General features: G+C 64.1%; 59 protein-coding genes, 1 tRNA gene and 1 pseudogene (2 of these 61 only partly in view). 24 read left to right on the top strand and 37 right to left on the bottom strand.

Annotated features, from left to right (window positions below):
• On the bottom strand, window positions 1–200 hold the 5' end (the start) of the coding sequence (locus ACEWPM_RS13655; protein WP_393962714.1) for a DUF3576 domain-containing protein. It extends 283 nt beyond the left edge of the window; 200 of the gene's 483 nt are visible here — the first part of the coding sequence; the start codon lies at window positions 198–200; its stop codon lies off the left edge, out of view.
• A gap of 194 nt (window positions 201–394) precedes the next feature.
• Between ACEWPM_RS13655 and ACEWPM_RS13660 the strand changes: the two genes are divergently transcribed.
• Complete coding sequence (locus ACEWPM_RS13660; RefSeq protein WP_393962713.1) at window positions 395–1,048, top strand: YggS family pyridoxal phosphate-dependent enzyme; 654 nt, start codon at window positions 395–397, stop codon at window positions 1,046–1,048.
• Between the two features lie 73 nt (window positions 1,049–1,121).
• On the opposite strand, the gene ACEWPM_RS13665 is transcribed toward ACEWPM_RS13660, so the two are convergent.
• From ACEWPM_RS13665 to ACEWPM_RS13675, 3 genes are all read right to left on the bottom strand, one after another.
• Window positions 1,122–1,475: an H-NS histone family protein gene (locus ACEWPM_RS13665; protein ID WP_393962712.1), complete on the bottom strand. Its 354-nt coding sequence runs from the start codon at window positions 1,473–1,475 to the stop codon at window positions 1,122–1,124.
• Window positions 1,476–1,574: 99 nt separating this feature from the next.
• Window positions 1,575–2,072, bottom strand: coding sequence for a L,D-transpeptidase family protein (locus tag ACEWPM_RS13670; RefSeq protein WP_393962711.1), 498 nt, complete (start codon window positions 2,070–2,072; stop codon window positions 1,575–1,577).
• A gap of 11 nt (window positions 2,073–2,083) precedes the next feature.
• Window positions 2,084–3,109 carry an NAD(P)/FAD-dependent oxidoreductase gene (locus tag ACEWPM_RS13675; RefSeq protein WP_393962710.1) on the bottom strand — a complete coding sequence of 342 codons (1,026 nt, stop codon included), beginning with the start codon at window positions 3,107–3,109 and terminating at the stop codon, window positions 2,084–2,086.
• 64 nt (window positions 3,110–3,173) lie between these two features.
• Between ACEWPM_RS13675 and mnmC2 the strand changes: the two genes are divergently transcribed.
• Window positions 3,174–3,851 (top strand): tRNA (5-methylaminomethyl-2-thiouridine)(34)-methyltransferase MnmC2, encoded by a 678-nt coding sequence (gene mnmC2 / locus ACEWPM_RS13680; protein WP_393962709.1) that lies wholly within the window; start codon window positions 3,174–3,176, stop codon window positions 3,849–3,851.
• Window positions 3,848–4,714, top strand: coding sequence for a DMT family transporter (locus ACEWPM_RS13685; protein WP_393962708.1), 867 nt, complete (start codon window positions 3,848–3,850; stop codon window positions 4,712–4,714). The genes mnmC2 and ACEWPM_RS13685 overlap by 4 nt, the downstream gene beginning before the upstream one ends.
• A gap of 74 nt (window positions 4,715–4,788) precedes the next feature.
• Here the strand turns inward: ACEWPM_RS13685 and ACEWPM_RS13690 are convergent, their stop codons facing one another.
• Window positions 4,789–6,774, bottom strand: coding sequence for a lytic transglycosylase domain-containing protein (locus tag ACEWPM_RS13690; RefSeq protein WP_393962707.1), 1,986 nt, complete (start codon window positions 6,772–6,774; stop codon window positions 4,789–4,791).
• A 158-nt stretch (window positions 6,775–6,932) separates the two neighbouring features.
• Between ACEWPM_RS13690 and dapA the strand changes: the two genes are divergently transcribed.
• A complete protein-coding gene (gene dapA / locus ACEWPM_RS13695; protein WP_393962706.1) occupies window positions 6,933–7,808 on the top strand; it encodes a 4-hydroxy-tetrahydrodipicolinate synthase in 876 nt (291 codons plus the stop codon).
• Here the strand turns inward: dapA and ACEWPM_RS13700 are convergent.
• A complete protein-coding gene (locus tag ACEWPM_RS13700) occupies window positions 7,805–8,764 on the bottom strand; it encodes a GlxA family transcriptional regulator (RefSeq protein ID WP_393962705.1) in 960 nt (319 codons plus the stop codon). The two genes, dapA and ACEWPM_RS13700, sit on opposite strands and share 4 nt — an antisense overlap.
• A gap of 93 nt (window positions 8,765–8,857) precedes the next feature.
• On the opposite strand from ACEWPM_RS13700, the gene ACEWPM_RS13705 reads away from it, so the two are divergent.
• From ACEWPM_RS13705 to ACEWPM_RS13725, 5 genes are all read left to right on the top strand, one after another.
• Entirely contained in the window at window positions 8,858–10,108 is a 1,251-nt protein-coding gene (locus ACEWPM_RS13705; RefSeq protein ID WP_393962704.1) for a sarcosine oxidase subunit beta family protein, read from the top strand.
• A gap of 64 nt (window positions 10,109–10,172) precedes the next feature.
• Window positions 10,173–10,460 carry a sarcosine oxidase subunit delta gene (locus ACEWPM_RS13710; protein WP_393962703.1) on the top strand — a complete coding sequence of 96 codons (288 nt, stop codon included), beginning with the start codon at window positions 10,173–10,175 and terminating at the stop codon, window positions 10,458–10,460.
• Complete coding sequence (locus ACEWPM_RS13715; RefSeq protein ID WP_393962702.1) at window positions 10,457–13,405, top strand: sarcosine oxidase subunit alpha family protein; 2,949 nt, start codon at window positions 10,457–10,459, stop codon at window positions 13,403–13,405. The genes ACEWPM_RS13710 and ACEWPM_RS13715 overlap by 4 nt, the downstream gene beginning before the upstream one ends.
• A complete protein-coding gene (locus tag ACEWPM_RS13720) occupies window positions 13,398–13,964 on the top strand; it encodes a sarcosine oxidase subunit gamma (RefSeq protein ID WP_393962701.1) in 567 nt (188 codons plus the stop codon). Before ACEWPM_RS13715 ends, ACEWPM_RS13720 begins: the two co-directional genes overlap by 8 nt.
• A gap of 69 nt (window positions 13,965–14,033) precedes the next feature.
• Complete coding sequence (locus ACEWPM_RS13725) at window positions 14,034–15,344, top strand: NAD(P)/FAD-dependent oxidoreductase (protein WP_393962700.1); 1,311 nt, start codon at window positions 14,034–14,036, stop codon at window positions 15,342–15,344.
• An 11-nt stretch (window positions 15,345–15,355) separates the two neighbouring features.
• On the opposite strand, the gene ACEWPM_RS13730 is transcribed toward ACEWPM_RS13725, so the two are convergent.
• A tRNA-Gly gene (locus ACEWPM_RS13730) sits at window positions 15,356–15,429 on the bottom strand.
• Between the two features lie 134 nt (window positions 15,430–15,563).
• Here ACEWPM_RS13730 and ACEWPM_RS13735 point away from each other — a divergent pair.
• Window positions 15,564–16,061 carry a Rossmann-fold NAD(P)-binding domain-containing protein gene (locus tag ACEWPM_RS13735; RefSeq protein WP_393962699.1) on the top strand — a complete coding sequence of 166 codons (498 nt, stop codon included), beginning with the start codon at window positions 15,564–15,566 and terminating at the stop codon, window positions 16,059–16,061.
• On the opposite strand, the pseudogene ACEWPM_RS13740 reads toward ACEWPM_RS13735, so the two are convergent.
• Window positions 16,045–16,164: pseudogene (locus ACEWPM_RS13740) on the bottom strand (IS481 family transposase); the annotation flags it as partial. The gene ACEWPM_RS13735 and the pseudogene ACEWPM_RS13740 overlap by 17 nt on opposite strands.
• A 200-nt stretch (window positions 16,165–16,364) precedes the next feature.
• Window positions 16,365–17,036, bottom strand: coding sequence for a TIGR04283 family arsenosugar biosynthesis glycosyltransferase (locus ACEWPM_RS13745; protein WP_393962698.1), 672 nt, complete (start codon window positions 17,034–17,036; stop codon window positions 16,365–16,367).
• A gap of 69 nt (window positions 17,037–17,105) precedes the next feature.
• Between ACEWPM_RS13745 and ygfZ the strand changes: the two genes are divergently transcribed.
• Entirely contained in the window at window positions 17,106–17,834 is a 729-nt protein-coding gene (ygfZ, locus tag ACEWPM_RS13750; RefSeq protein WP_393962697.1) for a CAF17-like 4Fe-4S cluster assembly/insertion protein YgfZ, read from the top strand.
• Between the two features lie 42 nt (window positions 17,835–17,876).
• On the opposite strand, the gene ACEWPM_RS13755 is transcribed toward ygfZ, so the two are convergent.
• From ACEWPM_RS13755 to ybgC, 11 genes are all read right to left on the bottom strand, one after another.
• Window positions 17,877–18,461 carry an MOSC domain-containing protein gene (locus tag ACEWPM_RS13755; protein WP_393962696.1) on the bottom strand — a complete coding sequence of 195 codons (585 nt, stop codon included), beginning with the start codon at window positions 18,459–18,461 and terminating at the stop codon, window positions 17,877–17,879.
• A gap of 97 nt (window positions 18,462–18,558) precedes the next feature.
• Window positions 18,559–19,344 carry a methyltransferase domain-containing protein gene (locus ACEWPM_RS13760; protein ID WP_393962695.1) on the bottom strand — a complete coding sequence of 262 codons (786 nt, stop codon included), beginning with the start codon at window positions 19,342–19,344 and terminating at the stop codon, window positions 18,559–18,561.
• Window positions 19,345–19,349: 5 nt separating this feature from the next.
• A complete protein-coding gene (gene ftsH / locus ACEWPM_RS13765; protein ID WP_393962694.1) occupies window positions 19,350–21,272 on the bottom strand; it encodes an ATP-dependent zinc metalloprotease FtsH in 1,923 nt (640 codons plus the stop codon).
• Between the two features lie 80 nt (window positions 21,273–21,352).
• Complete coding sequence (gene tilS, locus ACEWPM_RS13770) at window positions 21,353–22,597, bottom strand: tRNA lysidine(34) synthetase TilS (protein ID WP_393962693.1); 1,245 nt, start codon at window positions 22,595–22,597, stop codon at window positions 21,353–21,355.
• Window positions 22,594–23,451, bottom strand: coding sequence for a tetratricopeptide repeat protein (locus ACEWPM_RS13775; protein WP_393962692.1), 858 nt, complete (start codon window positions 23,449–23,451; stop codon window positions 22,594–22,596). The genes tilS and ACEWPM_RS13775 overlap by 4 nt, the downstream gene beginning before the upstream one ends.
• Window positions 23,452–23,483: 32 nt before the next feature.
• Complete coding sequence (gene pal, locus ACEWPM_RS13780; protein ID WP_393962691.1) at window positions 23,484–24,008, bottom strand: peptidoglycan-associated lipoprotein Pal; 525 nt, start codon at window positions 24,006–24,008, stop codon at window positions 23,484–23,486.
• 111 nt (window positions 24,009–24,119) lie between these two features.
• Window positions 24,120–25,439 (bottom strand): Tol-Pal system beta propeller repeat protein TolB, encoded by a 1,320-nt coding sequence (tolB, locus tag ACEWPM_RS13785; protein ID WP_393962824.1) that lies wholly within the window; start codon window positions 25,437–25,439, stop codon window positions 24,120–24,122.
• Window positions 25,439–26,620: an energy transducer TonB gene (locus tag ACEWPM_RS13790; protein WP_393962690.1), complete on the bottom strand. Its 1,182-nt coding sequence runs from the start codon at window positions 26,618–26,620 to the stop codon at window positions 25,439–25,441. Before ACEWPM_RS13790 ends, tolB begins: the two co-directional genes overlap by 1 nt.
• 13 nt (window positions 26,621–26,633) lie before the next feature.
• Window positions 26,634–27,110, bottom strand: coding sequence for a protein TolR (tolR, locus tag ACEWPM_RS13795; protein WP_393962689.1), 477 nt, complete (start codon window positions 27,108–27,110; stop codon window positions 26,634–26,636).
• 3 nt (window positions 27,111–27,113) lie between these two features.
• Window positions 27,114–27,809, bottom strand: a complete 696-nt coding sequence (gene tolQ, locus ACEWPM_RS13800; protein WP_393962688.1) for a protein TolQ — start codon at window positions 27,807–27,809, stop codon at window positions 27,114–27,116.
• Between the two features lie 116 nt (window positions 27,810–27,925).
• Entirely contained in the window at window positions 27,926–28,360 is a 435-nt protein-coding gene (gene ybgC, locus ACEWPM_RS13805) for a tol-pal system-associated acyl-CoA thioesterase (RefSeq protein WP_393962687.1), read from the bottom strand.
• A 183-nt stretch (window positions 28,361–28,543) separates the two neighbouring features.
• On the opposite strand from ybgC, the gene ACEWPM_RS13810 reads away from it, so the two are divergent.
• The 4 genes from ACEWPM_RS13810 to ACEWPM_RS13825 all read left to right on the top strand — a co-directional run bounded on the left by ACEWPM_RS13810 (window position 28,544) and on the right by ACEWPM_RS13825 (window position 32,624).
• Window positions 28,544–29,779 (top strand): metal-dependent hydrolase family protein, encoded by a 1,236-nt coding sequence (locus ACEWPM_RS13810; RefSeq protein WP_393962686.1) that lies wholly within the window; start codon window positions 28,544–28,546, stop codon window positions 29,777–29,779.
• A gap of 187 nt (window positions 29,780–29,966) precedes the next feature.
• Complete coding sequence (locus tag ACEWPM_RS13815) at window positions 29,967–30,275, top strand: hypothetical protein (RefSeq protein ID WP_393962685.1); 309 nt, start codon at window positions 29,967–29,969, stop codon at window positions 30,273–30,275.
• Window positions 30,276–32,006, top strand: a complete 1,731-nt coding sequence (locus tag ACEWPM_RS13820; RefSeq protein WP_393962684.1) for a tetrathionate reductase family octaheme c-type cytochrome — start codon at window positions 30,276–30,278, stop codon at window positions 32,004–32,006.
• Window positions 32,007–32,018: 12 nt separating this feature from the next.
• On the top strand, window positions 32,019–32,624 hold the full coding sequence (locus tag ACEWPM_RS13825; protein ID WP_393962683.1) for a cytochrome b/b6 domain-containing protein: 606 nt from the start codon (window positions 32,019–32,021) through the stop codon (window positions 32,622–32,624).
• A gap of 45 nt (window positions 32,625–32,669) precedes the next feature.
• Here ACEWPM_RS13825 and ACEWPM_RS13830 read toward each other — a convergent pair whose 3' ends face one another.
• The 10 genes from ACEWPM_RS13830 to ruvC form a co-directional block, all read right to left on the bottom strand.
• Complete coding sequence (locus ACEWPM_RS13830; protein WP_076534509.1) at window positions 32,670–33,314, bottom strand: isochorismatase family protein; 645 nt, start codon at window positions 33,312–33,314, stop codon at window positions 32,670–32,672.
• Window positions 33,315–33,331: 17 nt separating this feature from the next.
• Window positions 33,332–34,642, bottom strand: a complete 1,311-nt coding sequence (locus ACEWPM_RS13835) for a TRAP transporter large permease (RefSeq protein ID WP_393962682.1) — start codon at window positions 34,640–34,642, stop codon at window positions 33,332–33,334.
• 13 nt (window positions 34,643–34,655) lie between these two features.
• Window positions 34,656–35,180, bottom strand: a complete 525-nt coding sequence (locus ACEWPM_RS13840; RefSeq protein ID WP_393962681.1) for a TRAP transporter small permease — start codon at window positions 35,178–35,180, stop codon at window positions 34,656–34,658.
• Window positions 35,177–35,854, bottom strand: coding sequence for a TetR/AcrR family transcriptional regulator (locus ACEWPM_RS13845; RefSeq protein ID WP_393962680.1), 678 nt, complete (start codon window positions 35,852–35,854; stop codon window positions 35,177–35,179). Before ACEWPM_RS13845 ends, ACEWPM_RS13840 begins: the two co-directional genes overlap by 4 nt.
• Complete coding sequence (locus ACEWPM_RS13850) at window positions 35,854–36,993, bottom strand: C4-dicarboxylate TRAP transporter substrate-binding protein (protein WP_393962679.1); 1,140 nt, start codon at window positions 36,991–36,993, stop codon at window positions 35,854–35,856. Before ACEWPM_RS13850 ends, ACEWPM_RS13845 begins: the two co-directional genes overlap by 1 nt.
• Window positions 36,994–37,106: 113 nt before the next feature.
• Window positions 37,107–37,454, bottom strand: a complete 348-nt coding sequence (locus ACEWPM_RS13855; protein WP_393962678.1) for a RidA family protein — start codon at window positions 37,452–37,454, stop codon at window positions 37,107–37,109.
• Between the two features lie 73 nt (window positions 37,455–37,527).
• Complete coding sequence (locus tag ACEWPM_RS13860) at window positions 37,528–38,160, bottom strand: hypothetical protein (RefSeq protein ID WP_393962677.1); 633 nt, start codon at window positions 38,158–38,160, stop codon at window positions 37,528–37,530.
• Window positions 38,161–38,318: 158 nt separating this feature from the next.
• Complete coding sequence (ruvB, locus tag ACEWPM_RS13865; RefSeq protein WP_393962676.1) at window positions 38,319–39,341, bottom strand: Holliday junction branch migration DNA helicase RuvB; 1,023 nt, start codon at window positions 39,339–39,341, stop codon at window positions 38,319–38,321.
• Window positions 39,342–39,345: 4 nt separating this feature from the next.
• Window positions 39,346–40,008 (bottom strand): Holliday junction branch migration protein RuvA, encoded by a 663-nt coding sequence (ruvA, locus tag ACEWPM_RS13870; protein WP_393962675.1) that lies wholly within the window; start codon window positions 40,006–40,008, stop codon window positions 39,346–39,348.
• Window positions 40,005–40,499: a crossover junction endodeoxyribonuclease RuvC gene (gene ruvC / locus ACEWPM_RS13875; protein WP_393962674.1), complete on the bottom strand. Its 495-nt coding sequence runs from the start codon at window positions 40,497–40,499 to the stop codon at window positions 40,005–40,007. The genes ruvA and ruvC overlap by 4 nt, the downstream gene beginning before the upstream one ends.
• Window positions 40,500–40,628: 129 nt before the next feature.
• Here ruvC and ACEWPM_RS13880 point away from each other — a divergent pair, with 129 nt between their 5' ends.
• Entirely contained in the window at window positions 40,629–41,093 is a 465-nt protein-coding gene (locus ACEWPM_RS13880; RefSeq protein WP_393962673.1) for a DUF1127 domain-containing protein, read from the top strand.
• 238 nt (window positions 41,094–41,331) lie between these two features.
• Here the strand turns inward: ACEWPM_RS13880 and ACEWPM_RS13885 are convergent, their stop codons facing one another.
• The 5 genes from ACEWPM_RS13885 to ACEWPM_RS13905 form a co-directional block, all read right to left on the bottom strand.
• Window positions 41,332–41,685 (bottom strand): hypothetical protein, encoded by a 354-nt coding sequence (locus ACEWPM_RS13885; RefSeq protein ID WP_393962672.1) that lies wholly within the window; start codon window positions 41,683–41,685, stop codon window positions 41,332–41,334.
• A gap of 109 nt (window positions 41,686–41,794) precedes the next feature.
• Window positions 41,795–42,667: a 50S ribosomal protein L11 methyltransferase gene (locus tag ACEWPM_RS13890; RefSeq protein ID WP_393962671.1), complete on the bottom strand. Its 873-nt coding sequence runs from the start codon at window positions 42,665–42,667 to the stop codon at window positions 41,795–41,797.
• 21 nt (window positions 42,668–42,688) lie between these two features.
• Complete coding sequence (locus tag ACEWPM_RS13895) at window positions 42,689–43,921, bottom strand: MFS transporter (protein ID WP_393962670.1); 1,233 nt, start codon at window positions 43,919–43,921, stop codon at window positions 42,689–42,691.
• Window positions 43,922–43,975: 54 nt separating this feature from the next.
• Window positions 43,976–44,869: a DMT family transporter gene (locus ACEWPM_RS13900; RefSeq protein WP_393962669.1), complete on the bottom strand. Its 894-nt coding sequence runs from the start codon at window positions 44,867–44,869 to the stop codon at window positions 43,976–43,978.
• A gap of 22 nt (window positions 44,870–44,891) precedes the next feature.
• Entirely contained in the window at window positions 44,892–47,090 is a 2,199-nt protein-coding gene (locus ACEWPM_RS13905; RefSeq protein ID WP_393962668.1) for a primosomal protein N', read from the bottom strand.
• Between the two features lie 101 nt (window positions 47,091–47,191).
• On the opposite strand from ACEWPM_RS13905, the gene fsa reads away from it, so the two are divergent.
• The 8 genes from fsa (at window position 47,192) to ACEWPM_RS13945 (ending at window position 53,649) form a co-directional block, all read left to right on the top strand.
• The gene (gene fsa, locus ACEWPM_RS13910; RefSeq protein WP_393962667.1) at window positions 47,192–47,845 is read left to right on the top strand and encodes a fructose-6-phosphate aldolase; all 654 of its coding nucleotides are present in this window, start codon (window positions 47,192–47,194) and stop codon (window positions 47,843–47,845) included.
• 201 nt (window positions 47,846–48,046) lie between these two features.
• Window positions 48,047–49,510 carry a Hint domain-containing protein gene (locus tag ACEWPM_RS13915; protein WP_393962666.1) on the top strand — a complete coding sequence of 488 codons (1,464 nt, stop codon included), beginning with the start codon at window positions 48,047–48,049 and terminating at the stop codon, window positions 49,508–49,510.
• A gap of 82 nt (window positions 49,511–49,592) precedes the next feature.
• Window positions 49,593–49,715 carry a hypothetical protein gene (locus ACEWPM_RS13920; RefSeq protein ID WP_393933891.1) on the top strand — a complete coding sequence of 41 codons (123 nt, stop codon included), beginning with the start codon at window positions 49,593–49,595 and terminating at the stop codon, window positions 49,713–49,715.
• A gap of 266 nt (window positions 49,716–49,981) precedes the next feature.
• On the top strand, window positions 49,982–50,395 hold the full coding sequence (locus ACEWPM_RS13925) for a hypothetical protein (RefSeq protein ID WP_393962665.1): 414 nt from the start codon (window positions 49,982–49,984) through the stop codon (window positions 50,393–50,395).
• A 118-nt stretch (window positions 50,396–50,513) separates the two neighbouring features.
• Window positions 50,514–51,218: a DUF484 family protein gene (locus tag ACEWPM_RS13930; protein ID WP_393962664.1), complete on the top strand. Its 705-nt coding sequence runs from the start codon at window positions 50,514–50,516 to the stop codon at window positions 51,216–51,218.
• Entirely contained in the window at window positions 51,215–52,141 is a 927-nt protein-coding gene (locus ACEWPM_RS13935; protein ID WP_393962663.1) for a tyrosine recombinase XerC, read from the top strand. Before ACEWPM_RS13930 ends, ACEWPM_RS13935 begins: the two co-directional genes overlap by 4 nt.
• A gap of 35 nt (window positions 52,142–52,176) precedes the next feature.
• Complete coding sequence (locus ACEWPM_RS13940; protein ID WP_393962662.1) at window positions 52,177–52,872, top strand: CDP-alcohol phosphatidyltransferase family protein; 696 nt, start codon at window positions 52,177–52,179, stop codon at window positions 52,870–52,872.
• A gap of 96 nt (window positions 52,873–52,968) precedes the next feature.
• A complete protein-coding gene (locus ACEWPM_RS13945; protein WP_393962661.1) occupies window positions 52,969–53,649 on the top strand; it encodes an NYN domain-containing protein in 681 nt (226 codons plus the stop codon).
• Here the strand turns inward: ACEWPM_RS13945 and ACEWPM_RS13950 are convergent.
• Entirely contained in the window at window positions 53,646–54,101 is a 456-nt protein-coding gene (locus tag ACEWPM_RS13950; RefSeq protein WP_393962660.1) for a methylated-DNA--[protein]-cysteine S-methyltransferase, read from the bottom strand. The two genes, ACEWPM_RS13945 and ACEWPM_RS13950, sit on opposite strands and share 4 nt — an antisense overlap.
• Window positions 54,102–54,114: 13 nt before the next feature.
• On the bottom strand, window positions 54,115–54,747 hold the 3' portion of the coding sequence (gene trpA, locus ACEWPM_RS13955; protein WP_393962659.1) for a tryptophan synthase subunit alpha. 159 nt of this gene lie beyond the right edge of the window; 633 of the gene's 792 nt are visible here — the last part of the coding sequence; the start codon falls outside the window, past its right edge; the stop codon is at window positions 54,115–54,117.

Genomic DNA, 54,747 nt, shown 5'->3' on the forward strand with positions numbered 1-54,747 from the left:
TTAACCTTTACGCTGGACTCGCCACCACGAAAAATATCGAGCACGCTTGTGCCGGATGTGACTCGCGCGGCGCCCTTGGCTTCTTTGCCGCTTTCGACAGCCACGGCATCGGGATCGAATTTTGGCGGCTCATCGCCACAGGCCCCAAGAAATACCAGTGCCGCGCAGGCGCAGACAGCGCGTTTTACCGAAAGAAGCATAATGTTACCGTCCGACGTTATCTGCTCCTCTAGTAACCAACGCGCGCCGGTGGGGCAAGGTGTTTGGTCCAGTGAGACTGCAGCGTCGTCCGGCCTCGGCACCGAAGCCGCTGCCGGACGCGTGCGATCCGCCTTTGCATCGCTGCGCCGGGGTGATTTACTGACCTTTCAAATTGCAGGACCGGGGGACCGCCATGAGCCTTGAAGACATCACCGCCCGCATCGATGCCGCGCTGGCTGCCGCCGGGCGCAGCCCCGGCGACGTGCAGTTGATCGCCGTCTCCAAGATGCAACCGAACGAGCGCGTCGAGGCCGTGCTGCGCGAGGGCCACCGCGTCTTCGGCGAAAACCGCGTACAGGAAGCCGGCGGGAAATGGCCGGAATTTCGAGAGCGTTACGAGGGGATCGATCTGCATCTGATCGGACCACTCCAGTCCAACAAGGTGCGGCAGGCTTTCGATCTGTTCCAGACGATTCATTCGGTCGACCGCCCGAAGCTGGCCAAGACAATCGCCCGCATTGCAGATGAGGAGGGCCATTGCCCCGATGTTTTCCTGCAGGTCAATACAGGCGAAGAGGAACAGAAGGCCGGCGTTGCCCCAAATAAGGCGGATGCCTTCATCGCCGAATGTCGCGCGCTGGACTTACCGGTGAAAGGGCTGATGTGCATTCCGCCCGCGGATGAAGAACCCAGCCTGCATTTCGCGCTGCTGGCCAAGATCGCAAAACGCAATGATCTGGCTGGATTGTCGATGGGAATGAGCGGTGATTTCGAAACCGCAATCGCTCAAGGCGCGACGCATATTCGCGTCGGCAGCGCGATTTTCGGCGCGCGCGATTACAACTGAAACCCGCTACGCACCTGGAACGGAAACCGCAGCGCAGAAAATCCGTAATCGTTTTTTATTGCTGCGGTGCGCGTCAGTCCTTGATGCGCATCGTTTCGATATCCACGCCTTTTTCGCGCGCGTCCTTGATCCAGGCCGGCGGGCGGCCACGACCGCTCCATGTCAGGCTGGGATCATCCTTGCTGCGATACTTGGGCGGGGCTGGGGCGCGGGATTTCGGTTTGGGGTTTGTCCCGGTGGGCGTGACCGCCCTGCCAGTCGAAACCAGCTCATCCAGCGAATACCCCATCTGCTTGGCCTTTTCGCGAATGGCATTCAGCGCCTCTTTGCGCTGCCGCTTGTCACGGCCTGCAATTTCGCGATCGACTTTCTTCTTGAGAGACTTCAGCTCCTGGATGCTGAGGGATTTCAAATCAAAGTTTGCCATATGGGTCCCATTATTTTTGTTTTTTCTGCAATTATGCCCAAATTGCATATTTGGCAAAACAAAAGTGTTGATTTGGCATTAAAATAGCTCAAAAACCTGTCACTTTCGTGCAATAAACCGCGTGTCCGGCAAAATTTCGCCTGCAAGGCGATTTAAATTCTCGCGACTCAACGCCAGGCACCCTTCGGTCGGAAAACCGGCTCTGCGCCATTGGTGAATAAAAATACAGGATCCCGCGCCCGGCACCGCATTGGGCCAATTCCAGTCGGTGACCAGCACCAGATCATAGAGCGGATCGGCGCGCCGCAGCGCCTCGTGACTATGGACGTATGGCGCGCGGACATGGGTGTTGTAAGCGGCATCGTCACTGGCATCGGACCACAGATCGCCCGGCAGGATCGGCTGCGCCCACCGCGCGGGGCGCGGGATGCGATCGGGGCGATAGAGCATCTGAACGATGTGATGGACGCCCACCGGGGTGGCGCCATCGCCCTCGCGCTTGGCCGCGCTCAGACCGCCGCGTCCGATGCTGCATGGATAGCGTCGCCCACGATAGAGAAGGCCGGTCGGGGTCAAGGTCAGATCGTCAAAACGCATGAGGTGCCTTTCTAAAGGGAGGCTTCGGGGCGGAAGCCCGGCGGGATGTCATCGCGGCCCTCCAGCATCAGCGCGGCCATGACCTCGCCCACCTTGGGGGCCATGCCGAAACCGATCTTGAAGCCGCCATTGGCAATGAATTGGCCGGGATGAAGCGGATGCGCGCCCAGCATCGGCGCGCGGCTGCGGCTGCGGGGGCGCAGCCCGGCCCAGCGGGCGATGACGGGCGCATCCGCAAGCGCGGGCAAAGCCTCGCGGGCTGCCGCGATCACATCCTCCAGCTGCGCGTCCGTGCCAAGGCCATCGAAATCGCGCTCGGTGGTCGAGCCTATGGCCGTGGTGCCATCTTCGTGCGGCACGACATGCACGCCGCCCGCAAACAGCTGGGGCGCATCCGGCATGGCAAAATCGAGCAGCGCCGCCTGCCCTTTTATCGGGCTGCCGACCTGCCTTGGATGCGCGGCATTCAGCGCCGTAAGTCCAGCCGCGCCGGTGGCCCAGACAACCCTGCCCTCATCCGCGCCCTCGGCCACTATGCGCCCGCCCCTTGCGGTGATGGCCGCCGCCAACGCCGCGCAGCCCTGCGCCGGATGGACCCTCGCGCTGAGCGTGTCGTGGATGACTAGGCCGCTGGGCGTCACTGGCGCGTGGGCAAACTCGGCCGCTTTGGCCACGCGCCACACAGCCCGGCCCTGCCAGAGCGCTTCGGCCCCCTGCCCGCGCGCCTCGGCCAGCGCCACGCCATCTTCGGCCACGGGCTGCAGTCGTCCGCTGCGCGCATATCCGGCCGCGCGCCCCGAGGCTTCGGCGACGCCGCGCCAGAAGGCGTCGGCCATCAACAGGCTGTCCAGCTGAAACGCCTTCTTGTCGTTCCAGTTCTCGGGCACATGCGGCGCCAGCGCGCCCACTAGGCCACCGGATGCTCCCGCGCCTGGCCCGCCCGGGTCGATCACCTGAACTGACGCGCCACGCAGCAGGCAGGACCACGCTATAGCCAGGCCGAATACCCCTGCCCCGCGTACCGTTATATCGGCCATTGCCATCCCTTTGCTCCCGCTTCATGGTCGCGTCATTCCGCGCCACCTCATAAAGGACCGCGCCATGCAGGACCAGCGCGCAGAGCTGGACTGGCGTCCGGGCGACGTGCCCGTCTCGCGCCGCTTCGACGATCCGTATTTCAGCCTGTCGGGTGGCCTTGCCGAAACACGGCACGTGTTTCTGGACGGCAATGACCTGCCCGCGCGGCTGTCGGATGGCTTTGGTGTGGCCGAGCTGGGCTTTGGCACCGGCCTCAACATGCTGGCCTGCGCCGAGCTTTGGGCGTCGATGGGCGTCGCTGGTACCCTGCACCTGACCTCCTTCGAGGCCTATCCGATGGCAGCGGATGACATGGCCCGCGCGCTGGCCGTCTTTCCGTCGCTGGCCGCGCGGGCGGAGCGCCTGATCGAGGGTTGGCGCATCGGGGCCGCGCGGATCGATCTTGGCGATGGCGTCTGCCTTCGCGTCATCGTCGGTGACGCGCGCGAGACGCTGCCGCGCTGGCAGGGCCGCGCGGATGCGTGGTTCCTTGACGGCTTCTCCCCCGCCCGCAACCCCGAACTGTGGGAGCCCGCGCTGATCGCCGCCGTCGCCGCGCATACCGCGCCGGGCGGCACGGCTGCGACCTATAGCGCGGCGGGCCATGTGCGCCGCGCGCTGGCCGAGGCCGGGTTCGAGGTGGAGCGCGCGCCCGGCCACGCCCGCAAGAGACATATGACACGCGCAAGGATGCCCCGATGATCGAACAGAATGCGCGCCTCGGCGTCTGGCTGATGGTGGCCACGACGCTGGTCTTTGCGGTGCAGGACGGCCTCTCGCGCTATCTGGCCGGGGAATACAACGTCTACATGGTCATCATGGTGCGGTTCTGGTTCTTCGCCGCCTTCGTCATCGCGATATCAGCGCGTCGCAGGGGCGGGCTGGCTGCTGCGGTGCGCACGCGCCAGCCGATCCTGCAGACGTTGCGCGCGGTGCTGCTGATTTCGCAGATCTGCGTGATGGTGACCGCCTTCACCCTGCTGGGTCTTGTCGAGAGTCACGCCATCTTCGCCGCCTACCCGCTGTTGATCGCCGCGCTGTCGGGGCCGGTTCTGGGCGAGCGTGTGGGCTGGCGGCGCTGGACCGCGATCGGCATCGGCTTTGTCGGAGTTCTGATCATCCTCGAGCCGGGGATCGCGGTGTTCGAGCCTGTGGCCATCGTACCTCTCATCTCGGCCCTGATGTTCGCGCTTTATGGCCTGCTGACCCGCTATGCCGCGCGGCGCGATACCGCGGCGACCAGTTTCTTCTGGACGGGCACTGTCGGCTCCATTGGCATGACGGCGGTCGGCGTCTGGTTCTGGGAGCCGATGGTGGGCGGAGACTGGGCGCTGATGGCAACCCTTTGCGTGACGGGCGTGCTGGGGCATTTCACGCTGATCAAATGCTACGAGGTGGCCGAGGCCAGCGCGGTGCAGCCCTTCGCCTATCTCCAACTAGTGTTCATCACCATCATCGGCATCTTCGTCTTTGGCGAGACGATCCGCACGAATGTGGCCATCGGGGTGGCTATCGTCGTGGGGGCCGGTCTCTTTACCCTCTGGCGGCAGCGCAAGGTGGCATAGGGCGGACGCCCTGCGCGCGGGAGTATTTTTGGCAAGATGAAGGACGTGCGCGGCGCCATCGCGCAATCCGCGCGTCAGTTCAGTGTGGACGGGATGGTCGCGCCTGTCAGCTCCTCGCTGAACGGCACCGGGTGCGGGTCCTTGCCCAGGCGGGCGCGGTAGATCGGCAGGCTTTCGGCCACCCGCTGCACGTAGTTGCGTGTCTCGTCGAAGGGGATGAACTCGATCCAGTCGACGATATCGAGGCCATTCATGCCGGTGCCATCGCGCGGATCGCCCCGCTCTTCCATCCAGCGGGGCGGGCGCGCGGGGCCGGCATTATAGGCCGCCGAGATCATCGCCACATTGCCGTCGAAGCGCTGCGACATCTGCGCGAGGTAGGCCGAGCCGAGCCGCGCGTTGTAGCGCCAATCGCTCAGCACGCGGCCGCGATCATATTCGATACCGATATCGCGCGCGACGTCGCTGGCCGTGCCGGGCAGCACCTGCATCAGGCCCAGCGCGCCCGCACCACTGGCGACGCGGTGGTCGAACTCGGATTCGCGGCGGGCGATGGCAAGGGCCATTTCCATCGGCACGGGCAGGTCCATTTCCTGCATCGGGTGCAGCGCGTAATAGACCGCAGGCAGGACAATGCCGCGCGACGCTGCCGTCTTGCCGAGCATAACCTGCAGATGCGGCTGGCCCATATCCTGAAGCGCTGCGCCGAGGCTGCCGAGGTCGGGGCGGCTGAGCGTATCGGCCAGCGCGGTCACGAACCATTCCGCGTAAGTCATCTGATTCGCCGCCGCGAGCAGCGTGATCGCGCGAAAGATGTCGCTGCCTGCAAAGGCCGCGTCGCGCCAGGGCGGGAAGACCTCATCGCCCGCAAGCGCGGGATCGAAGGGCAGGCCCGCCTTTTCGGCAGCCAGAAGGCCGTAGAAACTGGTCTGCTCGCCCGCGCCTTGAACATAGGCGATGCGCGCCGCCTCGGGATCCTCCAGCGCCTCCTGCGCGCGGCCGATCCAGTAATGCGCGCGCCCCAGAGAGATGGGCGTGATGACAGCGGCCCGAAGCCTTTGGAAATGATCGAGCGCCAATGCCGGGTCATCCATGAAGCGCAGCGCAAGATAGCCCGACAGCCATTCGAGATCGGCATAGCTGCCGCCCTCCTCCAGCTGATGATGGGCCGCCAGGTCATAGGCGCGCGCATAGTCGCCGTCGCGCATCATCCGTCGGGCAAAGCTGCGCCGCCATCCGGCCCAGCGCGCCGCCTCGCCCAAGCCGTCCTCGATCCGGCTCTGACGCAGCATCAGCTCCATCGCCTTCTCGGGCTGATCGGTGGCGATGTAGCGCTCGAAAAGGACATGGGCGATGCCGGGATCGCGCTGCATGTCCTCGGGCAGGCCGTTAATCTTCTCCTCGATGCCGCGCGCGTCACTATCGGCGCTCATGCGAATTTCGGCGCGTTTGCGCGTGTCCTCATCGACCAGGGGCAGCATCAGCGCCGCATCGCGCAGGCCGCGCCACAGCGTCATGTCCATGCGCGCGGCGTGATGCGGCACGAGGATGGTGCCATAGGCGTTCAGGAACGCGGTATGCTCGTCGGTGCTGAGATCGAAACTGCGCCATGCAGCAATCACGTTTTTCTGCGCCTGCTCCTGCCGGCCCAGCGCCGTCAGCGCGGCGGCATGGCGCAGGATGCCCTCGCCGGTCTCGGGCAGGGTGCCCTCGTAGAAGGCGACGACATCGACGTCGCTTGCGCCCTCGAGCACGCCCAGGGACTGTGCGCGCAGCCGGTCCAGGCCCGGCCAGCCGGGATGCGTGTTCAGAAAGGCCAGCACTTCGGCAAGCGTGCCCCTGCCCGCGCGCAACCGCGCCCATTCGATCAACTCCTGCGCCACGGCGCCTTCGCGCGCGGCCAGTTGCGCCGCACGGTCCCACCGGCCAGCCAATCCGGCATCCAGCGCGCTGGCCAGCGCATGGGGTGGGCGCATCGCAGACGGCTGTCCCGCAGGCTGGGAAAAGGCAGGCAAGGCGCTGCTCAGCAGGATCAGGGCGGCGAAAAGAGGGCGCGACATGTCTTGCATTTCCTATCAAGGCAAAGGATAGACAGGCCCAGCCTAAGCGTGCGGGGCTGCGCCGTCCACTTGCCCATATAGGGGCCGGGCCGACGCCGTTCCATGCCCGCGCCCACCTTTTCGGGCCGATGCGCCCGGTATCATGAGAGGAGTCCACGATGATCAAAGGATCGCTTCCAGCCCTGGTCACGCCCCTGAAAGACGGTGCAGTGGATTTCGACACCCTGGCCAAATTGGTCGAGTGGCATATCGAAGAGGGCAGCAATGGCCTCGTGCCCGTCGGCACCACTGGCGAGAGCCCGACCCTGACGCACGCTGAGCATATGAAGGTCGTCGAAGAGGTCGTGCGCGTCGCGGATCGCCGCATCCCCATCGTCGCGGGCGCCGGCAGCAACAACACCGCCGAGACGGTCGCCTTCATGCGCCACGCGCACAAGGTGGGCGCCGATGCCGCGCTGGTGGTCACGCCCTATTACAACAAGCCGACGCAGGCGGGCCTCATCGCGCACTTCACCGCCGCGCATGACAGCTGCGATCTGCCGATCATCATCTACAACATTCCCGGCCGGTCCTCGGTCGATATGTTGCCCGTCACGATGGGCGAACTTGCCAAGCTGCCGCGCATCATCGGGGTCAAGGATGCCACTGGCGATCTGGCCCGCGTCTGCGCCCAGCGCATCACCTGCGGCACGGATTTCGTCCAAGTGTCGGGCGAGGATGCGACGGCACACGGCTTCAACGCCCAGGGCGGCATCGGCTGCATTTCGGTCACGGCCAACGCCGCGCCCAAGCTCTGCGCGCAGTTGCAGGCGGCCTGCCTGGCCGGGAATTATGCCGAAGCGCTGAAGCTCCAGGACCGGCTGATGCCCCTGCATCACGCCATTTTTATCGAGCCGGGCCTCGTCGGCGTGAAATATGCCATGTCCCTTCTGGGCAAGTGCAGCCCCGAGGTTCGCTCGCCCCTCGTGCCGCTGACAGAGGGCACCAAAGCGCTGGTCGAGCGCGGAATGCGCCACGCCGGTCTGCTGAACTAGGCATCGCGATAGCGCGACGGAGCCTGTCCGAACCGCGCCGAATAGGCGCGGCTGAAATGCGATGAATTGGCAAAGCCGGTCGCCAAGGCAATCTGCGTCAGCGGCATGGCCGAGTTGCGCAAGAGGCTCTGCGCGCGCTCTAGCCTCAGCGCGCGGTAATAGCGCATCGCGGGCGTGCCCAGCTGATCGGTGAAAAGGCGGTTCAGCTGGCGTGGCGACACCCTCGCGATGCTCGCCAGCTGGCCCAAGTCCAGCGGATCGGCCAGATGGCTCTCCATCACTTCGACCGCATCCAGAATGGCGGGCGTATGACTGCCCACCCTCTCGGCCAGGCCAGCGCGCTGCGGGCCGACCGAGGGGCGGATTTCCGTATGCATGAACCAGTCGCTGACGCGGCGCGCAAACGCTGCGCCATGCTGCCGGGCGATCAGCGCATGCATCATGTCCAGCGGCGCGGTGCCGCCCGCGCAGGTCATGCGGTCGCGGTCGATCACATAGAGCGTGCGCTCCAGCGCCAATTCGGGCGACGCCTCGGCCAGTGCCTCGGCATATTCCCAGTGCAGCGTCATGCGCCGCCCCGCCATCAAACCCGCGCGCGCCAGGATTACCGGCCCGCCCGAGACACCGCCCAGATGCACCCCCTCGCGCGCCAGCCGCGCCAGCCAGCGATAAAGCGCCGGATCGTTGTGCCCGCCCACATCGCCCCCCGCGATGACAAAGAGCATGTCGAGCTTCAGCGCATCGCCCATCCGCGCCTCTGCCGGGATCACCGCAGCGCCCGAACTGTGCACGGTGTGCGCCCCCTGCCCCACATGGGTCACTTCATAGAGAGGCCGCTCGGCCAGCAGATTGGCTGCGCGCAAGGGCTCGACCGTAGCTGCATAGGACATCACGGCGAAATCTGCGATCGGCAGGATGCCGATTCGCACAGGCGCAGGGTGGGTGTCATCGCTCATGTCCATTCCAGACATCTATCCGACCTTTTCGGGAAAGTGCAAACGCCGCAAAATCGTCATTCTGGCGCCACCCTCGCATATCGGAACATCCCCATGCGCTACTCCGCACTTCGCATCCTCAAGGAAGGCCTGACAGGCAACAAGGGCTGGAAGCCCGCGTGGCGCGATCCCGAGCCTAAGGCCGAGTATGACGTGATCATCATCGGCGGGGGCGGCCACGGCCTTGCCACGGCCTATTATCTGGCCAAAGAGCACGGGATCACCAATGTCGCGGTGCTGGAAAAGGGCTGGATCGGCGGTGGCAATGTGGGCCGCAACACGACCATCATCCGCTCGAACTACCTGCTGCCCGGCAACGAGCCGTTCTACGAGCTGTCGCTGAAGCTGTGGGAAGGGCTGGAGCAGGATTTCAACTACAACGCGATGGTCTCCCAGCGCTCGATCCTGAACCTTCTGCATTCCGACGCGCAGCGCGACGCCTTCATCCGGCGTGGCAACGCGATGTTCCTCGCGGGCGCCGATGCCGAATATGCCACAGCCGATCAGCTGCGCGCCGAACTGCCGTTCCTCGACTTCGACAATGCGCGCTTTCCCATCAAGGGCGGCCTTTTCCAGCGACGCGGAGGCACGGTGCGCCATGACGCGGTTGCATGGGGCTATGCGCGGGGCGCCGACAGCTGCGGCGTCGACATCATCCAGAATTGCGAAGTCACCGGCTTCGACATCGAGAACGGCACCTGCCGCGGCGTTCAGACCTCGCGCGGCCCGATCAAAGCGAAAAAGGTCGCCATGTGCGTCGCCGGATCCTCGGGCCGGGTCGCGGCGCAGGCAGGTATGCGCCTGCCCATTGAATCCCACGTACTCCAGGCCTTCGTCTCCGAAGGGCTCAAGCCCGTCATCCCTGGCGTCATCACCTTCGGCGCGGGCCATTTCTATGTCAGTCAGTCCGACAAGGGCGGTCTGGTCTTCGGCGGCGATATCGACGGCTACAATTCCTACGCCCAGCGCGGCAACCTGCCGGTGGTCGAGGACGTGGCCGAGGGTGGCATGGCGATCATGCCAATCATCGGGCGCGCGCGCCTTCTGCGCAGCTGGGGCGGCATCATGGACATGTCGATGGACGGCTCGCCCTTCATCGACAAGACGGATATCGGCGGGCTCTATTTCAACGGCGGCTGGTGCTATGGCGGATTCAAGGCGACGCCCGGCTCGGGCTGGTGCTATGCGCATCTGATCGCCACCGGCAACGCGCACCCGGTCGCGCAGGAAATGCGCCTCGACCGGTTCAAGCGCGGCCACATGATCGACGAGAAGGGCCAGGGAAACCAGCCCAACCTGCATTGAACCAATCTATGCTTCATCTTGGCAAAATTACTCAAATTCCGACATCAGCACCGAGGTGCCCCGCATGATCATCGACCATCCCCTTCTCGGCCCGCGCGACGCTGCCGAATTCATCTATCTGGATGACGCCGCCCTGATCGACCGCCCCGATTGGCAGGCCGAGGACGCGGCCCAAGCCTTCTACGAATACGGCTACCTGCGCGACAATTTCGCCGGCCAGATGCAGGAGCTGTGGTATCACGAGCAGGGCGATCGAAGCTGGCTGGTGGTGACGCGCGACACGATCACGCACGAGATCAGCAAGGTGGAACTGGCCCGCGATGTGGCGCGGCAAAGGGGGCGCAGCAAATGAGCCAGGTGAACCGTATCAAGGGCGGTCTTGTCGACCGCTCCAAGCCGCTCAGCTTCACCTTCAACGGCAAATCCATGCAGGGGCATGCAGGCGACACCCTCGCCTCCGCGCTTCTGGCAAACGGTCAGGTCCTCGTCGGGCGCTCGTTCAAGTATCACCGCCCGCGCGGCATCCTGACCGCCGGCTCCGAAGAGCCGAACGCGCTCGTGCACCTCCGCACGGGCGCTTTGCTGGAGCCGAACACGCGCGCGACCGTGGCCGAGCTTTTTGACGGGCTCGAGGCGACCAGCCAGAACCACCGCGGCTCGCTCGAATTCGATCTGATGGCGGTGACCGACCTCATGTCGCCCTTCCTCAGCGCGGGGTTCTATTACAAGACCTTCATGTGGCCCGCCGCTTTTTGGGAAAAGCTTTACGAGCCTGCGATCCGCATGTCCGCAGGCCTCGGACGCCTCTCGATGGAGGAGGATCCCGACACCTACGACAAGGGCTTCCTGCATTGCGATCTGCTGGTGATAGGTGCTGGCCCCTCGGGCCTTGCCGCTGCCCTTGCCGGTGCGCGCAGTGGCGCGCGCGTCATCCTCGCGGATGAGGATTTCGCCCCCGGTGGCCGCCTCAATGCAGAGACGTTGGAAGTGGACGGGATGGCGGGTGCCGACTGGGCCGCTGAGGCCGTGGCCGAGCTGGCCGCGATGCCGAATGTGCGCCTGATGACGCGCACCACGGTCTACGGCGCCTATGATCACGGCGTCTATGGCGCGCTCGAGCGGTGTACCGATCACCTGCCCTCCTCGGGCGGCAAGCCGCGCCAGGTGCTCTGGCGTATCTACTCGAAACGCGCGGTTCTGGCCGCAGGCGCGACCGAGCGGCCCATCGCCTTCGGCAACAATGACCGTCCGGGCATCATGCTGGCCGGTGCCGTGCGCACCTATGTGAACCGCTATGGCGTGACGCCGGGCCGCCGCGTCGCCGTTCTTACCAACAACGACGATGGCTGGCGCACCGCTGCCGATCTGGCCGCCAAGGGTGTGGAGGTCCGCGCGATCATCGACACGCGCGATGCGCCTGCTGTTTGCGATGTGCCCGGCGCGCGTCATATTCGCGGCGCGGGCGTGGTCGATACCGCAGGCCGCAAGGCACTCAAGCGCATCACCCTGACCGACGGGCAGATGATCGACGTCGATTGCCTCGCCGTCTCGGGCGGTTGGAACCCCAATGTGCACCTCACCTGCCACCAGCGGGGCCGCCCCACGTGGAACGAGGGCATCCACGCCTTCGTGCCGGGCCGCGACCTGCCGCAGGGCATGGTGGTCGCGGGCGCTGCGAATGGCCAGCTGACCCTCGCCGCCGCGCTGGATGAGGGCCGCAAGGCCGCGAATGCCCAAATCAAGGACCTTGGCTTCACCCCCTCGCGCAAGGCGCCACCCAAGGCCGAGGACGAGGCGCATGAAGGCGCGCCGAAATGGCATATCCCCTCGGGCAAGACCCGCGCCTGGGTAGATTTCCAGAACGACGTGACCGTCAAGGATATCAAGCAGTCGCATCGCGAAGGCTTTGTCTCGGTCGAGCATCTCAAGCGCTACACCACGACCGGCATGGCGACCGATCAGGGCAAGACGTCGAACATCTCGGCACTGGCCATCATGGCGGAATGCACCGGCAAGTCGATCCAGGAGACCGGCACCACCATCTTCCGTCCGCCCTATACGCCGATCCCGATCGGCGCGTTGGCAGGCCGGGCGCGGGGCACGGATTTCCGCCCCTACCGCCTGACTCCGTCGCACGAATGGGCCAAGGCCAATGGCGCGAGCTTTGTTGAGGTCGGCAATTGGCTGCGCGCGGAATGGTTCGTCAAGGGCTCCGAGAAAGGCTGGCGCGACAGCGTCGACCGCGAGGTGCTGAACACGCGCCAGAATGTCGGCATCTGCGATGTGACCACGCTGGGCAAGATCGACGTTCAGGGCAAGGACGCCGCCGAGTTTCTCAACCGCGTCTATGCCAACGGCTTTGCCAAGCTGGCCTTGGGCCGCGTGCGCTATGGCATCATGCTGCGCGAGGATGGCATCTGCTATGACGATGGCACCACCGCGCGGATGGGCGAGAACCATTATGTGATGACCACGACCACCGCCAACGCGGTGCTGGTCTTCCGCCGGCTGGAATTCGCGCGCCAATGCCTCTGGCCGGATCTCGACGTGCATCTGATTTCCACCACGGACGCCTGGGCGCAATTCGCCGTCGCTGGACCCAAGGCGCGGGATTTGCTGCAAAAGATCGTGGACAAGGATCACGACATCTCGAACGAGGCCTTCCCCTTCATGGCCTGCGGCGAGGTCAGCGTCTGTGGCGGCACGCCGGCCCGCCTCTTCCGCATCTCCTTCTCGGGCGAGTTGGCCTATGAGGTGGCCGTGCCTGCGCGGTATGGCAATTCCATGATGGCCGCGCTGGTCAAGGCGGGCGAAGAGTTCGGTGCCTGCCCCTATGGCCTCGAAGCCTTGGGCGTCATGCGCATCGAAAAGGGCCACGCGGCGGGCAACGAACTCGACGGGCGCACCACGGCGCACAATCTCGGCATGGCGCGGATGGTCAGCGACAAGAAGGATTGCATCGGCAACACCCTTTCACGCCGCCCCGAGATGATGCGCGAAGATGCTGTGAAAATGGTTGGCTTCCGGCCGGTGGATCGCAATGTGAAACTCATCGCTGGTTCGCATTTCATCGCCAAGGGTGATGAGGCGAACATGGAAAATGATCAGGGCTGGATGACGTCGGTCGCCTTCTCGCCCAGCCTCGGCCATTCCATCGGCCTCGGCTTCATCAAGTCCGGCGACAGCCGCATGGGCGAGATCGTCCGCGCGGTCAGTCCTGTCCACGATACCGAGATGGAGGTCGAGATCGTCTCGGCCCATTTCATCGACCCCGAAGGAGAGCGTCTGCGTGCCTGATTTCACCCTCACCGCCGCCCCGCCACTGGCCGGGTATGACCGCAGCTTCGGCGACGATATCCGCCTGACCGCGCCCAAGGATCTGGCCATCGTCTCGATCGCGCTGCCGCTGGGCGGCGAGGACGCGGCCAGGAAATCTGTCAAATCGGCCTTCGGCACGGCCCTGCCCGATGTCGGCATGTCGGGCATGGCCAAGGACACGCGCCTGATGCGCCTCGGGCTGGACCAAGCCTTCGCCGTCTTCACCCGCGCGACACCCGATGCCGAGCCGCAGATCGCGGCCAAGCTCAAAGGCGCGGCCTACACCACCGACCAGACAGACGCCTGGTGTGCGCTCGAAATCTCGGGCCCCGGCGCGCGCCGCGCGCTCGAACGGATCTGCCCTATCGATCTGCACCCCGATGTCTTTGCGGTGAACGCCCTCGCGCGCACGGTGATGGAGCATATGGGCGCCATCGTGCTGCGCACCGGCGAGCAGGCTTACCTGCTGCTCTCGGCCAGCTCCTCCGCCAAGTCCTTTGCGCATGCAATCGAGGTCTCGGCCAAAAACGTGAGCTGAGCCGGGCGCCTTCGGCTTGATGTCGGGCAAGATTGCGCGCAACGTCTCGTCAAAAGACCGAGGCATGCTATGACCCTGTGGACCCAAGACGCGACACCCGGCCACCCCTACTGGTGGGACGGCCTCGACTGGGCCGCGCCCGAAGGCGATTTGCCCGAAAGCTGCGATCTGCTGGTCGTCGGCGGCGGCTATACCGGCCTCTCGGCGGCCATTGTCGCGCATGATTGCGGCGCGCGCGTTGCGGTGGTCGATGCGCTCGATCCCGGCAAGGGCGCGTCCACCCGCAATGGCGGCATGTTCGGCGCGCATCCGCGCCTCGGCTGGAGCGCCTTGCAAAAACAGTTCGGCGCCGGCGTGGCCGACGCGCTTTTTGCGGAGGCGTCCGAGGCGCTCGACTGGGCCAAGGATCTGATCGCCCGCGAGGGGATCGAATGCGATCTTCAGCAGACGGGCCGCATCCAGCTGGCCTGGACGGCCAGGCATTTCGAGAACCAGAAGTCGCTGGCGCAGACGCTGGCCGAGAAATCACGCGTGCGCGCGCATATCGTGCCGCGCGACAGCCTCACGCAAGAGATCGCGACCGAGCGCTATTTCGGCGGCATTCTCTTTGACGAGCATTGCGGCATCCACCCCGCCAAGTTCCATCAGGGCCTGATGCGCGCGGTGCTGGCCCGCGGCATCCCCGTGATCGCGCATTGCCCCGTCACAGCGCTGGAGCGGAACGGCGCCACGTTTGCCGCCACCACGCCGCAGGGGCGTGTCAAAGCGCAAAAGGTCCTGCTGGCCACCAATGGCTACACGGCCCGGCCATTCACATGGCATACATCCCGCGTCTTTGCATTGCCCAGCTACATTGTCGCGACGGAGCCATTGGCCGCGAACCTCATCGGTCATCTCGCACCGGGCCGGCGGATGATGGTCGAGACCCGCGCGCGGCACAGCTATTTCCGCATCTCGCCCGATGGCAGCCGCATCCTCTATGGCGGGCGCGCCTCGATGGTGAACGTCTCGCCCGATAAAGCCGCGCGCCGGTTGCGCGACACCATGTGCGAGATCTGGCCCGAGCTTGAGGGCACACGCATCAGCCACTCCTGGCGCGGCAATACCGGCTACAGCTTCACCCACATGCCCCATGTCGGCGAGGATCGCGGGCTGCATCACGCCATGGGCTATTCCGGCTCGGGCACCGTCATGGCGCCCTGGCTGGGCGCAAAGGCCGCGTATCAGGCAATGGGCGATGCGCGCGGGCAGACGGGCTATAGCGAGACTAGGCTCACGCGGCACTGGATGCATCCCGGCACCCGCCCGCATTTCCTGCACGCGGCGAATGCGTGGTACCGTACAGCAGTCGACTGGTCAGAAAACCTGCGTTCGCGCTGAAGGAGGATGGGTGGAGCGGGCGACGGGAATCGAACCCGTATCATCAGCTTGGAAGGCTGAGGTCTTACCATTACACAACGCCCGCTCAGCACGATATCACCTATTTCAGGTGCGTTCCGGCGTCAAGCATTGGGTTGATGAGAAGACGCGACATCGCCAAACCGCAAGCCGTCACCATTGGGATTGGAGAGGGGCTCTCGGCCGCCGTAGATCGGGAACTTGCAGCGGACCACGCTTTTGACACTGGCGGCGCGAGGTCAGAAAAAGATTCGAGCGCGGGCTAAAGAAATCGGAGCGCGCACCGTTCTTCTGGGCGCGACAAATGAAACAGCCTTAGCCGCGCTTTTTTATGACCCGCCTGACGCTGCACGAATCGCCATCTACACTCGGTCCGCCCGCACGCACACCCCAACTGCGGAGCTTTCCGCGGACGATGTGAGGGCGGCCGATGTGGCAGTCATGCGCGCTCTCTGGACCGATAAACACGCAGCAAGACGCATGCTGCCAGAGGATCGAAACGATGGCGTGCGCGGAACCATTCACTTCACTGGCGCAGATGCCTGGGTGATAGGCTTGCCGCAATCTGTTCCGTTTGCGATGGGCAAGGTCGCTCAGCGCTGCCCGACAGAAAGCATGACACGTGACCTGCATCCGCTGAGCCTTCCACGGTGCATGGTTCAACATCGACGGCGCTATTTTGAATGCGGTTCGCATTGATCCCGAGTTGCTTGCTCAGCGCCGAGAGCGAAGTTTGCGATCGCTGTATTGCAGCTCTGACAGCGAACGTGGTCGTGGCGCTCCCGAGACGAACCTGTCCGATGTTGCTTCCTTCCACTCCTGCGAAAGGATCCCACCATCAAACCGTGGGATCAAACACCTAGGAACTCAAGAGCGTTTTCTGGAAACATTAATGTCAATGAAAAGAATGACTAAGAACCGAAGTGCGCCTGAAGGAATACTAGACCGCGTTCTTGGAAGGCTGAGGTCGTACCATTTCGCAACGCCCAGTCGTTAGAGGCGTCAATACCGGCGCTGCAGATCATGCGGGTCTACCCCCGCCAAGTAGCGCAGCAGAAGCGCGAGGTTACGTGCGCCGCGGCGCAGCCATCCCTCGCGGCGATAGCGTGCAGCGCTGGTGCATATCGTGGCAGGCATCATGCTGAGGCGGCGGCCCAGCATGCGGGCGATAGCGACATCCTCCATCAGCGGGATGTCGGGATATCCGCCGCCGGCGTCATAATCCTCGCGCGCAATCAGCAGGCCCTGATCGCCGTAAGGCAGGCTGAAAAGCCGCGCCCGCAGATTGGCCCAGCCCGCGACGATCCGCCCGGCAAGGCCGCCATCTGCGAAGGCCAGCCGGAAATGGCCGGGGCGTCCATCCTCGATCTGCGACAAAACCGCCTGCGTCCATCCCTGCGGCAGCATGCTGTCGGCATGCAGGAACAGCAGCCAGTCGCCCCCGGCCAGTGCGGCGCCCCGGCGCAGTTGCCCGCCCCGCGACGGCGGCCCTGCGCACCAGAGCGCGCCCACTTCCTCGGCGATGGTGGCGGTGGCATCGGTCGATCCGCCATCCGAGACGATCAACTCGCGGATGAGACCTGCCTCCACCCCCTCCATCAGACCGGCCAGTAAGGCGGGCAAGCCCGGCTCGGCATTGAGGGTCGGCACGATGACCGATAATCTTGCGCGCATGTCCGCCCCCTGTTGCCCGCCCGCCGCCCTCCTATATGAGGGGGCATGATGACCAGAGAGGTAGCAGCGATGAGATCCATTCACCAGATCACCGGCGCCGATGCACAGAGCTTCCTTCAGGGGCTTGTCACGAATGACGTGGCCAAGGCGGCGCAGGGCCTTGTCTATACCGCGATGCTCACGCCGCAGGGCAAGTATCTGGCCGATTTCTTCGTGTTCGAGCGGGACGGCATACTGCATCTGGACGTGGCCGAAGATATCGCCCCCGGCCTGATCCAGCGATTGAACATGTACCGCCTGCGCGCCGATGTCGCCATTGCCCAGACGGACCTTCAGGTGCGGCGCGGCACCGGCCCTGCCCCCGATGGCGCGCTGGCCGATCCCCGCCACCCGGCGTTGGGCTGGCGCCTATACGGCACGGAGGGCGGCGATGACGGCACCGATTGGGACGCGATCCGGGTCGCGCATTGCATCCCCGAGACAGGCCTCGAGCTGACGCCCGATACGTTCATCCTAGAGGCCGGGTTCGAGCGTCTGAACGGCGTGGATTTCCGCAAGGGCTGTTATGTGGGGCAGGAGGTCACCGCCCGAATGAAACACAAGACCGCACTGCGCAAGGGATTGGCCACTGTCGCCATCGAGGGTGCCGCGCCGGATGGCACGCCCATCACGTCCGAGGGCAAGCCGGTTGGCACGCTCCACACCCGATCCGGGGACCGCGCCATCGCCTATCTGCGCTTCGACCGCGCCTCCGGCCCGATGGATGCGGACGATGCCACGGTGACCTACACGGCGTAGCGCGCCCGATGGTCGTTCCGGCTGGGGCGCCAGAGGCCCTGCCTATTCGCCGGGCGCCCACGCCCGCTGGTCCGGCACAAAGAGGCGGAGGCTCTCACCTACCGCCATGCGCCCCTCGCGCTCGACCCAGGCAGTGACCCCTCTGCGCCCCTTGGCGGCGGTCTTGAACGTCGGCCCCCGTCCGGGGTGATCCTTGTCAATCTCGCGCGCCGGATAGAGGCAGGGACGGTTCTGCATGTCGATCACCAGGGACGCACCATCCGGCCCCTGCAGCCGCGACGAGGGCGGCACATGGCTGAAATCCGGAATCCCCGCGATCACCATCGACGCGCCCAGCCATGCCGGATCTATGGCTTCCAGCCCCATGCGCGCGGCGATCTCGGTCAACTCCTCGGCCGAGACGATGCTGAGCTGGCGGGTATTGGCAATCTCGGTACCTTGGGAAAACTGCTCTTTCACGCGAACGCAGGAGGGTCGGGTGAGGCCTGAATGCATTTCGCCCGCGACGCCCGCATAGCTTAGCTGAACCGCATCCAGCGGGCGCGACCGGATGTCGGGCCGCGCCTCGGGCACGAGGCCCAGCCACGTGATGCGGGCGGTGTGGGCAGTCAATTTCAGGGCGGGCATGCGCAGGCTCCGGTGGGGTCAGGGAACCCGCGCATCTTGCCGCGCTCCGCCGCGCTGTCAAACGCGGAAATGTCACGCGGCCGATCAGGCCACGGCATCAGACCGTCAGGGTAAAAAAGAGCCGGCGAAAGGGAAAAAGGACGCTGCCATCGGCGCGCACGGGATAGGCACTCTGCATCACCTCCTCGTAGCGGGCAATCAGCGCCGCGCGCTCATTCTCGGCCAGCGCGTCCAGAACGGGGCGCGCATAGGTGCTCTCGGTATAGCGGCGCACAGGGTGGCTTCCGGCCTCGGCTGTGAGGCGCTGATAGTACTCGGTCTCCCACATGCGAAAGCGGCCCTTGGGCGCCAGAAGCGCATCGTATTCGACCGGGGGCAGGACGCGCGGGCCCGCACCGGTATCGACCCGGCCCGGAAAGAACTCCTCAACCAGTGTCAGCCAGACGCGGTGCGACGGTGCATTGTTCTGGTGAGGCAACTGCACCGCCAGCGTGCCGCCCTTGCCCAGCATCGCAGCCAGCCGCGGCATGAGCGTTTCGTGATCGCCCAGCCAGTGCAGCACCGCGTTGGAGTAGATCAGGCCCGGCGCGCGGCGCGGATGCCATTCGCGGATATCGGCCTGCCCAAGGCTGCTGTAGCCGCGCGACTGCCGCGCCTTTTCCAGCATTGCGGGCGAGGCATCGACGCCGATCACGTCGCGGCCCATGGCGCGCTCGGCCAAGGCCGCGCCCATCTGTCCCGCGCCGCAGCCAAGGTCGATGACGTCACCCGCCCCCATCTGGCCCACCGCGTTCAGCAGATCCATCGCGGGGCGCAGGCGCAAGTCCTGAAACCGCGCATAGGCGCGCGGGTTCCAATCTGTCTTGGGCGGTGCGCTGGCCATCCTCGTCACGCTGTCGGCTCGGGCTCCATCCCGCCGCCATCGCCGCCGCGCGGCGCCTTGGGCTTGGTCTTGGGGATCGCCGTGACCGAGGGCGCACTGCCGGTATCCGAGCCTTCGTCATCGTCACTCGACTGGGGCGGCTCGCCGCGTGCGACGCGCTGAATTTCCTCACCGGTCAGCGTCTCGTATTCCAGCAGCCCTTCAGCCAGACGCTCCCACTCATCCTTCTTTTCCATCAAGATGCGGTGCGCGGTGGCATAGGCCTCATCGATCATGCGCTTGACCTCTTCCTCGATCAGTTCCTTGGTATGAGCCGAGATCGAGAAGCTGCCTGCGCCATTCCCCATGTATCCCTCATGAGCCTGCTGGTAGTCGATATTGCCGACCTTGTCGGACATGCCCCAGCGCAGCACCATGGCGCGTGCAAGGCCGCTGGCCTGCTGGATATCGCCCGCCGGACCGTTCGAGACATCATCCTCGCCATACTTGATGATCTCGGCCGCCTTGCCCGCCATGGTCATCGCCAACTTCTGCTCGCATTCGGACTTGTGCCAGTTGAGGCGGTCGATCTCGGGCAGGCTTACAACCATGCCCAGCGCGCCACCGCGCGGGATGATCGTGGCCTTGTAGACCGGATCGCATTTCGGCAAGGCCAGCCCGACAATCGCGTGGCCGGCCTCGTGATAGGCGGTCTTTTCCTTTTGATCAGCCGTCAAGACCATAGAGCGGCGCTCGGCGCCCATCATGACCTTGTCCTTGGCCATCTCGAAATCTTCCATCGCAACGAAACGGCGGCCAATCCGCGCGGCCATCAGCGCGGCCTCGTTTACGAGGTTGGCCAGATCCGCACCGGAAAAGCCGGGCGTGCCGCGTGCGATGATGCGCAGATCAACGTCGGGGCCCAGCGGTGTCTTGCGCGCATGAACGCCCAAGATCTTCTCGCGGCCCTTGATGTCCGGATTCGGCACAGTGACCTGACGGTCAAAGCGACCCGGACGCAGCAGCGCGGGATCCAGAACGTCTTTGCGGTTGGTCGCCGCGACGATGATGACACCCTCATTGGCCTCGAAGCCGTCCATCTCGACCAGAAGCTGGTTCAGCGTCTGCTCGCGCTCGTCATTGCCGCCGCCATAGCCGGCACCGCGGTGACGGCCCACCGCGTCGATCTCGTCGATAAAGACGATGCAGGGCGCGTTCTTCTTGGCCTGCTCAAACATGTCGCGCACCCGAGACGCGCCAACACCCACGAACATCTCGACGAAGTCGGAGCCCGAGATGGTGAAGAAGGGCACACCAGCCTCGCCCGCAATGGCGCGCGCCAACAGCGTCTTACCGGTGCCCGGAGGGCCAACCAGCAGGGCACCCTTGGGGATCTGTCCGCCAAGGCGGCTGAACTTCTGCGGATTGCGCAGGAACTCCACGATCTCTTCCAACTCTTCCTTGGCTTCGTCGATACCGGCCACGTCGTCAAACGTCACCCGGCCCGATTTCTCGGTCAGCATCTTGGCCTTGGACTTGCCAAATCCCATCGCCCCGCCTTTGCCGCCGCCCTGCATCCGGTTCATGAAATAGATCCAGACGCCGATCAGCAGAAGGAAGGGCAAGAGCGACAGAAGGAAGGTCTGGAACCCCGATTCTTCCTGCGCCTTGGCCGTCACGGGGATGCCCTCATCGATGAGGAGTTGCGTGACCTCGGCATCAGCCGGCTTGATCGCAACGTAATCCTTGCCGTCCGTCTTGCGGAACTGGACGGTTTCGCCATCCAGCGTCACGTTGGTCACGGCGTCGTCATTCACGGCCGCGACAAATTCGGAATACTTCACCGATTGACTCTGAAGTGTGCCGCCGCCGCCGCTGAAGAGATTGAACAGCGCCAGAACCAACAGGAACAAAACCAGCCAAAAGGCGATATTACGTGCGTTGCCCAAGGAAACTCTCCTAAACTTTCGATCGCCCGCGGACATATCACGCGGGCCTTGCATCTTAAATAGAGATCATGCCCTCTTGTTCAATGCGATAATAGCGCCGCGTGCAAATCACTGAGAGCGCAGCACGGCTCTGCGCGGTAATCCGCAGGGTATCGCGTAAGCGGCGCGGCCAGCAACGCGCCGCCGCGCCAAAGGGCTGGTGAGGCGTCGATGGAATGCGCGGGCAGGCCGGAATCGCGCCAGTCGGGGCAGATTGCGCGGCCTTCCGGGCCAAGGGCGGCAATATGCGCGCCGGGCGCCGGTGGGCCAATCAGGCGCCAACGGCCATCCCATGCCGCGCCAGGATCGGCGCGCAGCCCTTCTACCGCGGCAAATTCGCGCGCCAGCCGGATCTGGCGCTGATTTTGCGTTATACGGCACCCCGCCAGCGTGCCGCCCTGCCCATCTGCGATGGCCTGCATCAGCCGCGTCACGTCCGGCCCGCGCAGGCGCACTTCCGGCCCGGCGATCCAGCCAATGGCCGCGCCAAGGATGCGGCGCGCGATGTCGGGGCGCAGAGCCGCAAATCCCGGCACGTCCAGCAGAAGATCGCCCTGATCGAGCTGAACGATCCGCTTCGCTTCCAGTGAGGCATAGTGGCCCAGCGTCGCGCGTGCCTCGGCCAGATGGGCCGCCACCTCTGCCAGCGCGGCGGCGTCGATGCCGACGGGGGCCAATGCCGCCAGCGCGCGGCGGGCCTGCGTGCGGCGATAGCGCGGGTCGTCATTGCTGGGATCGTCGTTCCACCGGATGCCGCGCTGCGCAAGATAAGCGCGCAGATCGGCGCGCCCGGCGGTCAGCAAAGGCCGGTGCAGCACTGTGCCATGCGCCGCCCGTCGCGCTTGCATCGCGGCCAGGCCATCCAGCCCGGCACGGCGGGCCAGGCGCATCAGCAGCGTTTCGGCCACGTCGTCGCGCGTATGGCCCAGAGCGATCCCGGCAAGCGCATGGCGCGCGGCCCAATCCGCCATCAGCGCATAGCGCGCCGCGCGCGCTGCGGCGGGCAGGTTGCCCTGCCCATTCCAGCCGTCCCAGACCAGCGTTTCATGCGGGATGCCCAGACCCACGCAGACCTGCGCGACCTGGACGGCCTCATCCGCCGCCTCGGGGCGCAGGCGATGATCGACGGTGACGCAGCGCAGCGGAGCGCGGCCCCAGTCTGCCATCAGATACAAAAGGGCCATGGAATCGCTTCCCCCCGACACGGCAATGCCGAGCGGGCTGGTATCGTCCTGAAAATGGGCCGGGATCAGAGCGCGCAGATCGGCGCCCGCGTCCTGCGTCACTGGCAGGCGAGCGCCTGCATCTCGCTGCGCGCATCCGCCGCCGAGGGGCTACCGGCAAAGCGGGCTTCGACCTCGCGCAGGGTCTGGCAGGCGGCATCGCCTTGCCCCAGCTGGCCCAGCGCCCGGCCAAGACGGTAGAGCGATTCCGCGGCCTGAGGGCCTTCCTTGTTGGCGGAGAACCCGTCCAGATAGGACTTCGCGGCATCCTTCACATTGCCGCCCTGCTCCAGTGCCTTGCCACGGGCCAGATAGGCGCGCGGCGCCAGCGGGCTGCCGGGATAGGTTTGCAGAAAATTGGCATACATCTCGGCGGCGCCGGCGGTATCGCCAGCCTCCATCGCCACCTCGGCCGCGTCGAAATCCGCCTGCTCGCCCACGGCCAGCGATCCGGCCGGCTCTGCCGTGCCTTCGGGCTGGGCAGGCTCGATGGCCGACGCGCCGCCCGAAATACCGCCGCTGGCGGGCATATCGCCGCCGCCCAGCGTCGTCATCTCGCTCAGTTGCGAGGTATCGCCGCCCTCAAGCTCGACCAAGCGGAACTCCAGATCACCGATCCGGTTGGTGCCGTCACTGACCACGCGGTCGATGCGCAGCTGCATCTCCTCGGTGCGGGCCGTCAGGCGCTGAAGCTCGCTCTCGATCGCGCCGACCCGGTCGAGGACCGAACCGGAGGTGCTGAGCTGACCCGCCGAGCCTGTCGTGCTCAGTTCGCGCCGCAGCTTTTGCACCTCGACATAAAGAACCGTCAGCTCCTGCCGGATGTCGGCCAGGGTCGCGCTTTTGTCCTGCGCATGGGCGGGAAGGACAGGAAGGGCGAGGGTTGCAACGGCGATCAGGGCAAAGATGCGGTGCATGGGCAGGCTCCGATAGAGGGGCGGTTAAGGGCTTAGCTGCTTGCGCCGCCGACCGAGATGACCGTGACGGCGCGGCGGTTCTGCGCGTAGCAGGCCTCGTTGCTGCAGATCTCGATTGGGCGCTCCTTGCCGTAGCTGACAGTTTTTAGACGGCTTGCGGGCACGCCCTGGCTCAGCAGGTATTCCTGCACGGAATTGGCGCGGCGCGCGCCCAGCGCGAGGTTGTATTCGCGTGTTCCCTGCTCGTCGGCGTGACCTTCGATCACGGCATTGTAGTCGCGGTTGGTCAGCAGCCATTGCGCCTGCCCATCAAGGGTGCGCTGCGCCTCGGGTGTCAGATTGTAGGTGTCGATCACGAAGAGGACACGATCCCCGACCGTCTGCTGAAAATAGTTGGGCGAAGCCGGATCACTGGCCGAGCCTGCGATCATACCGCCATTCGCACCGGCGCCAGTGCCGAGGGCGCCTGCTGCGTCATCGCCAAAGCGGCCCGGATCAGTGCAGGCGGCGAGTGAGAGGCCGGCGCCGAGAAGGATCATTGTCTTGAGAAAGGTCATGTGGGGAGCCTCATGAATGGTGTGAATGCGCGAACAATGCACGGTGTTTGCAGGTTTTGTAGCACAGCGCGCGGCGCAATGGAATCGCCGCGCACAGGATTTGAGCAGGGCTTATTGCAGCGGCGACCACGACGGATCGCTGGCGCCCGAGGCGGTCGGCACACGGCGCAGGTTGCGCCCGGTGATGTCGACCGAATAAAGCGATGCCTGTCCGGACTCGCCCTGCGTCTCGCGAGTGAACATGATGACACGGCCATTGGGCGCCCATGTCGGGCCTTCATCGAGGAAGGAGGCGGTCAGGAGGCGCTCTTCGCTGCCATCGGTGCGCATGACGCCGATGTGGAAGCGCCCCGCCGTCTGCTTGGTAAAGGCGATGAGGTCACCGCGCGGCGACCAGACCGGCGTGCCGTAATTTCCATCCCCGCTTGAGATGCGCCGCGCCTCGCCGCCGCTTGCAGGCATCACATAGAGGTGATTGCGGCCCGAACGGTCACTCTCGAATACGATCTGGCGGCCATCGGGGCTATAGCTGGGCGCGGTCTCGATCGAGGGCGCACTGGTGAGCCGCGTGCTGGCGCCCGAACCAATATTCATCGTGTAAAGATCGGTATTCCCGCCCGCCTCAAGCGAGTAGACCACCGTCTGCCCATCGGGGGCAAAGCGGGGGGCAAAGCTCATCGTGGCGTCCTGCGTCGGAAGTTGGCGGCGGTTCACGCTGGCCACGTCCAGCACGTAGATCTTGGGAAATCCGCTCTCGTAACTGGTGTAGAGGATGCGGTCGCCATTGGGCGAAAAGCGCGGCGCCAGTACCAGCGACGAGCTGTCGGTGAGGTAGGTCACATTGGCACCGTCGTAATCCATGATCGCAAGGCGCTTGGCGCGCTGGTCCTTGGGGCCGGTTTCCGACACGAAGACGACGCGGCTGTCGAAATACCCGCCCTCACCGGTGATGCGGCTATAGACCTGATCGGCAATCTTGTGTGCGATGCGCCGCCAACCGCTTTCGGTGCCGACGAATTGCTGCCCGCTGCCCAGTTCCTGCCCGGCAAAGACATCCCAGACACGAAATTGCACGGTCAGCCGCCCCGAGGCATCCACATCGACCGAGCCGGTGACGAGCGCTTGCGCATTGATCGCCTTCCAGTCGGCGAACTGGACCGGGCTGGAAAAGCTGGTGATCGTGCTGATATGCGCGCTGGCCGGGATCTCGCGAAAAAGGCCTGTGCCACTGAGATCCGCCGCAACAAGGTTCGAAATGTCCTGCGCCACCTGAGCGCCGCCGCCGGTGGCGACGAAGCCGGGCACGGCAAAGGGCAACGGCTCGATCACGCCTTCGGTGATTTCCAGCCTCAGCGGTCCCTGCTGCGCGGCGGCAGGCAGGGCGGTGAGCGTCGTCAGAAGAAGGGCCAGCAGGGCCGTGACTCGTGCCATCATTTGATCCTCATGTTTTCCGGGTTGAATACCAGTTCCACGTTCCGCCAGCTTGCATATTTTTCCGCCGGAAGGCCAAAGCCGCGTGCGCCGCAGCGCAGGATTGCGCGGCGGGCCGCCTCATAGGCCTGCTGGGCCGAACCTGCGGTGCCTCCCGAACTGTCCAGCATCCGCAGAGTCGACTCGATCGGCTTGGCGTCCTCGGACATCTCGAAACCGACCGTGACGGTAGTGTTCAGCGCATCCGAACTGAGCGAGCCGGTGTTCCAGCAGTTCTGGACCGCGACGCGCAGGCCGTCCTTTTCACCCGCCGTCAGGGGCGGGCCGGCATTGATCGAGGGGGCGGGCGTCTCGGACGCGCCGCCCAGCGCGGCGGCGAGCGCATCCTCGACGCTGGAGCTGTCGGTGGCGGGCGCCGGTTCGGGCGCGGCAGTCGGCTCGGGGGGGGGGTCCTCAGCAGGCTCGGGCGTCGGCTCAGGATCGGCGGCAGCGGTCTGCGTATCCGGCTCAGGTTGGGGCGCGGGACGCAGATCCTGAGGGCGGGTGCGCGGGCGCACCGAATTGAGTGGTGCGGCCTCCGCCGTTTCTTCCTCGGCTTCTGTCACGATCTCGGTTGCTGCCGCCTCGGGGGCGGTCGCCTCGGAGTCCTCGCGCGGTGTCTCGGCGGCCTCGTCGGGCACGGCCTCTTCGCGCACCACGTCGTCGATGGCGGTATCCGGAGCGGGCGGCTCGACCTGCTGGGGCGCGACACGCTCGGCCGGGCGCTGCTGCGGGCGCGGCGAGGTCTCGGGTATGAGGGCGGCCATATCCTCGGTCGGCGGTTCGATTGCCGGGGCCTCGTCCGTCACCTCGGCCTGCGGGGTCTCGGTGGGCGGCTGCGGCGCGGGATCGGGAGCGTTCTCGGGCGCGGGATCAGGCGGCGGCGCGGCGGGTGGCGTGTCCGCCTCGCTGGTCATGTCGGGGGCGTCCTGCGGAACTTCGGGCGCGGCTGGCGGCGCGATCTCGGTCGTCTGCTCGGGCGACGTGCTGCGTGCGATGATGTCGGCATATTCCTCGGAACTGACTGTCGTCGCCTGCACGGCGTCGAACTCGAAATCACGGTCCGGCAGCATGCCGCCGAACAGGATCCAGCAGATCAGGCCGATATGGCCTGCTCCCGATATGATCTGACCTGTATTCACGCCGGCCGCCGCCTCAGTTTTCCGGCGCGTCCAGCGCCGGACCGCCGATATCCGTCACCAGACCGATATTGTCGAAGCCGCCACGGTTAAGCGCGCCCATGACCTGCACGACATCAGAATAGGGCACCGCCCCATCCGCGCGCAGAAACACGCGGTTGCTGTCGCGCTCGGCGGCGATGGCGCGCAGGCGCCCGATCAACTCGTCGCGGTTCACTTCGGTCGTCTGGATCGAGATCGCACCTTCGGCGGTGATCGTGATGGTCAGCGGCTCTTCCTGCTCGCCCGGCAGGGAATTGGCCGCGGTTTTCGGCAATTCCACCGGCACACCCACGGTCATCAGCGGGGCCGCTACCATGAAGATGATCAGCAGCACCAGCATCACGTCCACGAAGGGCGTGACGTTGATTTCGGACATGGGGCGCGCGCGGCTGCGCCCGCGCCTGCGGCGCTTGCCCCCGCCGCCGCCTGAACTCTGGATCGCTGCGCCCATGGCCTAGCTGTCCAACTGGCGGCTGAGAATGGTGGCGAACTCATCAGCGAAGGCCTCGTAGCCCGCGACGATACGGTCGCTATCCGCGCTCAGCTTGTTGTAGAAGATGACCGCCGGAATGGCCGCCAGAAGGCCCAGCGCGGTGGCCAGCAGCGCCTCGGCGATGCCGGGCGCCACGACGGCAAGACTGGTATTTTGCGAGGCGGCAATGCCGACGAAGGCCTGCATGATGCCCCAGACCGTGCCGAAAAGGCCGACAAAGGGCGCGGTCGAGCCGACGGTGGCCAGCACCGGCAGGCCCGATTGCAACGCCTCGGACTCCTTGGCGATGGCCACATCCATGCTGCGGTCGATGCGCGCGGTCGCGCCTGCGATCATGCCGCCATCGGTGCGGTGGCTGCGGCGCCATTCCATCATGCCAGACGCAAAGATACGCTCCGACTGCCCGTCCGGATCGGTGCCGATCTGCTCGAACAGTTCATCCAGAGGCTCGCCTGACCAGAACTGTCGGTCGAATGCCTCGGCCTCGGCACGGGCCTTGCGGTAAAGGAGGAGTTTCTGGATGATGATCGCCCACGCCCAGAAGGACGCGAAGATCAGCATCAGCATCACCAGCTTCACGATGAAGGTGGCCTGCGCGAACATGCCCCAAATCGAAAAATCGATCTGTTGCGCGACTGCGAGTGTTTCTGCTTCCATTCTGCCTGCTCTTTTTTTGCGCCCGCCCCACTGGACCGGCGATATTTGCGGGGAAACTATCCGATCATCCGCGTAAAAGCCAATGACATCGCCGTCAGCTGCGCAAATTCAGGCCGTCAGTGCAATATCAGGCGGATATTCGCCGGAAGCCGCGCGGGATGCCCGGTATCCGTCAGGCAGACGATGGTCACGGTGGCGTTAAAAATCGGCTCGCCCGCGCGCGTCACCTGCTGGCGCAGGGTCAGGCGCGCGCCACTGACCGATTGCACCTCGGTCAGCACCTCCAGCCGGTCGTCGAAACGCGCGGCCATGAGGTAGTCGCACTCGATTCGGCGCACGGCAAAGGCAAGCCCGTCCTTTTCCTTCATGCTGCGCTGGTCGATGCCCATGCCCGCCACCCAGTCGCTGCGCGCGCGCTCGATGAACTTGAGGAAATTGGCATGATAGACGATGCCGCCCATATCCGTATCCTCGTAATAGACGCGGACATCAAAGCGATGGGCCTGCTCGGGGGGTGCCCCCGCACCGGGATGTGTCGTGGCCTGAACCATGGCGGTGGACCTTTCCTCGCTGCCTCCTGCCCGGCTTAAAACATGATTGCGCACCCTGTCCACTGCGGGCGGCCTTTACCACCGCCCGAAGGTGTGCTGTTATCCAACTTACCAGCAGATCTGTCTGCAAGTATCACCGCCCGGCCCCGCACCGGCGCGCAAACCCCGCAAGAGGAACTCACCATGACGTCACTGCTGATCAAGAATGCGCGTATCGTGGACGGCACCGTCGACCGCCCGGCGGATCCGGTGGATATCGCTATCGAGGATGGACGCTTTGTCGAGGTGGGCGCGAATGCCAAGTTCGACGCGGATGAGGTGCTGGACCTCAAAGGCCAGATCGTGATGCCCGGCCTAATTGACTGCCACGTCCATGTCATCGCCACTACGGCCAATCTGGGCCTTAATGCAGAACTTCCAAATTCCTGGATCGCGCTGAAATCAGCGCAGATGATGAAGGCGATGCTGATGCGCGGCTTTACCACCGTGCGCGATCTGGGCGGCGCCGATCGGGGCCTGCAACAGGCGCAGGAAGACGGGCTGATGGATGCGCCGCGCCTTGTAATCTGCGGCAAGGCGCTGTCGCAGACGGGCGGGCACACCGATTACCGCGGCCCGAACCAGAGCCGCGATGTGAGCTGGTACAAGGACAAGCTGGGCTCGATGGGCCGTGTTCTCGACGGTGTGGACGCGATACGCGCCGCCTGCCGGGACGAGTTGAAGAATGGCGCACAATTCATCAAGATCATGGCCGATGGGGGCGTCTCGTCGCCGTCCGATCCGGTGGGATATCTGGTCTTTTCGGTCGATGAGCTGAAGGCCGCGGTCGAGGTCGCCAAGGGGTTCGGTACCTATGTGTCAGGCCACCTTTATGACGACCGCGCCATCAATCGCGCGCTCGATGCCGGCTTTGAGTGCGTCGAACATGGCAACCTGATGAGCGACGAGACCATCCAGCGCATCGCGCGCGAGGGGCAATGCGTCGTGCCAACCAACATCACCTATGACCGCCTTGCCAAGACCGGCGCGGAATACGGCCTGCCGGAAGAGTCGGTCGCCAAGATCGCTGATGTGCGCGAGGCCGGGTTGGAGCGGCTGGCCAAAATGCACAAAGCTGGCGTGACCGTCGGCTACGGCTCGGACCTTCTGGGCGGGATGCAACCGCACCAGTCGGGCGAGTTTCCCCTGCGCGGGCAGTATATTCCCGCCGATGCAGTCATCCGCTCGGCGACCGGCGATGCAGCCAAAGTGCTGCGCATGGAGGGCGAGCTGGGCGCGATCACGCCGGGCGCCCATGCGGACCTGATCGTGGTGGACGGCAATCCGCTGGACGATCTGAACCTCTTGACCGAACAGGGCGCGCATATGCCGCTGATCCTGCAGGGCGGAGTGGCCAAGAAGAAGGCGGCGGGACTCTGAAATCCACCTCGCGGGATAGGCAACGGTAGGACATTCATCAGAACCGCCGCGCGTTCGGCGCAGCGCCGCCCAATGACTTTCATCAATTCGCTGCTGCACGGCGTCGGTACTATGGTCTTGGGTACGGGCGAGTCATCGTTCGGTGCTCAGCGTGTAGACCGGCAACAGCGTGAAGGTATCGAAGTCGATGGATCGCACCAGATACGAGCAGGCCCTGCTTGACCCCGCGGATATCTATGATGCGCCCGCCGATGTGCTGGCGGATGATACCTTCTCGACCGCTGAAAAGATCGAAATCCTGCGCCGCTGGGAATACGACGCCGCAGAAATCGGCGTTGCCGACGAAGAGGGCATGCCGAACCCAACAGGGGCAATGGTGCATGACATCCTTGTGGCGCTCGGATCTCTCGGCGCGGATCTGGACCTTGGCCACACGCCGCCGACCAAGCAGGGTGGCCTGGATCGACGCTCCATCAAAACAGCAGGGGAGTCGTAAATGCGCAGCGTGGTTCCGTTCAGATCGACCAACGCCGCGCATGGCCGCGATCATGGGGCCACCGCCGCGCCCGATATGCCCGCACGAATGTTGCCGCTCAGGATCCTTTGGGCGTTTGGCCTGATCACAGCTCTCTTGACTTTTGCCCTGCCTACCCTCGCGCAGATGCAGCAAAGCGATACCACTGCGGATCATTCCAAGTTCGAAGAGCTGAAAGGCCCGTTTGCCTCAGGTCCGGACGTCACGCGAGCCTGCCTCTCATGCCATACCGAGGCTGCCACGCAGTTTCAGGATTCCATACACTGGACCTGGCAGTTCGAGCATCCCGAAACCGGCCAGATCCTGGGCAAGCGAAATGTCATCAACTCGTTTTGCGGCAATGTGGCCTCGAACGAGCCGCGCTGCACCTCTTGCCACGCGGGCTATGGATGGGACGATACCGAAACCTTCGATTTCGCGGCGCAGGACAAGGTGGATTGTCTTGTCTGCCACGATACCACAGGTGAATACGTCAAGTGGGAGGATCGGGCCGGGCATCCGATCTACGAGCCGAAGACGATCGGCAAGAAGCACGTGCCCTATGCCAGCGGGCTAATCACAGATCTGGGCAATGGATCCTACCGGCACGCGCCGCCCGATCTGGCGAAGGTCGCGCAGCATGTCGGGCCTCCGGGCCGCGAGAGTTGCGGCAACTGCCATTTCTACGGCGGCGGCGGCGATAACGTGAAGCACGGAGATCTGTCCTCGGCGCTGATCTCGCCCGATCCGCATGTGGATGTGCACATGTCGCCCGATGGTGCCAACATGGTCTGCACCGATTGCCACATGTCGCAGGGGCATGAATGGCCCGGCTCGCGCTATCTGGGCACGGTCAAGGATGACACGGTGCAGATGCCGGGCTTTCGGCGGCCCGATGTGCTGAGCTGCCAGAGCTGCCACAGCGATGCGCCGCATCCCACCGCCTCGATCAAAGGGCTGAAGCTGAACGATCATACCGACAGGGTGGCCTGCCAGACCTGCCATATCCCCACATTCGCCAAGGGCGGCGTTGCCACGAAGACATGGTGGGACTGGTCGACCGCCGGCCAGCTCAAGGACGGCAAGCCCTTCTCGCTGGAGGATGAGGAAACCGGGCGCCATTCGTATCTGTCGACCAAGGGCGATTTCGAGTGGGGCGCGGATGTGATCCCGACCTATGAGTTCTGGAACGGCGTAACCGAATACACACTGCTGGGCGAAAAGATCGACCCTCAGGGCGTTGTCGGCATCAACAAGATCCATGGCAGTGCCGATGATCCCGCCTCGGTCATCTACCCGTTCAAGCGGATGATGGGCCGGCAGGCCTATGACGAGATCAACGAGTATCTCTTGCTGAACAACGTCTATGGCCCGGAGGGCGAGTCCGCGCTCTGGACCAATTTCGACTGGGAAAAGGCCTTGGCTGCGGGGATGGCGGCAACTGATGTGCCCTATTCCGGCAAATTCGCCTTCACCGATACCGAGATGTGGTGGCCCACCACGCATATGGTGCCCCCGGCGTCTGAGGCGCTGGACTGTCAAAGCTGCCATTCCAAGGATGGGCGACTGGCCAATCTGGCCGGTGTCTATATTCCCGGCCGTGACATGTTCGGCCTGACCGACCGGATCGGTCTGATCCTTCTGGCGCTGGCCCTGGCCGGAGTTCTGGGGCACGCCGCGATCCGCATCGCCGCCGCGATGCGGCGCAAGTAAGGAGGGCACCAAATGGCCGAAAAGCGCTACGTCAAGATTTTCACCCGCTTCGAACGCTTCTGGCACTGGTCACAGGCGGCGCTGGTTCTGGGGCTGCTCGTAACCGGCGCAAGGCTGCACGGGCTGATCGGCGGAATCGATTGGCAGGCGGCCTTCGGGCTACACCTGATCATGGCCGGGCTGATCATTCTGCTGTGGATCTTTGCCATCTTCTGGCACTTCACCACGGGCCAGTGGCAGCACTACATCCCCACCTTCCGCAATCTGCTGGCCGTCATCCGCTATTACGGCTGGGGCATCTTTTGGGGCGAGGCACACCCGTCCAAGCCCACGATCCACCGCAAGCACAACCCGCTGCAACGTCTCAGCTACCTGTTCCTCAAACTGGTCATCAATCCGGCGATCTGGGTGACGGGTATTCTCTACCTGACGGTCAGCGCCACCGGGCTGGACCTGTCCATGATCGCTTGGACGCATGTTGTCGCAGCCTATGCGATGGCCATTTTCGTGGTGATCCATGTCTACATGGCGACCACGGGCGAGACGGTGGGCGCCTACCTCAAGGCGATGATCACCGGGAATGAATGGGTGGTGGTCGACGAGGACAAACCGGCCTGAGCGGCAGCGCTCTCTATTTATGCCCAAGCCAGACCTGGCTACGCCTTACGAATTCAGCCTGCCCACCTCTTCAATATACCCGATCATCTCGTCGCAGGTCGAAATATCGGCATAGCGGCGGCCCAGGTCACGCAGGTTGTCCTTGTGCGGCTGCTCGTCATGGTCGCCGACGCAATCCTCGGGGACGATGGTGCGGTAGCCCCATTGGAAGCTGTCGATCGAGGACGCACGGATGCAGCCGCTGGTGATGCAGCCGGTGACGATCACCGTGTCGACGCTGTGTTTGGTAAAGAACGGCACCACAGGCGTCTGGAAGAAGATCGACGGGCCAGTCTTGCAGATTTTCACGTCGTAATCCGGCTCATAGATGCGGGGGTCCAGCTCGGTGCTGGGATGGCCGTGAATGAACTCGCGGCGGACCACGTCGATCTTCCAATGCGGCATGTCCTCCTCGTCCTTGTATGCGGTGTAGCAATTGGCGACGGGGATGTTGTGCGCACGCGCGACCTTGAGCAGGCGCGCGGTATTCTCAAGGCCCCGCATCACCATGGGCGCGCCGCCGAGGGCGTATTGCTCCTCGGTGAAGGCCTTCTGGTAGTCGATCACGACGATGCCGGGGCGGCGCCCGCGCCCGACAGAAATCGTGCCATAGCTGCGCGTCTCGTAATCGGCATTGGTGTAGTCGGTCATGAGAATTTCTCCTTTGCTCAGTTGAAGGCCAATGACGGCAGCCAAAGCGACATGGCCGGGATCATGATGATCAGGAAGAGCGTCACGATATCCATCGCGATGAACCACGCGACGCCCTTGAAGACCTGCGGCAGGGTCACGAGATTCCCCAGCGCACCCTTGATGACATAGACGTTGAGCCCGATGGGCGGCGTGACGAGGCCGACCTCCAGCAGCTTGATCACGATGATGCCGAACCACACCAGATCGAGCCCCGCGCCCTGCACCAGCGGCAGGACCAGCGGCAGGGTCAGCAGCAGCAGGCCGATGGAATCGATCAGCATCCCGAGCACGATGTAGAGCAGCGCGACGGCGAAAAGAATCCACCAGACATTGTCGCTGACCCCGAGGATCACGTCCGCGAAGGCCTGCGGCAGCCCGCTCAGCGCCAGGAACCGCGTGAAAAAGACGGAGCCGACGAGGATGATGAAGATGCCCGTTGTGCTGATGGCGGTCTGCACCAGCGCATCGCGCAGCGCGGCCCAGCTGAACGAGCCGCGCACGACCGAGATCAGCGTGGCGACGGCGGCGCCGATGGCGCCCGCCTCGGTCGGGGAAAAGACGCCCGCGAAGATACCTCCCAGCACCGAAAAGATCAGCAGCGGCAGCGGCCAGATATCCTTGACCGCCGCGATCTTTTCATCGCGGCTGATATCGTTCTGCACCTCGCCGGCGAGCGAAGGCTTCAGCTTCACGCGGGTGACGATCATCGCCATGTAGATCAGCGCCGAGACGACGCCCGGGATGAATCCGGCAAGGAAAAGCTGGCCGACCGAAACCTGCGCATAAACGCCGTAGAGGATGAGCAGCACCGAGGGCGGGATCAGCGAGCCGAGCGTGCCCGAAGCCGCAATCGTGCCCGTCGCCAATCCTTTTTCATACTTGGCCTTCAGCATTTCGGGCACCGCGATGCGCGACATCGCCGCCGCCGTCGCCACACTTGAGCCGGAGGCGGCGGCGAAAAACGCGCAGGCCGCGACCGAGGCCACCGCGAGACCACCCGGCAGGCGCACCAGCACGATCTTGAGCGAGGTGAAGAGGCTGCGTGTCATGTCCGTCGTGGTGCAGATATAGCCCATCAGCAGGAACATCGGCGCCGCCGTCAGCTCCCACTGGCCGACGAAATCGAAGGGCGTGGCCGAGATCATGCCCCAGGCAACGCTCATCGAGATCATCGCTCCGATGCCGAAGATCGACACGAGGCCCAGCGTCAGGCCGATCGGCACCCGCAGCGCGATCATGGCCAGCGCGGTCAGCGTGCCGATGATGCCGATATCGAGATTGCTCATATACGCGCGTCCTTCAAAGGGCTTGGCGGCGCTGGATCGCGCGCAACAGGTTCGACAGGATGGCGAGGCACATGCCGATGAAGCCGATGGGCAGCGCCCAGCGGCTGGGCCAGATATAGAAGAGGAAATTCGACATGATTGTCTCAAGCCGCTGTGTCGATCGGATGGCATCGAGACTGCTCTGCCAGGCCAGCATCCCGAAGAAGATCAGCCCCGCGACGCAGGCCAGAACGTAAAGCGCAAGCTGCGCCCAGTTCGGCATCATCTGCGCGAAAAGATCGACACGGATATGCTCGGATTTGAGCTCGACATAGCCCAGCGGCAGGAAAACGGCGAGCACGATGTAGTAGAACGAGACCGTCTCGAGCGTGCCCACCATCGAGCCATTGAAGCCGTAGCGCACGATCACATCCACGGTGATATGCGCCATCATCAGCAGCAGGAACACGCAGCCAAGCGCCAGAAGCGCGAGGTTGATGTAGCGGATGGCGCTGTAGATCAGGCCGGTCTCCTGCGGAGGATCGGTTTCTACTGTCATCTTGCCGTCTCCTCATCGGGGCCGGGCAGCATGTTGCCCAGCGAGGTTTTCCAGAACTCAAGCATGTCGAGGAAAAGCTGCGGATCATCACGCCAGATGGATTGCGTGGCCATCCCGCGTAGCAGGCAAAGCGTGGCATTGAGCGCGATCCGCCTTGTGCCAGTCATCCCCGGCATGCCGGGAAAGAGATTTTCCCAGATATCATCGAGCTGCCGGTTATAGTCCGTTGCCACGGGCACCAGTGCGTCGCGCATGGCCGGATCGGTGCGGGCAGCGGTCAGAAACTCTATCGTGACCATGAAAAGCGGGCCCGAAAAACGCCGCCACATCTCGGCAAGGAAGCCATCAATATTCATCTCCCCGGCGCGAATTGCAGCGGCGATATCGGTGATCTCCTCGATCTCGCGGTTCAAAAGGTGACGAAGCGCCTCCTGCATCAGGATTTGTCGGCTGGGATAATGGTGCAAGAGCGCGCCGCGCGATACGCCCGCCGCCTCGGCCACATCGACGGTCGAGGTGTCTCTCAAACCCTTTGCCAAGATCAGTTCGGTGGTGACTGTGAGGATGTTTTGCTGAGTGGTATGCGAACGCTCGGCCTGCGTGCGGCGACGCGGCGCGGACCCCGCCCGCGGGCGGTGTCCGGCGCCGCGCGGTGCGGCGCCGTTCATATCCATCACTCGACGCCGTATGTGGCGGGGTCGATATCGGCATAGATCTCCTGCATGGCGATCTCGGCCAGCGCGTCGGGATCGCTGCGATCGACATCGGCCAGAAGCTTCTCCCACTTATCCCAGGTCGCACGGAAATCGTCGATGACCTCTTGGCCGTTGGTGAGGCCGTATTTCTCCTCGGCGGTTTTGTAGACATCTGCGAGCGCCTTCTCACGGTAGTCGAGAATGGACTGCATCAGATCGTCCTCGGGCTCATAAACGGTGTGGCCTTTCTCCTGCGCCTCGACCAGCGCATCCTCGGCACGCTGGATGTAGTTGATGTTCATCCGCGCCATGCCGAGGGCCGATGCATCCATCATCACCTTGCGCTGCTCGGGCGTCAGCGACGCCCAGAAGCCGGGGTTCACGCCCCATTGCGGCCCGGACCAATACATGCCGGTTGGCAGAAGCGTCGTATGCTCGGCCACTTCCCAAAGCGAGCGGTCGATCAGATCGTTACCCGCATTCGACGCACAATCGAGCGTGCCGCGCTCGAGGCCGGTATACATCTCGGATGAGGGCACGTTGACGGGAATGCCCCCCGCCGCCTCGACCCAGAGCGAAACGGTTGAGCCAGCAGTGCGGATGCGCTTGCCCTTCAGCTCGGCGAGATTGCGAATGGGCTCGCGGCAGAAGAGCAGATAGGGCGGCGTGGCATAGGCGCCCAGATAGACGACGCCCTTGTCCTTCCACTCGGCCAGTTGCGTCTCATTATGCATGCTGAAGTCGGCCACGGCAAAGATCGCGATCAGCGGATCGGAATAGTTGAAGCCCAACTCCTGCACCGCGTTGGCGACGGGCAGCTCGGAAGGCGTGTAGACGGCGGCGTGGTGCGCCACCTGCACGACATTGTCGCGGATGCCCTGAAGATTGGCGCGCGGCGCCAGTAGCACGGAGCCGGTAAAGACCTCGGGCACCAACTCGCCGCCGGACATCGACTTCACGTTCTCGGCCCAGTCGACATAGCCCCATTTGGTGAAGGGCGTCTCAGCGCCGTAGAACGAGTTGGCGATGAAATTGGTCTCGGCGCTCGCGAGTTGCGGGGCAAGCGCGATGGCACCGGCGATACCGGTACCCTTGATGATCTTGCGAAGGTTCTGCATTTCTATCTCCCTGTTGGAGAATGGACCTTTGGCGGAGTCGGTCCGCGCGCCATTCTCAGACGCCAGACTGCGCTTTGATTCAACAAACCGTCAAGACTGTTTGTAAATACCGGTCAGATCAAAGAGGCCGTTGCCACCATCTCGATCAAAGTGCCGTCTGCGCGAACCCGAGCCTCGCATGTGGCGCGCGCGGGTGGGTTTTCGCGATCGACCCATGTCTCGTAAATCGCGTTCATCGCGTCGAAATCGGCCAAATCTGCCAGCCAGATTTCCATCTTGATGATATGCGACTTGCCCGAACCAGCGGCCTCCAGCAGCGCCTCCACCTTGGCAAGGCAATCGCGCGTCTGCGTTTCCAGATCGTTCTGCGGCGCGCCGATCTGGCCAGAGAGCCAAACGAGATCACCATGCACGACAGCCTGGCTCATGCGCGCGCCCGGCGCGATTCGGATGGGTTTCATGACGGATCTCCATTGAGTGAGAAAGTCATCAAGCTAGCGGCGCGGCCCGGGTACGGCAACTGCCAGGTATCACTCAGCCGGTCTGCATAACAAGGCGCGCCGAGAGGCGCAGTGCATGGGCCGCATCCTGCGCCGCGTTGGGAAGGACGGGATCGTAGGCCGCGCGGATCAGCTGACCGATCTCGGGTCGAAGCATCGCCGCCTCCTGGCCCGGCAGCAGCGCCAGCGGCGAGCGGTCCTGAAACGCGGTGTCCGACCACAAAAGGATCGTCTGCACCGCCTGGCTCAGCGCCAATGTCTCGGCAGGCACATCGCTTAGATGCGTGTCCATGCGCAGAAAGACGAAGGCCGCCTTGATCGCGCCATCCGCCTCGAAGCGGAAGATGCGATACTGGTTCGCATCTGTCGCAACCAGCCGCGCCACCAGCGGCTCGAGGTCAGGGATCATCCGGCCCAGATCCGGCAGCTCCAGCAGCTCCTCCCACTCGCGAAAGAAGAAGACCATCAGGTTCGCGCCCAACTCGGGATCGGTTTCGACCATCTCATGCCCGGCCAGTTGCGCCACCGCCTCGATGGCGCCTTTGACGATTGACAATGTCGCATCCTCAACGCCAAAAACCACCGGCGCGATCGGCCGGCTCCAGCGCGCGCAAAGATAGCTGCCATCCGACCGGGTGAAATGCGCTTCGATCTCTTCGGGTGTCATCGCCGCCTCCTGCCGCAAACCGGCGCCCTTTTAGCCCGCCGGCCCCCGGCCTGTAACCCTTGACGCGCGGTGGTTTGGGTATTTTTACCAAGAAAAAGCACGCGCCCGCACCCTTTCACTGTTCCAAAAATACTTATTCGGCATCCGCGCGCCGCCCTCTAGAACAGATCGCCCTGTCCGGCAGCTCTGGGCGGCGCAAGGCCCAGATGGGTCCACGCCCCTTGGGTCAGCATCCGCCCGCGTGGCGTGCGCTGGATGAGGCCGCGTTGCAGCAGGTACGGCTCGATGACTTCCTCAAGCGCATCGCGCGATTCCGACAGAGCCGCGCTCAGCGTCTCGATGCCGACAGGACCGCCCTGATAGGCTTCGGCGATCAGGGTGAGATAGCGCCTGTCAGCGGAATCGAGGCCCAGGTGATCCACGCCCAGCCGCGTGAGCGCGCTGTCGGCCAGATCGCGGGTGATGGTGCCGTCGCCGTCGATCAACGCGAAATCCACCACTCGGCGCAGGAGCCGCCCGGCGATGCGCGGCGTGCCGCGCGCGCGGCGGGCGATCTCATGCGCGCCGTCGGGCACACACGGAATGTTGAGCAACTTGGCGTTGCGCGCGACGATTTCGTGCAGCTCATCCACCGTGTAGAACTGGAGGCGCGTGGGGATGCCAAAGCGGTCGCGCAGGGGCGTGGTCAGCAGACCAAGCCGCGTCGTGGCCCCGACCAGCGTGAATGGCTGAAGCTCGATCCGGACGGTGCGCGCGGCGGGGCCTTCGCCGATGACGAGGTCCAGCTCGAAATCCTCGAGCGCGGGATAGAGCACCTCCTCGACCGCCGGGTTCAGGCGGTGGATCTCATCGATGAACAGCACATCTCGCGCCTCGAGATTGGTGAGGATCGCGGCCAGATCGCCCGCCTTGGCCAGCACCGGCCCCGACGTCATTCGAAACCCGACGCCCAATTCGCGCGCCATGATCTGCGCCAGCGTCGTCTTGCCAAGGCCGGGAGGGCCGTGAAAGAGGGTGTGATCCATTGCCTCTTCGCGCTGGCGGGCCGAAGCGATGAAGACGCGCAGGTTAGCGCGCGCCTCGGCCTGGCCGATGAATGCGTCCAATGCTTGCGGGCGCAGGCTGCGCCCCTCGTCCTCGGCCAGCTTTTCGGGACGCAAGGTCGGGTCTGGCTCACTCATTGCATCACCCCTTCGGTGCCAGCAGCTTCAGCGCCGCGCGGATGAGGTCGGCCGTGCCGGCGCCCTCGGCATCGCCCGCGGCCTGCGCCACGGCGCCAGCCGCCTCGCCGGGCGCATAGCCCAGATTGGTCAGCGCCGACAGCGCCTCGGCCTGTGGGCCGGCGCCGGCAGGGGCGGGGCGCGGCGCGGCGGGGGCCGCGGGTTCGATCACTGACTCATCCGGCTCCGGCGGAGTTGGCGCGGGGCCTGCGCCCATCGCCATCACCTCGGGCGCCTTGTCCTTCAATTCGTTCACGACGCGCTGCGCGGTCTTGGGCCCGATGCCCTTTGCGGCCTTGACCGAATTCCAGTCTCCAAGCGCGATGGCGCGGCCGATGCCGTCGGGGCCGAGCGTGCCGAGGATCGCCAGTGACGCCTTGGCTCCGACACCCTGCACGCTCATTAGCAGGCGATGCCATTCCTTCTCGACCAGCGTCGTAAAGCCGTAAAGCTGCAGAATATCTTCGCGCACCAGCAGATCCGTATAGAGCGCCGCATACTCGCCCGCGCGTGGCAGCGCCTGCATCGTGCGGTCCGAACAGTAGACAAGGTAGCCGACGCCGCGGACGTCGATCAGAAGGTGATCGGCCGCGCGATAGTCGATGCGCCCCGCGATACGCCCGATCATGCCAGCGCCCTTGCGATGCGGACGCGGCTGGCGAAATGATGCGCGTGGCAGATCGCGATGGCCAGTGCGTCGGCGGCATCGGGGCCGGTCAGGACCGCGCCGGGAAGTTGCATCTTAACCATATGCGCGATCTGATCCTTGCTTGCGTGACCAACGCCGACAACCGTCTTCTTCACCTTGTTTGGGGCATACTCACCAACCTCGATCCCGTATTGCGCCGGGGCCAGCACCGCAATGCCACGCGCCTGGCCCAGCTTTAGCGTGCCGGCGCCGTCCTTGTTGACGAAGGTCTGCTCGACCGCCGCCGTGTGCGGCGCGTATTCGATCAGGATCGCGCCCAGCTGCTGGAAAAGCGACAGGAGGCGCGCGGGCATCTCATCTCCGATCGAGTGCAGCGTGCCATTGGCGACATGGCTCAGGCGGCTGCCATCGACGTCGATCACGCCCCAGCCGAGATTTCGCAATCCCGGATCGATTCCAAGAACACGCATGATCTGTCGCCCCTGCCCTGCCGGATCTGCCCGGCGCCTCAACTCCGCTTTTGCGCGGCTTGGGAAAGGCTTTAGCACGAAACGGGAACGCGGGCCAAGAGCTTTGCGCGGGGCGCTGGCAATCGGGCCATGCAGGTGCGGCAATCAGCCCAAATAATGCTGCATTGCAGCATTAATCAGACGGGCTCGTGGCAATTTTCACTCACGCATCACATTAGCATTGATAAAAAGGCCTATCACGGCGTTCTGGACCTATGCGCCCGGCGCATGATGACTATGCAGCAAGCGGTGTTGCCAGATGACCGCGCCGCATCTATCTGCACTGCAGCACCACAGGCTATAGACTTTGATCAAATCGCCATGACGACCCGTCATGCAAACCGAAGGAAGATTGAAATGTCCGTTATCGACACCACCCGCTCCACCCAGTTTCAGACCGCACCGGTCGGCTTGGGCCTCGCGCGCTTCGTTGCGGCCTTCACCGCATGGAAAGACGCCCGCGCCACACGCAAGGCCCTTTCGGTCCTGTCGGATCGTGAACTGGATGATATCGGCCTGACCCGCGCCGACATCGCCAACTTCAGCCTCCGCTGATGTGCGGCCGCGACACGGCCGCAAAATACGATCAAAACTAAGACGCGCGCTTCCTGCCAGAGGCGCGCGTTTTGCGTATCACCCTCCGGATTTGGAGAAGCCCCCATGCCGCGAGCGGGCATGAGAGCTTCTCCCCAAAAGGGATGAACAAATCACTCATTAAAACAACTTGGGACCAAACGGTTTTCTGGAAAATGGAGGTAGGCGGCCCGAAACGCCGAGCCCTGCCTGTCCGGGATCAGATCAGCGGCGCGATCTGGGCCGCGATGACTTCCGTCACCGGATCAATCTGCATGATCCAAGCGCCAGCCTTCTCGGCAGCGCTGCCAGCGGCCAGCCCATCTACGCGGTCCTGATACGCGATATCGCCAAGCTGCATCAGCACCAGCGCCTTGAACCCGAAAAAAGCGGCAAGACCCAAGACAATGCCGCGCACCGGGATACCCGGACGGCGGCGCTTGGGGCGAAACACGATCAAGCCATCGGACCCGACCTTGGCATCATAACCGCGTGCAAGACGGCTATGCGACTTCTGCACCTTCTTGATGCGCGCGTCGAACCCTTCGGGCGTGTTTGTATGTGTCGTAGACATCAGCAGATTCCAGTTTTCCGGCCCCCCGCCAGATCACCTGAAAAACCTAGGTTTGAAATGTGGCAATTCTGGGGCAGCCGCCTCAATTCAGCTGCTTTTACGCGCTTTTTCAGACAATTTTCTGCAAGGTCAGCGTCGTCCAGTCACCAATCTGCTCGGCGTTGGCCAAACTGTTTCCCGCCTGCGTATAAACATCGATCACCTCCTGCGCCTGCTCGTTCAGAATCCCCGAGAGAATCGCGTGTCCGCCTGTGCTCATGGCCGCCGTCATATCCGGCGCAAGCTCGATCAGCGGGCCTTTCAGGATATTGGCGAAGACCAGATCGAAGGGCGCGGCTGCCGCCAGATCGGGATGATCGAGGCCGGCGGCCACGATGCAACGCACGCGTCCGTCCAGATCGTTGGCGGTGACATTCACCTTGGCTACATCCACCGCCACCGGATCGATATCGCTGGCCAGCATCACGCCCGGCCAGATCCGCGCGGCGCCCATTGCCAGAACCGCGGTGCCGCAACCGATATCGACGACAGACGCATGGGGCGCACTCGCACTGGCCAGCCGGTCAAGCGCGCGCAGGCAGCCCTGCGTCGTGCCGTGATGCCCTGTGCCGAAGGCCATCGCCGCCTCGATCAGCAGCGGCTGGCATCCTTCGGGCACCTTGTCAGCATCGTGGCTTCCATAGACAAAGAAGCGGCCCGCAGCGACGGGCGTCAGCTCGCGTTTCACATGGGCGACCCAATCGGTCTCGGGCACTTCAGAGACGGCAAAGGGGCGCGCGCCATGCACCTGCGCCAGAAGGGCGAGGCCCGCGATATCCGGCGCCTCCTCGAAATAGCCGCCGACCTCCCATGTGCCACTGCCATCCTCGATCTCGAAAGTGCCGACGCCCATCGGTGCGGGATCGAGCTCGTCCAGCGCATCGGCCAGCGCCTCGGCGCTGGTCTGACCGGTCAGGGTGGTGAGGGCGGTATATGTGGGCATGGATAGGGTCTTTCGCGGTGGTTATTCCGCCGGGGCGGGAACAAAGCGGGTCAGGATTGTCTCGTGTCCCGGCGCGGGATGGCGCGGGATCAGGAGCGCCAATAACAACGACACCCCTGCCATGCCAGCGGCCAGCACGAAAACCGCGCCGGGCGAGACCAGCCACAGATAGCCCAGCAGCGCAGGCAGGAACACGGCCGCGATATGGTTGATCGTGAAGGCGACGGCGGCGGTGGGGGCGATATCACCGGGGTCGGCGATCTTCTGGAAATAGGTCTTGAGCGCCAGCGCCAGCGCAAACAGCATATGGTCCACGACATAGAGACCCGCCGCCAAAAGCACGCCCCAGCCGAACATGTAGATGCCGCCATAGGCCAGGAACACCGCCATCAGCCCGGCATACTCGAAGATCAGCGTGCGCCGCTCGCCAAAGCGGGCGACGGCGCCGCCCATCAGCGGGGCAAAGACCATGTTGGCCACGAGGTTGATCAGAAACAGCGCCGTGATCTCATGCACCTGAAATCCGAATTTCTCGACCATCATGAAGCCGGCGAAGACGACAAAGATCTGCCGTCGCGCACCCGCCATGAATTGCAGCAGGTAATAGAGCCAGTAGCGCCGCCGCAGCACCATCTGCTTGAGCTGCGGATTGGGTGCCTCGAACTGCGGATAGGCGATCAGCGCAAAGATGGCGATGGCCGCCGTGATCCCGCCCGAGATCATGTAGACGATGTTGTAGGTCAGGCCCAAAGGCTCCCACAGCAGAACGATACCGCCGTAGCAGATCAGTGTCGCGCCTGACCCGGCGGCCAATAGCCAGCCCAGCATCTGCGGCGCGCGGGCGCGATCGATCCACTGCAGTTGCAGGGACTGGTTGACCGTCTCGTAATAGTGAAAACCGATCGAGCTGAGCATGGTGATGGTCAGGATGCCGCCCATCGTGGGAAACTGCGCCGTGATCGCCGTGGCAACGCCTAGAAGGATCAGCGAGACAAGGCCCAGCACCTGCTCGCGAACAAAGATGATGATGGCGATGACCCCGATGGCGAAAAAGCCGGGGATCTCGCGCACGGTATGCAGCCAGCCGATATCGTGCCCGTCGAACTGCGCCACCTCGATCACGAAGTTATTGAGCAGCGCCGACCATGTGGCAAAGGCGATAGGCATCGCCGCGGCCATGAGGAACAGCAGCGTGATGGGCCGGCGCCAGAACGGCAGGTGGCGGGCCTCGCCAAGGGGAACGGTGCGGGTCATTCAAATGCTTTACGCCCGGACCCCGGTTTTGGCGAGGGGAATATATCCCGGGCGCTAACCTTCGGTCACCTTGCGACTGCGCCAAAGAATGAAAATGCCCGACGCCACGATCAGGCCAGAGCCGATCGCCATCGGGAGGGTGATCTGCTCATTGAACAGCACAACGCCCAGCGCGATGCCGAAAAGGATGCGCGTGTACCGAAATGGCGTGACCGCCGAGACGTCGCCCACCCGCATCGCCTTCATCAGGCACGAATAGCCCATGGTGCCCGACACGATGGCGCCCGCCAGCATCATGGCCGCACGCGGATCCGGGAGGGCAAAGGCGTCGCCGCTCCAGACGGAATAGATCGCGCCAGCCAGCGCCATGGCGAGAAAGCCGTAGAGCCCCAGCATCGCCGTTCCGATGGCGGCGGGCGCGGCACGGCTCGCCAGATCGCGCCCGGCAAAGCCGACCATGCCGATCAGCGCCAGTACCGATAGCGGCGAAAAGCTGTCCGTGCCCGGCCGGATGATGACGACGACGCCGAGGAGGCCGATGGCGATGGCGGTCCATCGCCGCCAGCCCACCCTCTCGCCGAATACGAAGGCCGCGCCCGCGACGACTACCAGCGGTGTCGCCTGCAGGATCACCGTGGCCGAGGAAAGCGGCGTCAGCGCGAGCGCCAACACCCAGAAAAGACGTCCCGTCACCTCGAAGCAGACCCGGATGCGCATCGGGCGCGAGACGACCTCGCGCCGAAAGAGCGGCTGGCCCTTCAAGCGCAAGAGGCATGCAAAGACCGCCGCACCGCCCAGGCCGAAGATCATCAGTATCTCGCCCACCGGCAGGCTGATTGCGGCGGCCTTGATAAACCCGTCCTCAACCGCAAAGAGCGCCATCGCCGTGATCATCCAGAGGCTGCCGATCAGATTGGCCGACCGGCCGGGCAGCACTTGCGGTCTCATTCGCCCTGCTCCGCCGCGCACATCAATAGAAACTCTGTGGATCGATATCCACGCTGAGACGCAGCGAATTCGGCAGGCGCAGCGCGCCTGTCCAGCGCGCCAGCGCAGCCTGCAGCGCCGCGCCCTTGGGGGCCTTGACCAAGAGGCGCACCCGGTGGCGCCCCCTCACCCGTGCGATGGGCGCGGGCGCGGGGCCAAAGACCTGCGCGCCGATCTCGCGCAGGGGGCCATCGGTGCGCGCCAGATGCGTGCCTAAATCGAACGCCTCCTGCATGTCTGGCGAGCTGAGGATGATGCCCGCCATGCGCCCGAAGGGCGGCACGCCCGCGTGCCGGCGCTCCTCGGCCTCGGCGCGCCAGAAGCCTTCTTCGTCGCCGGTCAGGATCGCGCGGATCACCGGATGCTCAGGCTGGAAGGTCTGCAGCATTGCTGTGCCCGGCTTTTCCGCGCGCCCTGCCCGGCCCGCGACCTGCCGCATCAGCTGGAACGTGCGCTCGGCCGCGCGCAGGTCCGACCCTTGCAGGCCCAGATCGGCGTCGATCACGCCGACCAGTGTGAGCAATGGGAAGTTGTGCCCCTTGGCCACCAGCTGCGTGCCAATGACGATATCGGCCTCACCCGCCGCGATGGCGCGTATCTGCTCTTTGAGCGCACGGGAACTGGCGAACATATCGCTGCTCAGCGTGGCGACGCGCGCCTCGGGGAAGAGCGCCGCCGCCTCCTCGCCCAGACGTTCAACGCCGGGCCCAACGGGGGCCATCTTGCCCTCGACTTTGCACTCGGGGCAAACTTCCGGCATCGGCTTCGTCTCGCCGCATTGATGGCACATCAGGCGCTTCTGAAACCGATGCTCGACCATGCGCGCGTCGCAATGATCGCAGCCCACCTGATGCCCGCAGGCGCGGCAGATGGTGACGGGCGCATAACCGCGCCGGTTGATAAAGAGGAGCGATTGCTCACCCTTCTCAATCCTCTGCGTCACCGCCGCCTGCATCGTGGGCGAGATCCAGCGATTGCCGGGCAGGTCTTCGCTGCGCATGTCGATCGCCCGCAGTTCGGGCATCACGGCGGCGCCGAACCGCGCCTTGAGGTCCAGCCGCGTGTATTTGCCCGCCTCGGCATTGACCCATGTCTCGAGGCTGGGCGTGGCCGAGGCCAGCACCACCTGCGCGCCGCAGATCGACGCGCGCAGAACGGCCATGTCGCGGGCATTGTAAAGCACGCCATCCTCCTGCTTGTAGGATGTGTCATGTTCCTCATCGACCACGATCAGACCCAGATCGCGGAATGGCAGGAATAGGGCCGAGCGCGCGCCGACCACCAGCTGCGCCCCACCCTCGCCCACCATTTTCCAGCAGCGGCGCCGCTCGGTCATGGTGACGCCGGAATGCCACTCGGCGGGCTTGGCGCCGAAGCGCTCCTGAACGCGGGTCAGGAATTCGGCGGTCAGCGCGATCTCGGGCAGGAGGACCAGCGCCTGACGGCCCGCCTTCAGCGTCGATGCCACCGCCTCCAGATAGACCTCGGTCTTGCCCGATCCGGTGACGCCGCGCAGCAGGGTCGTGCCATAGGCGCCGCTTTCGATGGCCGCATCGAGCGTGGCGGCGCAGGCGCGCTGATCGTCGGTCAGATCCTTCGAGGCATGCGCCGGATCGAGGCGGCGATAGGGTGTGTCGCGGGGCGTGTCGACCTCATCGACCGCGCCCTGCTTGACCAGCCCCTTGATGACGGATGACGTCACGCCCGCCTCGTCCGACAACTCCTTGAGGGTAAAGCTCTGATCGCCCTGACCCTCCAGCACCTCCAGCACGCGCTGGCGCGCATCGGTCACGCGCGACGGCTCGGAATAGCCGAGGCGATACACCTTGCGCATCGAGGGCGGATCGCCCAGCCCCGGCGCGCGGGTGGCAAGGCGCAGCATCGCGGACATCGGCGTCAGGGTGTAATCGGCGGCCTTTTGCAGGAATGTCTGCATCTCGGGCGCCATCGGGGCCACGTCCAGCACGCGGATCACAGAGCGCACCTTTGCAAGGTCATAGCCGCCCTCGCCCGGCCCCATGACCACGCCCAGCACCTTGCGCGGCCCCAGCGGCACCTCGACGAAGGCGCCGACATGACAGCCGCCCTCTGGCGCGCGGTAATCCAGCGCGCGGTCCAGAGGCTGCGCCGTCAGCACGCCGATCAGCGCGCCTGCGTCAAAGAAATCCGGTCCGGCGGTCACGCGCGCATCTTCCTCTCCGGGCCTTTCAGGGTTTCACGGGGATCGCCCTTGGGATAAACGTTCCGGCGACAAACTCCAATCCATCCAAGAGGGCTGCCGCCATGAAATTTTTCGTAGATACCGCCGAAGTCGATCAAATCGCAGAGCTCAACGACCTGGGGATGGTCGATGGCGTCACCACCAACCCGTCACTGATCCTGAAATCGGGCCGCGACATCCTGGAAGTAACCAAGGAAATCGCCGAGATGGTCGATGGCCCCGTCAGCGCCGAAGTGGTGGCCCTCGAGGCGGACGAGATGATCGCCGAAGGCCGCAAGCTGGCGCAGATCGCGGGCAACATCGCGGTCAAGGTGCCGCTGACATGGGCAGGCCTCAAGGCGTGCAAGGTGCTGTCGGACGAGGGCAACATGGTCAATGTGACGCTCTGTTTCTCGGCCAATCAGGCGCTTCTGGCGGCCAAGGCGGGCGCGACCTTCATCTCGCCCTTCATTGGGCGGCTGGATGACATCAACCTCGACGGGATGGAGCTGATCTCGGACATCCGGCAGGTCTATGACAATTACGGGTACGAGACGCAAATCCTGGCCGCCTCGATCCGCACGGTGAACCACGCCTACCAGTCCGCCATGATCGGCGCCGACGTGATGACCGCGCCCCCCGCCGTGATCAAGAAGATGGCCGACCACCCGCTGACCGATGCGGGCCTCGACCAATTCATGAAGGATTGGGCCAAGACGGGTCAGAAGATCGTCTGAGATCCGCCTTCACGCGGCAATGCATCGTCCGGCGGCCCACCCCGCCGGGCGTTTGCTCGTCTTGGCATGGCATTTTATTGCCATCCGACTGCGGGACAGTTTGCTTTGCTTGAAATTCGGAGGTGACCCGCTACTTAAACGGGAGCAATCCCGAACCCCACGCCTTGCGCGTGTTTGTCTCCAGAACGGTAGTCGTATCCCATGCCCACATACATTATCGTCGACAAGGACAAGGACCCCCTTGGTCCCAACGAGATCAATGCGGGCGGGACCGTTCAGGTCAATGACGGCGATACATTCATTTTTGACAGCACTGCGAATGAAAATACTCAATTCGCCGCCGCGAACGGGACCGAGACGGATTTTTCGGTTGAATTCAATGACAGCAACTCGAACGATTTCGATGTCAAATTCCAGGAGTTCTTGAATCCGTCCATCGCGGTTGCCGACGATGTCGATTTGTCAAAGGTCAAACTCGACGCGGGCGAGGCTTCCTCGGCGACTGTGAATGTCGGCGACAACGTCACGCTGGAGGAATACAAGGGATCGAAGGACGGCGCCGATATTTTGACCATCGGCGACAATTTCACGACGACCGAGGATATCGACACCGAAAAGGGTGATGATTCGATCACCGTCGGATCGGGTGCGACACTGAAAAACATCGACACCGGCGAGGGCGAGGACAGCGTCGTCATCGGCGATGACCTGACCGCCGGGAATATCAAGACCGAGGAGGGTGACGACATTATCCGGATCGGCGATCGCGCCGAGGTGAAGGATGTCCAGTCCGGCGAGGGAGATGATAGTCTGACCATCGGCGACGACCTGTCCGCCGGCAAGATCCGCACCGAAGAAGGCCAAGACACGGTGGAAATCGGCGATCGCGCCGATTTCAAGGAAATCGACTCGGGCAAGGACGACGATTCGATCACCGTTGGCGACGATGCAACGGGCAAGAAAATAAAATCCGGTGACGGCGACGATGACATAAAGGTCGGTGCAGATGCCGATCTGGATGAAATCGATGGCGGCAAGGGCCACGATACCCTGTCCACGCAGTCTCCGGGCGTCAAAGACAAGAACATCGAAACGGATAACGTCGTTTGTTTTGCCCGTGGCACACGCATCACAACCGACCACGGCGAGGTCGTCATCGAAAATCTTCGCCAAGGCGATCTTGTGGTCACGACGGATGGGTCGATCCGGCCAATTCGCTGGATCGGCTCGATGGTCGTGGCGGGGTCGGGCAAACTGGCGCCCGTGGAGATCCGGCGTGGCGCATTGGACAACGCGCGAGATCTGCTGGTGTCACCGCAGCATCGGATGCTGTTGCGAGGCTGGCAGGCCCAACTGTATTTTGGGCGCGATGAAGTGCTGGTCCCCGCGAAACACCTGATCAACGACAGTTCAATTCGACAAGTTGAATGCGACCAGGTGGAGTATTTCCATATCCTGTTCGACACGCATGAAATCGTCTTGGCCGAAGGTGCCGAAAGCGAGAGCTTTCATCCCGGTGAGATCGGTATCAACGCCATGACCGAAGATACTCGGGACGAGATATACGAGATATTTCCACAGCTTCGCGGCGATCCTGCACATTATGGGCCGGCCGCGCGAACCAGCGTCAACAAGCACGAGGCGCGGCTGCTGAAACCGAAATGATGATGTAGGCGCAAGTGCGGTGCAGATTGACATTTGACCCTTCCGGGTCTATCTCTTGCGATCCTTCGGAAAAGGACATCCCATGAAAAAGATCGACGTCGAAGACGACCTGAAACGGTCGAAGTTCTTGATCAAGGCGATGGTGGCCCAGGTCGTTATCGTTCTTGTGATCATGTTCTGCTATTGGGCCTATCTCAAAGCCTGACCAATGAAGCGATCTGATCGGTCGCTGCGCGCCATGCATGAGTTGACCCGAGAACCGCGGCACACAGGAGGCTGTTCTGCCGGGAACGGGACGCACGGTGACTGACTTTTGCCGTGATGTCCGGGGCGCGACCGGGGCATGCAACGCACTCTGCATTTCCTTGGCAATTCAAAACGACATCCGCTTGAACTTGAAAGCCGCGACCCGGTCGCGTTAACCTGATCGGCAACTGAGGTCGGCGACTCGTTTTAAAGGTGAAATGTCCCATGCCAAATATTCTTAAATCTTCCGCACTGGCACTGGGTATCGGCCTTGCAATTCAAACAGCACATGCCGAAGGCGCGCCCGATCGAGATTTTCCACATAAAGAAGGCTACGTCTCGGCGCCGGAGCAACATCGCGCCATCTCTGACTGCCATTACAAGCTGGGCAAACGTGGATACCCCAAACTGCGGGCGACTTATGTTGCGTATCCTTGGGGCGGCGACACAGTGATGCGTATCCTGCCCGACCGCCGCGTTTCGCCCAATGACGCGGCATGGATCAATGCCTGCGCCGACGCCAAGTTGGGGCGCGCCACAGACACCGTTGTCCGCCGGGTTATAGTCAAGCGTGTGAATGGCTGCCCCAAACACGCCCCTACGCTGTACGGCGGCGTGCAGTACTGCATCGGCAACTGAGCCCAAGCGCGACCGGACGCTGCGTCAAGCCGCGTTTTTCGCGGCCTGAACGAAATCAAATGAAGATTTCCCCCGAACCCCATGCTACAACTCGTAAAACCAAGAAACGAGCGTGAGCATGAGCAGCAAACCCAAGATGGATGACCACCTGCGCGAGCGGATCATCAGCCAACCAGATGTCATCCTTGAAGATCAAGATCTTATGCACGCCCTCATTGCCGCGAACGAGCGGGCGATGGGCGGCAATATTGTCGATCTGCGGGGCATCGCGATGGACCGGCTGGAGGCAAGGCTGGACCGGCTGGAGGACACCCACCGCAGCGTCATCGCGGCGGCGTATGACAATCTGGCGGGCACCAATCAGGTGCACCGTGCCATCCTGCGCATGCTGGATCCGACCGAATTCGAGACCTTCCTGCACAATCTGGGCGGCGAAGTGGCCGACATCCTGCGCGTCTCCTCGGTGCGTCTGATCCTCGAATCGGTGCAGGATGACGACGATCCCGCAGTGCAGCGCCTCGGCGATGTCCTATCGGTGGCCGAGCCGGGCTTTGTCTCGCGCTACATCGAGAATGGCCGCAGCGGCGAACGCCCGGTGACCTTGCGCCAACTCAGCGGCGGCGAGGGCGCACTTCATGGCGACGCGGCAGCCCATATCCGCTCCGAGGCCTGCCTGCGGCTGGATTTCGGTGCTGGCCGCCTGCCCGGCATGTTGGTGTTGGGCGCCGAGGATCCGCATCAGTTTACGCCGCAGCAGGGTACAGACCTTCTGGCTTTTTTTGCCGGCGTGTTCGAGCGGGCCATGCGGCGCTGGCTGTCATGATCTCGCCCGCCGCGCGGGACGCATTGGCGCTGTGGCTGGACCATCAGCGCGCTTTGCGCGGCGCGGCGGAAAACACGGTCACTGCCTATCAGGGCGACGTGGCCGAATTCCTGACCTTCATCACGCAGCACAAGGGCGCGCCGCAGGGGCTGGGCGCGCTGGCCGTGATCACCACCTCGGACATGCGCGCCTGGATGGCGCATATGCGCGAACATGAGATCGGCGCGCGCAGCCTCGCGCGCAAGCTGTCGGCGGTAAAATCCTTCTATCGCTGGCTGGCCGAGCGCGAGGGGTTCGAGCCGACCGCCGTCCTCGCCACGCGCAGTCCCAAATTCCAGCGCAAGCTGCCCCGCCCGCTCAGCGTCGACGCCGCGAAGAGCGTGATCGAGACGGCCGAATTCCAATCCCTGACGCCGTGGATCGCGTTGCGCGATCAGGCGGTGATCACACTGCTCTACGGCTGCGGTCTGCGCATTTCCGAGGCGCTGTCGCTGACCGGCGCGGACGCGCCCCTGCCCGCCAGCCTGCGCATCATCGGCAAAGGCGGCAAGGAGCGGGTCGTCCCCGTCCTGCCCGCCGCGCGCGAGGCCGTGGAGGCCTATATGCGCGCCTGCCCGCATGACATCGCGCCGGATGCGCCCCTCTTCAAGGGCGCGCGCGGCGGCGCACTGAGCGCGCGGGCGATCCAGAGCGTCATGGCAAGTGTGCGCGCGCAGCTGGGCCTCCCCGCCACGGCGACGCCGCACGCGATGCGCCACAGCTTTGCCACCCATCTGCTGAATGCCGGGGGCGATCTGCGCAGCATTCAGGAGCTTCTGGGCCATGCCTCGCTCTCGACCACGCAGGCCTATACGGCGGTCGACACCGCCCGCCTGATGGAGGTCTACGCCCGCGCCCACCCAAAGGCCGCTGGCAAAGGCTGATTGCCCGCCCGCCCCTTAGCCCCTATAGAAACGCCATGACACGCGAATTCAAAGCCCTCCTCGTCCACCTGTTCACCGCCACCGGCATCGTCTTTGCGATGCTGGCCATGCTGGCGGCGGCGGATGAAAAATGGGGGCTGATGTATGTCTGGCTGGTCGTCGCCTTCGCGGTCGATGGCGCGGACGGACCGCTTGCGCGGAAATACGAGGTCGACAAATACGCGCCGCGCTTTGACGGCAACCTGCTCGACATGATCATCGACTTCATCACCTACGCCTTCATCCCGGCCTTCGCCCTCTTCAAATCGGGCCTCCTGCCGGGCTGGACCGGCTGGGCCGCGATCATTCTCATCACCTTCGCCAGCGCGATGTATTTCTGCGACCGCGGAATGAAGACCGAGGACAAGTCCTTTCAGGGCTTTCCCGGCTGCTGGAACATGCTGGTGCTCGTCCTGTTCGCCACCGCGCCGCCCTTCTGGTTCACGCTTGGCCTGGTGACCGTGCTGGCCGTCGCGATGTTCCTGCCACTGAAATTCGTGCATCCCGTGCGCACCAAACGCTGGCGGGCGATTTCGCTGCCCATGATCTTTGTCTGGACCTTCTTTGCCGGCTGGGCCGCCTGGGTCGATTTCCACCCAGAAAGCTGGGCGCATTGGGGGCTGGTGATCAGCTCGGTCTATCTGCTTGGCGCGGGGATCGTGCAGCAGATCGTGCCCGAGCGGAAGGGCTGAGGCCCGGTTTTCAGGCCTGTCCCGTATTTCGCCAAACTTCTGCCCCATTGCCCCGATAGCCCTTCGCAAGATGCGAATTTGCGAAAGGGCGCTGACATGGAGGCAAGGCGGATCGCCGTTCTGGTCGATGGCGACAACATCAGTGCATCTCACGCGAATGAAATCCTGTCTCGGGCCGGCAATCTGGGCCGCATCGATGTGGCGCGCGTCTATGCCGGGATGCACCCCTCCTGTGACTGGCTGAACACCCCGGGCTACCGCCTGATGCACGCAGGTGCGGGTAAAAACGCTGCAGACGTCCTTTTGTGCATTGATGCGATGGAATTGACGCTGACCGGCGAGTTGAGCGCTTTCGTGATCGCCACGTCAGACGGGGATTTTGCCCATCTTGCGCACCGACAGCGCGAGCGTGGTCTGCATGTGCTGGGTCTCGGCGAAGACAAGGCTCCCAAAAGTTTTCGGCTCGCCTGTTCCGAATTTCAGCATCTAGAGTCAGCGGTCGCAGAAGAACGCCTGGAGGCAAAACAGGACGACTACGCCTTTGACCGCAAGATACGGAGCATCATCAAGAAAAACAGCCAGAAGTCCGCCGGCATGCAGATTGCGCAACTATCCCTGGAAATGAAGCAGGCCTATGGAACCAAGATCAGCTCGAGCATTGAAGGCAATTGGCGCGGCTACCTGTCCAAGCGGCCCAATCTCTATGATCTCGACCCGCGGGGGCCGAATGCGATGGTGCGCTACAAACCCGATGGCTTCGCAGCGCTCCCTCTCTAAATTAGCAGGCCGCCCGCCCCCTCGTGCCTCAGCAGCCAGACCTTCGTCTCGACCCCGCCCTTGCCTGAAAATCCGCCCAGCCCGTTTGTGCCCAGAACCCGGTGGCAGGGAATGATGATGGGGATCGGGTTGCCGCCGCAGCCGGTGCCGATAGCTTGGGCCGGCGCCTTCAGCGCCTTGGCCAAATTGCCATAGCTGCGCGTCTCACCGTGTGGAATGGCGGCGATGGCGTCGCAGACCTCGCGCTGGAAGGCGCTGCCATTGACGCGGGTGGGCAAGTCGAATTCGGTCAACTCACCGGCAAAATAGGCATCAATCTGTTCGAGCGCGCGGCGCAGAAGCGGTGTGTCGCCCTGCAGGAATGCATCATGCCAGGCGAGCGCGGTGATCGCGCCATGCTCTTCGGTGACGCACAGCGCGCCCAGAGGCGTCTTCAGCGAAGCGCTGGGCATTCTGCGCCCCCCGTCAGGCGGAATGGGCGCCGTCGGCCAGCCCCTTGACGAACTCCAGCACCTTTTCGGGGCTATCGCCCGCCGCCAGCCTGGCCACGATGGCAGAGCCGACCACGGCGCCATCGGCGACGCCCGCGATTGCCTTGGACGTCTCGGGCGTGCGGATGCCAAAGCCGACGATGACGGGCAGATCCGTGGCGGCCTTGATGCGCGCCACTTCGGGCGCCACGTCCTTCGCCTCGGCGGCAGCGGCGCCGGTGATGCCGGTGATCGAGACATAATAGACGAAGCCGGACGTGTTCTGCATGACCTTGGGCAGACGCTTGTCATCGGTGGTGGGTGTCGCCAGCCGGATAAAGTTGAGGCCCGCCGCCTGCGCGGGGATGCACAGCTCCTCATCCTCTTCGGGGGGCAGGTCGACAACGATCAGGCCGTCGATACCGGCCTCTTTCGCATCGACCAGAAAGGCATCGACGCCGTGATTATAGATCGGATTGTAATAGCCCATCAGTACGATGGGCGTGGTGTCGTCGCCCTTGCGAAACTCGCGCGCCATCTGCAGCGTCCGCTTGAGCGTCATGCCGCCTTTCAGCGCGCGCTGCCCGGCCAGCTGGATCGTCTCGCCATCAGCCATGGGATCGGTAAA

The sequence above is a fragment of the Roseovarius maritimus genome, assembly GCF_043355895.2.
Taxonomy (GTDB): Bacteria; Pseudomonadota; Alphaproteobacteria; order Rhodobacterales; family Rhodobacteraceae; genus Roseovarius; species Roseovarius maritimus.

Excerpts from the sequence above, each read along its gene's own strand:
- ACEWPM_RS13660 (WP_393962713.1), top strand. The coding sequence starts at position 395 with ATGAGCCTTGAAGACATCACCGCCCGCATCGATGCCGCGCTGGCTGCC.
- ACEWPM_RS13665 (WP_393962712.1), bottom strand. The coding sequence starts at position 1,475 with ATGGCAAACTTTGATTTGAAATCCCTCAGCATCCAGGAGCTGAAGTCT.
- ACEWPM_RS13670 (WP_393962711.1), bottom strand. The coding sequence starts at position 2,072 with ATGCGTTTTGACGATCTGACCTTGACCCCGACCGGCCTTCTCTATCGT.
- ACEWPM_RS13675 (WP_393962710.1), bottom strand. The coding sequence starts at position 3,109 with ATGGCCGATATAACGGTACGCGGGGCAGGGGTATTCGGCCTGGCTATA.
- mnmC2 (WP_393962709.1), top strand. The coding sequence starts at position 3,174 with ATGCAGGACCAGCGCGCAGAGCTGGACTGGCGTCCGGGCGACGTGCCC.
- ACEWPM_RS13685 (WP_393962708.1), top strand. The coding sequence starts at position 3,848 with ATGATCGAACAGAATGCGCGCCTCGGCGTCTGGCTGATGGTGGCCACG.
- ACEWPM_RS13690 (WP_393962707.1), bottom strand. The coding sequence starts at position 6,774 with ATGTCGCGCCCTCTTTTCGCCGCCCTGATCCTGCTGAGCAGCGCCTTG.
- dapA (WP_393962706.1), top strand. The coding sequence starts at position 6,933 with ATGATCAAAGGATCGCTTCCAGCCCTGGTCACGCCCCTGAAAGACGGT.
- ACEWPM_RS13700 (WP_393962705.1), bottom strand. The coding sequence starts at position 8,764 with ATGAGCGATGACACCCACCCTGCGCCTGTGCGAATCGGCATCCTGCCG.
- ACEWPM_RS13705 (WP_393962704.1), top strand. The coding sequence starts at position 8,858 with ATGCGCTACTCCGCACTTCGCATCCTCAAGGAAGGCCTGACAGGCAAC.
- ACEWPM_RS13710 (WP_393962703.1), top strand. The coding sequence starts at position 10,173 with ATGATCATCGACCATCCCCTTCTCGGCCCGCGCGACGCTGCCGAATTC.
- ACEWPM_RS13715 (WP_393962702.1), top strand. The coding sequence starts at position 10,457 with ATGAGCCAGGTGAACCGTATCAAGGGCGGTCTTGTCGACCGCTCCAAG.
- ACEWPM_RS13725 (WP_393962700.1), top strand. The coding sequence starts at position 14,034 with ATGACCCTGTGGACCCAAGACGCGACACCCGGCCACCCCTACTGGTGG.
- ACEWPM_RS13745 (WP_393962698.1), bottom strand. The coding sequence starts at position 17,036 with ATGCGCGCAAGATTATCGGTCATCGTGCCGACCCTCAATGCCGAGCCG.
- ygfZ (WP_393962697.1), top strand. The coding sequence starts at position 17,106 with ATGAGATCCATTCACCAGATCACCGGCGCCGATGCACAGAGCTTCCTT.
- ACEWPM_RS13755 (WP_393962696.1), bottom strand. The coding sequence starts at position 18,461 with ATGCCCGCCCTGAAATTGACTGCCCACACCGCCCGCATCACGTGGCTG.
- ACEWPM_RS13760 (WP_393962695.1), bottom strand. The coding sequence starts at position 19,344 with ATGGCCAGCGCACCGCCCAAGACAGATTGGAACCCGCGCGCCTATGCG.
- ACEWPM_RS13775 (WP_393962692.1), bottom strand. The coding sequence starts at position 23,451 with ATGCACCGCATCTTTGCCCTGATCGCCGTTGCAACCCTCGCCCTTCCT.
- pal (WP_393962691.1), bottom strand. The coding sequence starts at position 24,008 with ATGACCTTTCTCAAGACAATGATCCTTCTCGGCGCCGGCCTCTCACTC.
- tolB (WP_393962824.1), bottom strand. The coding sequence starts at position 25,439 with ATGGCACGAGTCACGGCCCTGCTGGCCCTTCTTCTGACGACGCTCACC.
- tolR (WP_393962689.1), bottom strand. The coding sequence starts at position 27,110 with ATGGGCGCAGCGATCCAGAGTTCAGGCGGCGGCGGGGGCAAGCGCCGC.
- tolQ (WP_393962688.1), bottom strand. The coding sequence starts at position 27,809 with ATGGAAGCAGAAACACTCGCAGTCGCGCAACAGATCGATTTTTCGATT.
- ybgC (WP_393962687.1), bottom strand. The coding sequence starts at position 28,360 with ATGGTTCAGGCCACGACACATCCCGGTGCGGGGGCACCCCCCGAGCAG.
- ACEWPM_RS13810 (WP_393962686.1), top strand. The coding sequence starts at position 28,544 with ATGACGTCACTGCTGATCAAGAATGCGCGTATCGTGGACGGCACCGTC.
- ACEWPM_RS13815 (WP_393962685.1), top strand. The coding sequence starts at position 29,967 with ATGGATCGCACCAGATACGAGCAGGCCCTGCTTGACCCCGCGGATATC.
- ACEWPM_RS13820 (WP_393962684.1), top strand. The coding sequence starts at position 30,276 with ATGCGCAGCGTGGTTCCGTTCAGATCGACCAACGCCGCGCATGGCCGC.
- ACEWPM_RS13825 (WP_393962683.1), top strand. The coding sequence starts at position 32,019 with ATGGCCGAAAAGCGCTACGTCAAGATTTTCACCCGCTTCGAACGCTTC.
- ACEWPM_RS13830 (WP_076534509.1), bottom strand. The coding sequence starts at position 33,314 with ATGACCGACTACACCAATGCCGATTACGAGACGCGCAGCTATGGCACG.
- ACEWPM_RS13835 (WP_393962682.1), bottom strand. The coding sequence starts at position 34,642 with ATGAGCAATCTCGATATCGGCATCATCGGCACGCTGACCGCGCTGGCC.
- ACEWPM_RS13840 (WP_393962681.1), bottom strand. The coding sequence starts at position 35,180 with ATGACAGTAGAAACCGATCCTCCGCAGGAGACCGGCCTGATCTACAGC.
- ACEWPM_RS13845 (WP_393962680.1), bottom strand. The coding sequence starts at position 35,854 with ATGGATATGAACGGCGCCGCACCGCGCGGCGCCGGACACCGCCCGCGG.
- ACEWPM_RS13850 (WP_393962679.1), bottom strand. The coding sequence starts at position 36,993 with ATGCAGAACCTTCGCAAGATCATCAAGGGTACCGGTATCGCCGGTGCC.
- ACEWPM_RS13855 (WP_393962678.1), bottom strand. The coding sequence starts at position 37,454 with ATGAAACCCATCCGAATCGCGCCGGGCGCGCGCATGAGCCAGGCTGTC.
- ACEWPM_RS13860 (WP_393962677.1), bottom strand. The coding sequence starts at position 38,160 with ATGACACCCGAAGAGATCGAAGCGCATTTCACCCGGTCGGATGGCAGC.
- ruvB (WP_393962676.1), bottom strand. The coding sequence starts at position 39,341 with ATGAGTGAGCCAGACCCGACCTTGCGTCCCGAAAAGCTGGCCGAGGAC.
- ruvA (WP_393962675.1), bottom strand. The coding sequence starts at position 40,008 with ATGATCGGGCGTATCGCGGGGCGCATCGACTATCGCGCGGCCGATCAC.
- ruvC (WP_393962674.1), bottom strand. The coding sequence starts at position 40,499 with ATGCGTGTTCTTGGAATCGATCCGGGATTGCGAAATCTCGGCTGGGGC.
- ACEWPM_RS13880 (WP_393962673.1), top strand. The coding sequence starts at position 40,629 with ATGCAGGTGCGGCAATCAGCCCAAATAATGCTGCATTGCAGCATTAAT.
- ACEWPM_RS13885 (WP_393962672.1), bottom strand. The coding sequence starts at position 41,685 with ATGTCTACGACACATACAAACACGCCCGAAGGGTTCGACGCGCGCATC.
- ACEWPM_RS13890 (WP_393962671.1), bottom strand. The coding sequence starts at position 42,667 with ATGCCCACATATACCGCCCTCACCACCCTGACCGGTCAGACCAGCGCC.
- ACEWPM_RS13895 (WP_393962670.1), bottom strand. The coding sequence starts at position 43,921 with ATGACCCGCACCGTTCCCCTTGGCGAGGCCCGCCACCTGCCGTTCTGG.
- ACEWPM_RS13900 (WP_393962669.1), bottom strand. The coding sequence starts at position 44,869 with ATGAGACCGCAAGTGCTGCCCGGCCGGTCGGCCAATCTGATCGGCAGC.
- fsa (WP_393962667.1), top strand. The coding sequence starts at position 47,192 with ATGAAATTTTTCGTAGATACCGCCGAAGTCGATCAAATCGCAGAGCTC.
- ACEWPM_RS13915 (WP_393962666.1), top strand. The coding sequence starts at position 48,047 with ATGCCCACATACATTATCGTCGACAAGGACAAGGACCCCCTTGGTCCC.
- ACEWPM_RS13920 (WP_393933891.1), top strand. The coding sequence starts at position 49,593 with ATGAAAAAGATCGACGTCGAAGACGACCTGAAACGGTCGAAGTTCTTG.
- ACEWPM_RS13925 (WP_393962665.1), top strand. The coding sequence starts at position 49,982 with ATGCCAAATATTCTTAAATCTTCCGCACTGGCACTGGGTATCGGCCTT.
- ACEWPM_RS13930 (WP_393962664.1), top strand. The coding sequence starts at position 50,514 with ATGAGCAGCAAACCCAAGATGGATGACCACCTGCGCGAGCGGATCATC.
- ACEWPM_RS13935 (WP_393962663.1), top strand. The coding sequence starts at position 51,215 with ATGATCTCGCCCGCCGCGCGGGACGCATTGGCGCTGTGGCTGGACCAT.
- ACEWPM_RS13940 (WP_393962662.1), top strand. The coding sequence starts at position 52,177 with ATGACACGCGAATTCAAAGCCCTCCTCGTCCACCTGTTCACCGCCACC.
- ACEWPM_RS13945 (WP_393962661.1), top strand. The coding sequence starts at position 52,969 with ATGGAGGCAAGGCGGATCGCCGTTCTGGTCGATGGCGACAACATCAGT.
- ACEWPM_RS13950 (WP_393962660.1), bottom strand. The coding sequence starts at position 54,101 with ATGCCCAGCGCTTCGCTGAAGACGCCTCTGGGCGCGCTGTGCGTCACC.